We start from the raw sequence: 57,671 nt of genomic DNA, 5'->3' as shown, positions 1-57,671 counted from the left end.
CCTAGGTATGGTTATTTTGGAGTTTATCAGTTTAGCGTTGGTTATCGTTTTGATCGCCGTGCTGTTTCTTTTACGCACAAGATCCCAAGCATTGCGCCAACAGCAGCAATTCTTAGCACAGTTATGCCCTCAACTTGAAAAGCAAAAGACGGACCGAAGCCCACTTAACATTACAGACGTGCCGCAAGAGTATGCGTCCCTGTATCATTCCTTAAATGAGATGTTAGCCGCGTTACCCGCGGGGATGGGCAAAGATAAGCTGACAGGGTTAAATAATCGTGTTGGGCTTAAACGCGCACTGGCTTCGTTAGTGCCTATCACACAAGGTACTTTAGTCCTTATTGATATTTATCGTTTTCGCTATGTGAACGATCTTTTTGGGTTTGTGTTTGGCGATATTTTGCTAAAACAGTTTGCCGAGCGGTTAACTGGCTTAAGCCTAAAACCGAAACTGATTGCCCGCTTAAATGGTGATGAGTTTTTTCTCTATTACGAGCAGAGTTTGTCGCAGGAGTCGTTGCTGCATTTACGTGGGCGCTTGCAGGTACCCTTTAAAATTAAGGATACGCCAGTCAGTGTGCGCCTACAAATTGGCTGTTTGCAATTAGCGCAGCACCATGCAGACGTGAGTAATATGCTCAGAAGACTCGATTTGGCACTCAAAAAAGCCCGTTCAACTCGAATCGAAATTGCCTGTTACAGTGAGAATGATGATATTCGCCAGCTGCGAGAATTAAAGATTATTGATAGCTTGCCTAATGGTTTACAACGCAATCATTTATACATGGTTTACCAACCTAAGCAGGATGTTACCTCAGGGGGATGCACTCAGGTCGAGGCATTAATCCGCTGGGAACATGAAGAGCTAGGATTGGTTTCTCCTGGGGAATTTATCCCACTTGCCGAATGCGCGGGTATGATCGATCTCGTTAGCCATTGGGCCTTAGAACAAGTGCTCCAGCAGCAGGTAAAATGGCGATTAGCGGGGATTTCTGTTTGTGTTGCGTTGAATTTATCGACTCGCGATCTCGATAGTGAAACCTTACCCCATGAAATCGATGCGCGCCTAAAGCATTACCAGTTACCGCCAGAATGCTTAATGATTGAAATTACTGAGAGTACTTTGATGGCAGATTTAAATAAAGCCGTTGATACCTTAGCGCAAATCCGCAGCCTTGGGGTAAAACTCGCCATCGATGATTTTGGTACAGGTCATTCTTCCCTCGCTTATTTAAAACATTTACCTGCAAACGAAGTGAAGATTGATAAAGCATTTCTTGAGGATCTGAAACCGAACGAACCCTCTGAATATATCCTTGAGGCCAGCATTAATATTGCTAAAAAACTCGGTTATGAGGTAACGGTCGAAGGCGTCGAAACCCAAGAGGTGCTTAATTTCTTAGTCAAGATGGGCGTCGATCGGATTCAAGGCATATGCTACGCCAAGCCAATGCGGGCAGTAGAGCTTGAGATGCACTGGCATCGACTCCGTCCTGCACCCAAAATGCTTTGCGTCAATATGGGGTCACATTCCTAAGCTTAATTGAGTGATTAACTCTGCTGGCATCGGCGCGAGTTGTCGCGCTTGATTCATACAGACCATTTCAATGGTGGCCGTGACCGCAGGTTTTTTGCCGTTGGGTCGCCAAATTTCCTGCTGCCATACAGTGCGGTATTTACTCTCAAAGTAGAACTTAGTGCGGATATCGATGATGTCGGCAAATTCCACGCCTTCGTGGCACAACATATCACTGCGATACACGGCGAAACCTAATTGTTGCTGTTGCCAGAGCTCGCGTAAACGCTCGGCGCCAATCACATGCTCACGGGCACGCTCGAAGTATTTCAAAAAGTTCGGGTGATACACCACACCAGAAAAGTCGGTATCTTCGTAGTAAATTTGCACAGGAAAAGAATAAGTCGGGCTAAATTGCGGCATAAAATCATCGATATAGGATTATTCATTTGAGCGCAGTCTAGCGGTTTATTTTGTGAAACAAAACCCAAGAGAGTCGCTCAGTCCCATTGGAATGGGGGATGAGTATAAAAAGCAAAAGTAAAAAGCCATATTCGCCGAAACGAATATGGCTTTTTTGTAGGGTAATCGATGCGTTAGCGAATGATCATTTGATCGCGCTCAGGTCCAACTGACACCATGCTGACGCGCACGCCCATGAGGGCTTCGATGCGTTCAACATAATGTTGTGCAGCCTTTGGCAGACTTTCGAAGGTACGGCAAGTGGTGATGTCTTCACTCCAGCTTTCCATTTGCTCATACACTGGGCTTAATGCAGCCGTTTGTGGCCAAATTGGGTTCTCAGTGTGCTCACCATCGTAGGCAACACAAATCTTGAGATCTTTCATGCCTGTCAGGCAGTCAATCTTGGTCAGGGCGATTTCAGTTGCTGCTTGCAGCTCAACACCATTACGAGTAGCAACGGCATCGAAGTAACCCATATCACGTGGACGACCCGTAGTCGCACCAAACTCGTTGGCGTTTTTACGGAAGTCATCCTGCTCTTCCATCGCGGTAACTAAAGTACCCGTACCGACAGATGAGCTAAAGGCTTTGGCTACGGCAATGATGCGCTCTGGGCGCAGCGCGGGTAAGCCACTGCCTAGACCTGCGAAAGCCGCTGTTACGTTAGAAGAGGTTGTGTACGGATATTCACCGTAAATTAAGTCACGACCTGCGCCTAATTGCGCTTCAAACAGTAAGTTAGCATCTTGTTTTTGCAGCGCTTTTAATGGCTCTGTCACGTTACAGATAAAGGGACGCCATGGCGCGGTGACATCTAATAACCACTGAGTCATTTCGGCGGCAGTTTGGGAGAAGTCACAGCTTGGATAGAGCGCCTTTAATTGTGGTAGCTTCCAATCAAGCATAAATTGAATGCGCTCTTGCAGCACTTCGGGTTGCTTTAACCAACCAACCAGAATGCCTTTTTTCATCACGCGATCGCCATAGGCTGGAGCGATACCTTGACGGGTTGAACCGTAGGCCAGATCGCCTAATCGTTGTTCTTCTAAGGTATCTTCCAGTGCGTGGATCGGTAAGCAAAGGGTTGCACGGTCAGAAATGCATAATTTAACTTCAATGCCAGCCGCTTCGACTTCGGCGATCTCAACACTGAGTTTTTCAGGGCTGATCACCATGCCTGGGCCAAGTACTGCAACGCAGTTTGGATTGAAAATACCGCTAGGTAATTGGTGTAATTTAAAGGTGCCATAGTCGTTTACGACTGTATGGCCTGCGTTGTTACCGCCTTGAAAGCGAACACTCGCAGCAGCATCTGCGGCTAAATAATCTACGATGCGGCCTTTGCCTTCATCACCCCAATTTGCACCCACAACTACGATAGACGGCATAACATCATCTCCACAGGAATTAAGCGGTTATGCTAGACCCCGTTATCGAATAAGAGAAATTAATTATAGTTATCACATCGATAAGAAAGTCATATATCATGACGCAATTGGGAATGATGGATGGAGATAAAAGCAATGCTCGAACTTCATTGGCTAAAAACCTTTGTGACATTGGCTGAGTGTAAACACTTTGGTAAGGCAGCTGCGGCGCTGCATATGACACAGCCCAATGTCAGCCTGCATATCAAACAACTTGAGCAGAACACGCGGGTGAAGTTGATTGAACGTAATCCGTTTAGGTTAACTCAGGCGGGGTTCCGTTTGCTCGAGAGCAGTCAGAAGACCTTGATGGAGTTGCAAGTGTGTCAGGCGGATCTCAATGCCATCAACGATCTTAGCCAAGGTACCTTAACCATAGCGGCTAGCGACATCATTTCTCGCTTGTTGTTAATTCAGCCTTTTCAATTGTTTAAAGCGGAATTCCCCGGGATTGATTTTTCCCTGCTTAATACGACTTCGTTTCAAGCCTCTGAACTGGTCACCAATGCCGAGGCGGATTTAGGTTTTGTTATCGCTCAAAAGGAAAGTCAGCCGCTACATTTTACTGAGTTGCAGCAAATCAAATGGTGCGCACTTGGGAATAATTTAGCGCTATGGCAGCAGAGTCAAGGGCGTGATGATATGCCATTAGCGGAGCAACCAACCTTGATTTTACTTGGGCACGATACCCGTACCCGCGAGCTGCTTGATCCCGCCTTACCTAGCTTAAATTTGCCTCGCTATCGGATTATGGAAGTCGGCAGTGTTGATGCCCAAATCGATTGGGCGGAGGCTGGCTTTGGGGTGGCTATTGTGCCTGAGTTTTCCATTTACACTAAGACAAACTTAAAGAGTAAGGTGACACCACTGCCGGATTTTCCAAGTACAAGCCTAGGCTATATTGTGCGCCAAAATCAGATTTTATCTAAAGCCATTAAACAGTTATTGCAGTGGGTCAATCAAGAGATTATCCGCATTCAAGGGCAGAGTGTGGGGAGCTAACTTCAAGGCTGGATTAGGTGATTAGTTAGCACTCAACAATTGCAGATATTGGCCATTTTCTTTCAGCATGGATAAGCCTTGATCGAGGGCTTTAGCTAATAACGCAGCTTTAGGGTTTTCCTTCGAGAACGCTAAATAAATCTGACTGCTGTGGTTATTGAATGCGGCAATCACTTCATCGGTTACCCCCATGTTTTGCAGTTTTTCTTGTGCGACAAGATCAAACATAACAGCAGCATCGATTCGGCCAATCAGCAGTAAATTGATTAGTTGTTGTTGGGTGGCGACGGTGACGAGATTGAGTTGGCGTTGTTTGACTAATTCAGGAAATTCATCGCCATACTCATAGCTTTTTATCACCCCAATAATGCTACCTTTTGGGATTTTCCATTTATTTTCTGCAATTAACGGACGCTGTTTTCGTTGGTAAAAAGAGGCTTTGGCAATAAATAAAGGTGTATTACCAAACACAAATCGCTGCTCGGTACTGGCTTCTCTTGTGACATTAAATACTCCATCGACAGCCCCTTTTTCGGCCATCATCAAGGCTCGGCTGTAGGGCACAACAAGACTATTGACCTCAATGTGAGCTTGTTTAAATGCGGCTTCGATCAGTCGATGAGAAATGCCTTGGCCAAACTGGTTTGCAAATGGGGGCCAACTATCTTCGGCTGCTAAGGTAACAGTCTGAGATGAGGAGTTTTGTATAACATTTTGACTTTCTTGAGCTTTAGCTTGATGGCTGACTAAGAATAACAATAATAGTGAGGTACTCAGTAAAAAAAACAGTGTCGAAAAACGTCGCTGCTCAATTTTAGCCTTGGTCTCACCGCAAACACGCATTTTATGTCCATATTAGCCTATTCCTAATGGGGTAACTTATAGCATAAGTCTTTATTATGAGGCCAATTATTTTGAGCTGTGCATGGAGAATTGTGAGCCTCACTTTACCTACTGATAACGAGTAAATGGTACCTATTAGACTAGAAGTCGTGAAGGCGAAGATGGCTAGCTGGTGTGCTAGGGTTAAAGATATGATGATTTATCTGACGCTATCTCGGTTTAGCCTTTCAAAACCTCAAGTTGAGCGTGTTTTTTATATTGTTATTCAATGTATTGGCTTAGTTTTGATTCAGCGATTATAGGCCGTTAAGTATCAAGGTTATCGAAAAATGCTTGTTGCACCTGTAGAAAATAGCTGGTTTAGTGGAGGTGAATCACCACAAAGCCTAAATCATTTTGAAAGTATTTAGGGGGCGTTTTCAGGTTAAATTGCTGTCAAAATACCCCGAAACTTCAATACGCCATTAATGCAAGATAATCGCGATGGGGTGTTGAATTTGAATCAATAAAACAACAATAAGGACAACCAATGGAATATCCTCTCGTCAGTACTCAATGGCTCGAAGCGCATCTTACCTCGCCTGATTTAGTGTTACTCGACGCCAGTATGGCCGTGGTTTTGGGCAAAGAGCCGATTGTCTATTCAGAGCCTGTATGTATTCCTCGCTCGAGGCGCTTTGATGTGGAAGAGGATTTTTGCGATAAAACGTCTTCTCAAACCCATGCCTTACCCAAATTTGAACAGTTTGTAGAAGGAATTGCCAAGCTTGGTATTAGCCCGAACAGCGTGGTTGTTATCTATGATAATCAAGGTATTTATTCATCTCCGCGCGCTTGGTGGATTTTCAAAGTAATGGGATTTCACCGTGTGTATGTGCTCGATGGTGGCTTACCTCAATGGATGGCTGAAGACAGAGTCACCTCATCTCGCTACCAGGAAGAAGGGATAGATTGTGGCGCAAGCGATAGTGAGAAACTGACTGCTGTACTGGAATATCAGCCTGCGAAGGTGATGGATGCTGAGGCTGTGTTAGCCAAGCTTGATGATAGCGATAGTGCAATTATTGATGCACGGGGATCGGCGCGCTTTTTAGGCCAAGTGAGTGAGCCGCGACCCGGAGTGCGCAGCGGGCATATTCCCCATTCGGTCAATCTCCCCTTTGGTGACGTGCTCAATGGCTTCAAAATCAAAGATGTGGCCGAATTGGTTAAGCTGTTTCAAGGGCTTGTTAGCGATAAACCGTTAAGGATTTTTAGCTGTGGCTCGGGTATTACCGCCTGTATTTTAATCTTAGCCTCGGTCGCTTCGGGGCATACTGATGCTGTACTTTACGATGGTTCTTGGGCTGATTGGGGCAGTCGCAACGATTTACCCATCGAGCGTTAAACGATATTAGGTGGAGTGCTGTCCTTCGGAATGCTAACCTTGCCGCAATCAATTGACTGTGATATGTCCTTTGACTTATCAAGGAGTTTGTCATGATAACCAGATTGTTCGATAAATTGATCTTTGGCTTTATCTTAGTGATGGCGCTGCAACTCCCCCAATTAGCCGATCATTATCAGCAATTTTTGGCGGGGCTCTATACTTCGACTCAATGGCAAGTTGAGGGCTATAAGGCCACGGCTAAGGCGTATCACTTCAGCGATGTGGAAACCATGATCGCCCGCCATTTGCAAAATGAAGAGCCTAGCGTTAGGGCGGATGCCGAGCAAAAGCGCCAGACGTTGGCTCTGCTGCAAACACTTCAACAGGGAATGCAGACTTTTGAGCAGGGCAATCTCTTCGAGAAAACCGCCTATATGTTCAATCCCGCTCGTTTTGAATATTTAGAGCAGACTATTGTTAACTTTAAGCCTGGCATCCCGTTAACCGCCAGTGGTATCGGTTTTGGCGTGTTGGTGGCGTTAATCGTGCATTATCTTGGTTCACTGCCTTTTATTCTGTGGGCAAGGCGGCGTAGGCGGATTAAATTAACCCGCGCCCTATAGGTCGTTGGATACTTGCGCGTTTATCCAACGACAGAGCAAACCTTAGAATAAGTCCTTAAACCTGTGGTACAGCATACCTGCAGCCAGCATAGGCGAGCGGAATGTGGGGCCGCCAGGGAAGGTCATATGCTTAATCTTGGCGAATACATCAAAATATCCTGCTTGCTGACAAATGGCTTCGGCTAGGAGTTTTGCTGCCATGTGGGTGGCATTTACGCCATGACCTGCATAGGCTTGGGCGTAAAAAATATTACTCGCATCGGGTAGGCGACCAATTTGCGGCATACGGTTGGCGCCAATGCCTATCATGCCGCCCCATTCGTAATCGATGCGGATGCCTTTTAATTGTGGGAATACCTTTTCAAGATTGGGCCTAAGTGCTGCCTCTATATCCTTTGGATCTTTTCCTGAATAAGTACAAAGGCCACCAAACAGTAAGCGTCTATCCGCTGATAAGTGGAAGTAATCTAGGGCGATTCGCATATCTGCAAATGCCATGTTTTGCGGGATAAGGCTTTGGCATTGCGCTTCTGTGAGTGGTTCAGTTGCAAGTAGATAACTCCCCGCAGGAAGCACCTTACCGCCGATGTAGCTATTTAATTTATGGCCAATATAGGCGTTGCCTGCGAGTACGAGATATTGGCAAGTCACTTCGCCTTTTGCCGTTAATACTCGCGGTTTATTGCCTGAAATAATCTTTTCTACGGCGCTGTATTCAAATAATTGCGCACCTAATTCACGGGCAACACGAGCCTCACCCAAGGCCAAGTTAAGTGGATGTAAATGGCCACTTCCCATATCCACTAGGGCACCTTGGTAAAATTCTGAGCCGATAACTTCACTGAGTTGGGATTGGGTCAGCAGCTTTATTTCATGCTGATATCCTAGGCTTTTAAGACTGTCGAATTCGTCTTGAAGCTCAATCATATGTCGAGGCTTCACCGCAAGATCGCAATAGCCCATTTGTAAGTCACAATCGATATCATGGGTCTGTATCCGATTTCTAACGATCTCCACGGCTTCAAAGCCCATTTGCTGGATCGCACTGACACCTTCTTGTCCAATTTCGTTTATAAATTGCGCTGGGTCATGGCCAATACCGCGGATCAGCTCACCGCCATTGCGTCCTGAAGCGCCCCAGCCAATTCGTTTGGCCTCAAGCAACACCACACTTAAGCCTCGCTGTCTTAGCTCAATCGCTGTGTTAATGCCGCTAAAGCCGCCACCCACAATACAAACATCTGCCGTTATGCTGCCTTCAAGTTGAGGGTGATCGTAAATTTCTTTAGCAGTATCAAGATAATAAGAGTGAGGGTATTGTTCACTGTGCACTGGAGGTTTAGTGGCCATTAGGGCTCCAAAAAATTGTTTTTATTGTAAATTGGGCTTGTCTCAGTATACTCATCACACTTTTGTGATACTGCTTTAAAGTGTTCGTTTTATTTAACACACTTTTTAGCTAGAATACAACCGAAGCGATTAAACTCACGCTTTTAGGGCTAAAATGTGTTTGGGATGGTGTTTATCCTGAACAACCGTTCTTCATCTATCGGGGCGACCGATCCTTTGGGGAGATGTGAAATTTGGATATTGGAGCCAGTCTCAGAACTGTTCGAAAAATGAAAGGCTTATCCCAACGCGAGTTGGCTAAGCGTGCTGGTGTGACTAACAGTACGATTTCAATGATCGAAAAAAACAGTGTTAGCCCATCCGTCAGTTCTTTGAAAAAAGTATTGTCGGGTATCCCTATGTCTTTAGTCGATTTTTTCTCAATTGAAGCTTCAATTGAGTGTGAGCAAAAAGTGGTATATCGCTCCGATGAACTCCTCAACATAGGTACTGGGCCATTAGAATTCAAATTGATTGGTCGTGATTTTCCCAATCGTGCTATGTCGGTGATGAGTGAAACCTATCCACCGGGTTCGGATACGGGCGAGGAAATGCTGAAACACGAAGGTGAAGAAGCTGCCATGGTGATTGAAGGCAAGTTCGAGCTTACCGTTGGCGACGAGGTATATATCTTAGAAGCGGGTGATAGCTATTACTTTAATAGTGAGCTACCCCATCGATTTCGCAATCCCTTCGATGAGCCTTGTCGGCTGATCAGTGCTACAACCCCTGCTAATTTCTAATTGCGTAACGCTGTCCTAGATTGCCTAGGGTAGCGTTCTCTTTGAGAACCCACCAGTTACTCACCATATTAGTCCGGCTTTGGATTGTAATATATCATTCAAAGTGTAAATAATATTTTTCAAATGAACTTAGGTTTTCAGTCTTTATCTTTGGCTAATTTTCATCCTGACAATACTGCTGGTGGTTGTTTTATCATCAAAGAACAAAGATTGTTAGTTTAAGTTTCTGTATTAAAACTGAAAATTACGCATTTAAATCAAACTGTCATTAACAAGTGTTTAACCTCTTGCCTGAGGTTAAATTTCGGTGTACTGTGTGAAAAAATGAACATTAAAAATTAACTTGTTCATTGTACTCGTGAATAAATGCTTGGAAGGTGAGTTATGTCTACCCTGTTACCCCTTATTGGTGTTATTGCGTGTAACCAACGATTGGGTTCACACCCTTTTAATATTGTTGGCGAAAAATACCTATTAGGTGTGGTAAATGGTGCTAAGGGGTGGCCACTTGTGATCCCATCCTTAGGCGCGGACCAACCTATCGAAGCCATTCTGGCAAGACTTGACGGTATTCTGTTTACGGGTTCGCCCTCTAACGTTGAGCCACACCTTTATGCGGGGGTACCGAGTGAAGCGGGTACTCACCACGATCCTAAGCGTGACGCTACGACACTACCACTTATTCGAGCTGCCATTGCTGCGGGAGTCCCCGTGCTTGGGATTTGTCGCGGTTTTCAGGAAATGAACGTGGCTTTTGGTGGCAGTCTGCACCAGAAGTTACACGAAGTGGGCGGTTTTATTGAACATAGAGAAGATAAAGAGGCCTCGTTAGAGGTGCAATATGGGCCATCCCACAGTATTACTGTGGAGCCTGGGGGGGTCATTTACGAGGCTTGGGGCCGTAACTCTGCAGAGGTTAACTCTGTGCATACTCAAGGCGTGGAGCGCCTTGGGATGGGGTTGCGGCCAGAAGCTTGTGCTCCTGATGGTCTTGTGGAGGCTTTCTCCGTGATAGATGCCACTGAATTTGCCCTCGGTGTGCAATGGCATCCTGAATGGAAAGTAAGTGAAAACCCATTTTACCTCTCAATATTCAATGCCTTTGGCGATGCGTGTCGTCGTAGGGCTACAACTCGAGTGAAATAAAATGAATAAGCTAATCGCTTTTTTAAAAGAACGAAAAATCACAGAAGTCGAATGTGTTATCAGTGATATGACTGGTATCGCCCGTGGCAAAATTGCCCCAGTAGATAAATTTCTCGATGAAAAAGGTATGCGCTTACCCGAAAGCGTGTTGCTGCAAACCGTCACCGGTGACTTTGTCGACGATGATATCTATTACAGTTTGCTCGATGATGCCGATATCGATTTTGTCTGCGTTCCCGATGAAAATGCAGTATTTATGCTGCCTTGGACGATTGAAGCTACGGCACAGGTGATCCACGATTGTTACGACAGAATGGGCAATCCTATCGAATTATCACCTCGTAACGTCTTGAAAAAAGTGCTGTCTCTTTATGATGAAAAAGGCTGGGAGCCTGTTATTGCACCTGAGATGGAGTTTTACCTGACCAGCCGTAGCGATGATCACGATTTACCCCTCAAGCCGCCTATTGGCCGCTCAGGCAGACCGGAAGCGGGACGTCAGTCTTTTTCAATTGATGCCGCCAACGAATACGATCCTCTGTTTGAAGATATGTATGACTGGTGTGAAATTCAGGGTTTAGATATTGATACGCTTATCCATGAAGATGGCCCAGCACAGATGGAGATTAACTTCAGTCACGGTAACCCGTTATCATTGGCGGATCAGGTATTTGTGTTTAAGCGCACTCTACGTGAAGCGGCATTAAAGCATAATGTTTGCGCTACCTTTATGGCAAAACCCGTAACCGATGAGCCGGGTAGTGCTATGCATATTCATCAAAGCGTGATTAACAAAGAAACCGGTAAAAATATATTTACCAACGAAGATGGTACGCAAAGTGCGTTGTTTTTGAGCTATATCGCAGGGCTACAGAAATTTATCCCTGAACTCCTACCTTTGATGGCCCCAAATGCTAACTCGTTCCGTCGATTCTTACCGGGAACCTCTGCGCCCGTTAACTTGGAATGGGGTGTTGAAAATAGGACCTGTGGTTTACGTATTCCGGAATCTTCACCTCAAAATCGTCGTATTGAAAACCGCATTCCTGGTGCGGATGCTAACTGCTACTTAGCCATTGCTGCGAGTTTACTCTGTGGTTATATCGGTATGGTCGAGGGACTCAAACCCTCCACACCCGTTCAAGGTAAATCCAATGAAAGCCGGAGCAATAACCCACACTGCTTACCATTAACCTTGGAAGAGGCGTTAGCCGCGATGGAAGAAAGTGATGCCTGTAAGGAATATTTAGGTGAGTCCTTTACCACGGGCTTTGTGGCCGTCAAACAGGCCGAGCTTGAAAATTTCCGCAGAGTGGTGAGTTCGTGGGAGCGAGAATTTTTATTACTCAGTGTATAAAATGTTTTACATAGGTTGCACTGTTTTTGTTCAATGTTGTCATTTTGTTAACGGATTCTAACGCCTGACAATGAGAACATTCAAACAGTGATTAAAAACTCTCTGCACCATTTTGGGTTGCTTGCTTAACTTTGGTGCAGAGTGCTTTTAACCTTAAGTGCTTACTTTGGATAAAGGGAAGATTTATCTGCTCTTTTGAGTGCTCATTCATTTAGTGTCTCTGTGTGCGGTGCTTGGGTCCTAAGAGTAAATACATAAAGTTGAACCTGTAAGTTTGGTTTTAACTGGCTGTTAGTTAATAACTTTGTAAGATGGTTGCAGCGGTTTCCCTAGGGGCTTGAGGCATTTGCCTTAATATTGCAAGATGTATGGTGTTACGATAACTAGTCTATTTTTATGCTTGTTAATGCAAATATAGATATAGATAAATTTGGCATGAAATCTGATAATCCCATTCATTGCAGCGACCTAGAGATGAAGGCATTATGGTGCTGTAGAGACTGCCGATGCGGTTTTTAAGGTGTAGCATTGGTCGAGAATAACAACAATAACCGAGCAGATGGTCGGTGACACAATTTCAGAATTGTTAAAGGCAATTCTGCTACCCGAGAAAGGAGAAAGCATGAAGCTATTTAATAAGATGACGACTTTGGCGCTAGTAACCGCAGGATCACTTGCCAGCGTAGCTGCTCAAGCTGAAGAAGTTGTGCGTGTATATAATTGGTCTGATTATATTGCAGAAGACACCTTAGAAAACTTCAAAAAGGAAACTGGGATTCGGGTGATTTACGATGTGTTTGATAGCAACGAAGTCGTCGAAGCTAAGTTATTATCTGGTCGCAGCGGCTATGACATCGTTGTCCCATCTAACCATTTCCTCGCTAAACAGATTAAGGCCGGAGCATTCAAGCCACTAGACCGCTCTAAACTTACCAATTTTAAAAACCTCAATGCTGACCTGATGAAGCTGTTAGAGAAGGCCGATCCAGGTAATCAATATGCAGTCCCTTATCTGTGGGGAACGAATGGTATTGGTTACAACATCAATAAAGTGAAAGCGGCTGTGGGTGAAGATGCACCATTAAATTCTATGGAGCTGATCTTTAACCCAAAATATGCTGAAAAAATCTCTAAATGTGGCTTTGCCATGTTAGATTCGGCCGATGATATGGTGCCACAGGCGATGATTTATCTTGGGCTCGATCCTAACAGTACTAAGGCCGAAGATTACGAAAAAGCCGGTGAGTTACTCGAAAAGATTCGTCCCTATGTGACGTATTTCCATTCATCACGTTATATCTCTGATCTCGCCAATGGTGATATTTGCGTGGCTTATGGTTTCTCTGGTGATGTGTTCCAAGCTGCTGCCCGCGCCGATGAAGCGGGTAATGGCAATAAGATTGGTTACTCTATTCCTAAAGAAGGCGCCAACCTGTGGTTTGATATGTTAGCCATCCCAGCAGACGCCACTAACGTGGAAAATGCTCACAAGCTTATCAACTACTTACTTCGCCCTGAGGTGATTGCACCTATCTCTAACTATGTGGCTTACGCAAATCCTAACGATCCTGCGCAGCCCTTAGTCGATGAAGCGATTCGCAATGACCCAGCGATTTATCCACCAAAAGAAGTATTAGATAAATTGTATATTGGCGAAATTCGTCCATTGAAAATCCAACGTGTATTAACTCGCGTCTGGACCAAAGTGAAATCTGGCCAATAATCGACATGGGGCAAGCACAGCTTGCCCCTTTTGATAAACAAGACAATGGCAGCTCCTTTGGACATTAAGTCTGCAAGATTAAATCTCTATTCATTAATTCATTGTGTAAATCTCAAGTGTTGAATGTGTTATCACATCAATACTCGGGTGGAGAAGTACTATGGCAAGCACCTCGGGCGTCACCAATAAACCCACTACAAAGACGCAAGAAAAAGTCCTGCTTAAGATTGAGCGGGTCAGTAAGCTGTTTGATGATGTGCGTGCAGTTGACGACGTATCATTGACGATCAATAAAGGCGAAATTTTTGCCTTACTTGGAGGCTCAGGCTCGGGTAAGTCTACCTTGTTGCGTATGCTCGCGGGGTTCGAAAGACCGACTTCTGGGCGGATTTTTCTCGATGGTGAAGATATTACCGATCTACCGCCTTATGAACGTCCGATCAATATGATGTTTCAATCCTATGCGCTATTTCCCCATATGACTGTGGCACAAAATATCGCCTTTGGTTTGAAGCAAGACAAGTTACCGAAAGCTGAAATTGAGCAACGCGTTCAGGAAATGCTCAAGTTGGTACATATGGAGCAATACGGGAAACGTAAACCGCATCAGCTTTCTGGTGGTCAGCGCCAACGGGTCGCCCTTGCTCGATCTTTGGCAAAACGTCCGAAATTATTATTGCTTGACGAGCCAATGGGTGCACTAGATAAGAAACTGCGTACTCAGATGCAGTTAGAAGTGGTTGAAATCCTCGAACGTGTTGGTGTGACCTGTGTGATGGTGACCCATGATCAGGAAGAGGCCATGACCATGGCGGGCCGGATCTCGATTATGAGTGATGGTTGGATAGCTCAAACTGGCTCTCCTATGGATATCTACGAGAGTCCAAATAGTCGCATGATTGCCGAATTTATCGGTTCAGTGAACCTCTTTGGCGGCGAGATTGAAGTGGACGAAGTCGACCACCTCATCATTAAACCCAATGATTTAGTACAGCCTTTCTATGTGGGTTACGGGGTAACCACCAGTGTTGAAGAAAAACACGTATGGCTCGCTGTGCGCCCTGAGAAAACCATTATCAGCCGTGAACAACCTGAAGGTGAATACAACTGGGCTAAGGGCATAGTGCATGATATTGCCTATTTAGGTGGGATCTCGGTGTACTACATTCGCCTTGAAAATGGTCAGATTGTGCAATGCAGTATGACAAACCGTGAACGTCGCGCCGACCATGCAACCTGGGATGATGAAGTGTTTATCAGTTGGGAGGACACCAGTGGCGTGGTGTTAAGATCATGAAGATAAAGTCCAAACTTAAATGGCTTAAAGGACGCTTCTGGACGATAAGTCTACCTTATACTTGGCTATTGCTGTTCTTCGCCTTGCCCTTTGCCATTGTCCTTAAAATTAGTTTCTCTACGGCGGCGATTTCAATTCCGCCCTATGAGGCGACTTTTCAATATGCAGATGATGTACTAAATATCTTCCTGCATTTGGGTAACTATTTGATGTTGCTAGATGATTCGCTGTATTACACCGCGTATCTCAGCTCATTAAAAATGGCGCTCATTTCAACCATTGGTTGTTTGATCATTGGTTATCCTATGGCCTACGCCATTGCCCGTGCGCCAGCAAGGTTGCAAACCGTGCTGTTGTTATTGGTGATGCTACCTTCTTGGACCTCGTTCTTAATCCGCGTTTATGCCTGGATGGGGATCTTAAGTAACACGGGGATTATCAATAACACATTGATGTGGTTAGGAGTCATTTCTGAGCCATTGCAAATCTTGAACACCAATATCGCCGTCTATATCGGGATTATCTATGCCTATTTGCCCTTTATGATCTTGCCGCTGTATGCGACCTTAGTGAAGTTAGATATGAGCTTGATTGAGGCAGCTTCGGATTTAGGATCAAGTCGAATTAACACTTTCTGGAAAATTACTTTTCCTTTATCCAAAAGTGGGGTAATTGCTGGATCGATGTTGGTATTTATTCCGGCAGTCGGCGAGTTTGTGATCCCTGAACTGCTCGGCGGTCCAGATTCGTTAATGATAGGTAAAGTGTTGTGGCAGGAATTCTTCAATAACCGTGATTGGCCTATGGCCTCATCACTGGCGATTGTGATGCTGGCACTACTGATTATTCCTATTACCTTATTCCATCGCTATCAAGCACGTAGTTTGGAGAAAGACCTATGAAAAAGCTGAGTTTTTCTTCTGTAATGCTGTGGTTTGGGTTGTTCTTTTTATACGCGCCTATGCTGATTCTAGTGATCTATTCTTTTAACGAATCCAAGCTTGTGACAGTGTGGGGCGGTTTTTCACCTAAGTGGTACGGCGAGCTATTTGCCGATCAGCAGATCCTCGATGCCGTATGGACCAGCCTAAGAATTGCGTTTTACAGCTCCACTATGGCGGTGATTATCGGCACTATGGCTGCCTTTGTGATGACGCGGTTTAAGCGTTCATGGGCCAAGCTCACCTTGTCGAATATGATCACAGCGCCCTTGGTTATGCCCGAGGTCATCACGGGTTTGTCATTACTGCTGCTATTTGTGCATTTGGCAGATCTTTTAGGTTGGCCGAAAGAGCGCGGCATGGTGACAGTATGGATTGCCCATTCGACCTTCTGTGCGGCCTATGTGGCTGTGGTGGTGTCTTCAAGATTGCGTGAGTTAGATATGTCAATCGAAGAGGCGGCAATGGATCTTGGTGCAACACCGCTTAAGACCTTCTTCCTGATCACTGTGCCTATGATTTCGCCGGCATTAGTGGCGGGGTGGTTGTTATCCTTTAGTCTGTCACTCGATGACTTAGTGATTGCAAGCTTTGCCTCAGGCCCCGGTGCGACGACCTTACCTATGGTGGTGTTCTCCTCGGTGCGTTTGGGCGTATCGCCTAAGATCAACGCATTGGCAACACTTATCATTCTATGTGTGTCGTTAATTGCCTTCCTGTCGTGGTATATGGCAAGACGCGCCGAAAAACGTGAACGGATGCCGCTTAACTAATGTGTACTAACATGCACAAATGAGGATTCCAGTGCTGAGATTCAAGAGAGAGTGAGCAAGCACTGAGTCGAAATCTCGAGTGAAAAAGGATGGCCTTAATACCAAAGGCCATCCTTCTCTCTTCCCGCCAAGTCTTCTTATCTGTACCTCTACACTCAATTTTCAAATCTGTTTAAGACATAAAGGACACCTTGTTTGAAATATCAAACATTGTGTAAATTATTGTGCTTTTATGGCTAGTGTTTCCCGATTTGAAGGTGTAGGATGTGATAGTTGTTTAAAATAATGAACATAAAAATCAAGGGAACATCATGTCAGCCATACCTCACACTGGATCATATTATGCGGCATCGGCCAACGATAAGGTTGAGCGCGCGCGTTTACAGGAATCGATTGAAGCCGATGTTTGTGTGATTGGTGCGGGGTATACAGGCCTGTCTGCCGCACTGCATTTACTCGAATCGGGTTTTAGTGTGGTGGTGCTCGAAGCGGCGCGAATTGGTTGGGGAGCCTCGGGGCGTAATGGCGGACAAATCGTCAACAGCTATAGCCGTGACATTGATACCATTGAAAAAACCGTTGGCAAAGAACAAGCCAAGCTCTTTGGTCAAATGGCCTTCGAGGGCGGACGCATCATCCGTGAACGTATTGCTAAGTACAACATTGACTGCGATCTAAAAGATGGCGGCGTATTTGCGGCGATGAACGAAAAGCAGATGGGACATTTACGCCATCAAAAGCAGTTATGGGAAAGCCATGGTCATGTTGGCAAGCTTGAGATGCTCGATGCAAACGGCATTCGAACTGTGGTAAATACTGAGCGCTATGTCGGCGGTATGTTGGACAAGAGCGGCGGCCATATTCACCCGCTGAATTTAGCCTTGGGTGAAGCCCGTGCAGTAGAATCCCTCGGCGGCAAGATTTTTGAAGACTCAGCGGTGCTGCGGGTCGATGAAGGCGATAGTCCTGTCGTACACACCGCTAAGGGCAGTGTAAAAGCCAAGTTTGTGGTGGTGGCAGGTAACGCTTACCTCGGTAAACTTATGCCAGAATTACAAGCCAAGTCTATGCCTTGCGGTACCCAAGTGATCACCACAGAGCCTTTGGATGAAGAGCTGGCTGCAAGTCTGTTGCCCCAAGACTACTGCGTCGAAGATTGTAACTATCTGCTTGATTATTTTAGGCTGTCTGGTGACAAGCGCCTGATCTACGGCGGTGGTGTAGTGTATGGTGCCCGCGATCCTGCGGATATTGAATCCCTGATTATCCCGAATATGCTCAAAACCTTCCCACAGTTAAAAGGGGTTAAGGTTGATTATGCTTGGACGGGTAACTTTTTATTGACCTTATCGCGCCTACCACAGGTCGGCCGTATTGGTAAAAATATCTATTACTCACAGGGTTGTAGTGGCCATGGCGTCACTTATACCCACTTGGCAGGCAAGTTAATTGCCGAAATGCTCAATGGTCAAGCCACGCGTTTCGATGCTTTTGCGGCGCTGCCCCATTATCCCTTCCCCGGCGGACACGCCTTACGTGTGCCTTTTAGTGCGTTGGGAGCATGGTATTACAGTCTAAGAGACAAATTAGGTATTTAATTTATTTGAATTTTTTATACGAGGTAAGGTATTACCTCGCCGCGAGAGGAATTTCCTGTGTTGTTAAAAGACCCGAGTCTGCTGCGTCAGCAATGTTATATCAATGGTCAGTGGTGCGATGCGCAGTCAAAAGAAACTGTCGCTATCGCTAATCCCGCGACGGGCGCGGTGATCGCAAGCGTCCCTGTGATGGGGCAAGCCGAAACGCAAGCGGCGATTGCGGCAGCTGAAGCGGCATTGCCTGCATGGCGAGCACTTACTGCAAAAGAGCGTGGTGCCAAGCTGCGTCGCTGGTTTGAATTAATTAATGAAAACAGTGATGACTTAGCGCTAATGATGACCACTGAGCAGGGCAAACCCCTTGCCGAAGCGAAGGGTGAAGTCACCTACGCCGCCTCCTTTATCGAATGGTTCGCCGAAGAGGCGAAACGCGTCTATGGCGATACGATTCCAGGGCATCAGGGCGATAAACGCATCATGGTGATCAAACAGCCCGTGGGCGTGACCGCGGCTATTACTCCTTGGAACTTCCCAGCGGCGATGATCACCCGCAAAGCCGCACCAGCACTGGCTGCCGGTTGTACTATGGTGGTGAAACCTGCGCCGCAAACGCCTTTTACCGCATTAGCCTTGGCCGTGCTTGCCGAGCGCGCCGGGATCCCCGCTGGGGTATTCAGTGTGATCACCGGTGATGCTATCGGCATTGGTAATGAGATGTGCAGTAACCCAGTCGTGCGTAAGTTGTCTTTCACCGGCTCGACCCAAGTGGGCATTAAGTTGATGGAGCAATGCGCGCCGACGCTGAAGAAATTATCTTTAGAATTAGGCGGCAACGCGCCATTTATCGTATTCGATGATGCCAATATCGATGCGGCAGTCGAAGGTGCCATGATCGCTAAGTATCGCAATGCGGGGCAAACCTGTGTCTGCGCTAACCGCATTTATGTTCAGGAGGGCGTGTATGATGAATTTGCTCGCAAGCTCAGCATTGCCGTGGGCAAATTAAAGGTGGGCGAGGGGATTACTGAAGGCGTCACTACGGGACCGCTTATCAATCGCGCGGCGGTAGAAAAAGTCCAGAGCCACCTTGAGGATGCGCTCAGTAAAGGGGCGACAGTAGTCGCGGGCGGTAAGCCCCATAGCTTAGGCGGCAACTTCTTCGAGCCCACGGTACTGACGCATGTCGATAGCAGTATGCGCGTGGCCCGTGAAGAAACCTTTGGCCCACTGGCGCCGCTGTTTAAGTTTACCGATGTGGACGATGTGATTAAGCAAGCCAATGATACCGAGTTTGGGTTAGCGGCTTATTTTTATGGCCGTGATATCTCCTTAGTGTGGAAAGTGGCCGAGGCATTGGAATACGGCATGGTAGGTGTCAACACTGGGTTGATCTCCACCGAAGTCGCGCCGTTTGGCGGAATGAAATCCTCAGGGCTCGGCCGAGAAGGCTCTAAGTTCGGTATCGAAGAATATTTAGAAATCAAATATATCTGTATGTCTGTTTAAGTGACTGACGCTTGACAGGCAATGCGACTTCAGCAAGTTGGGAATGCAAGTAAGGAACACAAAATGAGCACAACTAATGATTCATTAATGGCACGTCGCCAAGCCGCTGTAGCTGGTGGAGTGGGTCAAATTCACCCAATTTTTACTGCCCGCGCTGAAAACGCGAGTGTGTGGGATGTTGAAGGTCGAGAGTTTATCGACTTTGCAGGTGGTATTGCTGTGCTCAACACTGGGCATTTACATCCTAAGGTTAAGGCGGCTGTTGCGGCGCAGCTTGAGGACTTCTCCCACACCTGTTTTATGGTGCTGGGTTATGAAAGCTATATTCAAGTCTGTGAAAAACTGAATCAGTTAGTGCCGGGGGATTTTGCCAAGAAGACGGCCTTATTCACCAGCGGCTCAGAAGCGGTTGAAAATGCAGTTAAAGTTGCTCGAGCATATACTAAGCGGGCGGGCGTGATTGCCTTTACCTCGGGTTATCATGGTCGCACTATGGCGGCACTGGCGTTAACGGGAAAGATCGCGCCTTACAGTAAAGGCATGGGGTTAATGTCGACGAATGTGTTCCGCGCTGAGTTTCCCTGTGCGCTACACGGCGTGTCCGATGATGATGCGATGGCCTCTATCGAACGTATCTTTAAAAATGATGCCGAGCCGAGCGATATTGCCGCAATTATTCTCGAACCTGTGCAGGGCGAAGGCGGGTTTTATGCCGCTTCGCCAGCCTTTATGCAACGTTTACGTGCACTTTGTGACCGCGAAGGCATTATGCTTATCGCCGATGAAGTGCAAACGGGGGCGGGTCGCACGGGGACCTTCTTTGCGATGGAGCAAATGGGCGTGAGCGCCGATATCACCACCTTTGCGAAATCCATTGCCGGCGGCTTCCCCCTCTCAGGTATTACGGGTAAAGCTGAAGTTATGGATGCCATTGGCCCTGGTGGCCTTGGCGGCACCTACGGCGGTAACCCACTGGCCTGTGCGGCGGCGCTCGCCGTACTTGAGGTGTTTGAAGAGGAAAAGCTGCTTGAGCGTGCCAATGCGATTGGCGAGCGGATTAAGTCGGCGTTAAATACCATGCAAGTCGAACATCCACAAATTGCCGATGTGCGCGGCTTAGGGGCGATGATCGCCATTGAATTGATGGAGGATGGTAAACCAGCACCTCAGTATTGCGCGCAAATCTTAGCAGAGGCTAGAAACCGAGGATTGATTCTCCTCTCCTGCGGCACCTACGGAAACGTGCTGCGTATTTTGGTGCCATTGACAGTGCCAGACGAGCAGCTCGGAGCGGGGCTGGGCATTCTTAAAGCCTGCTTCGATGCCGTGTTAAAAGGTTAATAGCCATAAAAAATCCCGCTTAGGCGTAATGCCGATCAGTTAAGACAGATCGCTTGACGATCTCGCTGAAAAGATCAAAATCCGATGACCTCATGTCATCGGATTTTTTATGCAACTCTCAGAAGCACTCGCCCGTACTCATATTACCCGCCTAACCGAATTCACCTGCTTAGCAGATGTGTTAGAACCTGAATTAATTCAATCTTGCCTAGACTCTCAGGGCGTTGCGACGTTAAGACGCCGTAAATTGCCGATGGACGCGATGATTTGGGCCGTTATCGGAATGGCTTTGTTCCGAGGGGAGTCTGTTCGGTCACTCATCAACAAACTCGACATTGTTTTGCCGCAAGAGATTGATTATGTTGCACGCAGCGCCGTGACTCAGGCGCGTAAACGATTGGGCAGTGAGGTTATTAGAGAAGTATTTAGCCGCAGCGCCAATACCTGGCACGCGAGAGCTGAACATCCTCATTGGTGCGGTCTTAACTTGTATGGTGTTGACGGTGTCGTGTGGCGGACACCCGATAGTGTTCAAAATCAAGCCGCCTTTGGACGAACCGCCAACGCTTTAGGCGAAGCGGCTTATCCGCAAATTCGCATGGTTTGCTTGATGGAGTTAAGCAGCCATTTATTGGTCAACAGCGCCTTTGATTCGGTTGCCGAAAATGAAATGAACTTAGCGTCCCAGCTCATTCCTAGCATTCCCAATCACAGCCTAACCCTATTTGACCGAGGATTTTACTCGCTCGGCCTGCTGCACGCTTGGCAGCAAGCGCAACCTGATAGCCACTGGTTGTTGCCATTGAAGAAAGGCACTCAATATGAAGTAGTGCGAACGCTGGGGAAACATGACCAGTGGGTGAAACTCACCACGACACCTCAAGCCAGAAAGAAATGGCCGCAGCTCCCAGATACCCTTGAAGCGCGTTTATTGACTAAGACAGTGAAAGGTAAGTCAGTCGCCATTTTGACCTCGTTGACAGACCCGATGCGTTACCCCAGCGAAGACATCGTCGACTTATATGCCCATCGATGGGAAATCGAACTGGGCTATAGAGAGATGAAACAACATCTACTGGAGAGCCGTTTTACGCTCCGCAGTCAACTACCGGAGCTGGTGACTCAAGAGTTATGGGGCGTGCTACTGGCCTACAATCTCATTAGATATAAGATGTTGCTGATGGCTAAAAGCTTGCCATCGGTCCATCCCAATCAACTGAGTTTTCGGGATGCGGCGAGTTATATCATCTTCAAGTTGACACAACTGTCATCACAAACACCGGGGAATGTCCCGAGAGACGTATTGGATATAGAACGAAATGCACGGCAATTTAAGCTGGATGGTAAACGGGAAAGGGCATATCCACGAGTCCTTAAAATGAGCAAAAACAAGTTTCCGGTTAGACCAAAGAAAAATGCCGTTCACTCTTAAGTGAACGGCATTACGCTTAGGCGGGATTTTTTATGGCGTGGTTTAACGCTTAAGTTCTTTTAATTTCCATCAGGATTTGTAGCGCGCGCTCACGTTTGTCCTGATCATACAAATCGTTAGTAAAGATAAACTCATCGACACCCAGCTCCCTCACTATCATCTCTAAGCGGTGCTTGATGGTGGTGGGGCCTCCGGTGACGGATAAGCCTAAGAAGTTATCGACATAGGTTTTTTCCTGCTCGCTCCACAGCCCGTCCATACTGTTCACGGGTGGTTTTAACCACAGCGCTTCGCCACGGATCAGCGCAAGTACCCGTTGCTTGGAGGTGGTACTCAAGTATTCGGCTTCGGCGTCCGTCTCGGCAGCGATTAGCGGCAGGCCAAGCATGACATAGGGCTTATCCAACACCTGAGATGGCTTAAAGTCGCGGCGGTAAATCTCAATCGCATCGTAGAGGAATTTTGGCGCAAAATGCCCTGCAAAGACATAGGGCAAGCCGCGCTGTGCCGCAAGCTGGGCGCTAAACAGGCTTGAGCCGAGTAGCCAAATCGGTACATGGGTGCCTTCGCCGGGAATCGCTCTGACGGGATGATGGCCATTGTAGTCGCCGAGTAAGGTTTGTAACTCGCTCACCTCGGCGGGAAATTGCTCCGCGCGGCTCATATCGCGGTTAAGGGCGCGGCTGGTGATTTGATCGCTCCCTGGCGCGCGGCCAAGCCCTAAATCGATACGTCCAGGATAAAGACTTTCGAGCGTACCAAACTGCTCGGCAACCACTAGGGGGGCATGGTTGGGCAGCATAATCCCGCCCGCGCCGACGCGAATGCGTTTAGTATTCTCGGCAATATAGCCAATTAATAACGATGTTGCGGCGCTGGCGATACCGGGCATATTGTGGTGCTCGGCAAACCAGAATCGATTAAAACCTAAGTCATCGGCAACCTTAGCGTATTGCAGGCTGGCGCGTAGCGTGTCTCCGATGCAGGCGCCATGGCGAACAGGTGCAAGCTCTAACAGTGAAAAGGGAATCTCCGCCAGAGGAGATTTAGCCGCGGGCACAGCCTGCGATGGGATGACAGATGATGTTGATGTGGATGATGTAGCCATAAATTAAGCGCCTCTTTGCGTGTGTCAGCTCTGTCGCAACGGCCTTATTTGGTGTCCCACGGATGAATGTGGTGGGCGCTAAAGCGATTGTTCTGTCAGTGCTGATTGAGTCTTACCCTAGGATATGGTGACGTATCAACGATAAACAAGCTCAAGGCTTTAGCTTAACACTGAGTTAAAATTGGAACCGAACATCTTAGTTTTGCAAACAGGGGTGAAAGCCTTATCCCAAGCCGATGCATGAAAAATCAGCACAGAAAGTTCAGATTGTTTGGTGATGAGCAGTAACCTAAAGGTATAAAAAAACTGCCGCAAGCGGGGCTTGTCGGCAGTTTTTATCGCTCACATATCACTTATGTGAATGAAGGATTATTGCTCGGCTTTCACATCACGTAGTGATGCCGCCGCGTTATCTTCAATGCTGTTATGGGCGTGATGACTTTCTGTCAAACGGCGCATTAGCGGTAATACGGCTAAGGCGATAAAAGTACAGACCACGGCCGCAATACCTAATTTATTGAATAGATTGGTATAGACGGGCAGAGTTTGCAGTGGATCGACTAAGTCCTGTGGCACGCTGGCAAAGTTAGCCACAACGCCGCCCAAGTACTGGGAAATCCCCGATGCCACGAAATACGCGCCCATCATAAAGCCGCCCATACGAGCCGGTACGTAGCGAGCGATCATGGCTAAACCAAGACCACTGACCAGTAATTCACCCAAAGAGTAAGAAGCGTAACCCCAAATCATTACCCAAGAAGAGGTTTTACCCTCAACGGCAAATTGACCTGCAAATCCGTAGATAAAGAAGCCAATCGCGACAACCGCAAAACCTAAGGCAAACTTAGCGGCAATCGAAAAGTCTTTATTATTGCGACCAGCCCAAGAATAACTCCAAGCCAGCACAGGGCTTAACACCATGATCCAGATTGGGTTAAGTGCTTGGAATTGTGCAGGAGACCAAGTCCATAAATGGGTACCAAAGACTTGGAAATCCCAATCGACGTTACGCAGCGCAAACAGGGCCAGCGAAGTCGACATTTGTTGATAGAAGATAAAGAAGAAGACGGTTTGCACTGTGAGGATAAGCGCTGCTATAAGGCCGGCACGCTCACTTGGCTCACTGGTACGAATTAAGTGGAAGAAAATCCCTAATACTGCCACACCCGCGGCATACACGAATACTCGGGCAACATCTTCATATTCAAGAATGATCGCCGAAGCAACAACGGAAAGTGCCGCTAATATCAATACGATCGCAAGATTCTTTTTGTTGACGGGGCGAGTATCAGGCTCTGAACCATAGTTGGCGAGGCTCTTATACATCAGGGCATAGTTACCTAAGCCGACGATTAGGCCCACACAGCACACGGCAAAAGCGGCATGCCAGCCAAATTCGTTACCATATTGCGCGTTAACATAGTCCTTAATCCAAGGCGTTAACAGCATAGAGAAAGTCGAACCTACGTTTACCGCCATGTAGTAGATGGTAAAGGCGCTGTCGATCTTAGAGTCATCACCTTCGTAAATCTTACGGACTAAGTTACCGGCATTGGGTTTAAATAGGCCGTTACCGACCACAATCACCCCAAGAGCGGAGAACATAAACCAAGTGTTTTCGGTCGGCACTGTCATCAGGGCATAGCCGACAGATAAAATCCCCGCACCGAGCAACATAGTGCGTTTGGTGCCGAGAATTTTATCCCCAACCCAACCACCTATGGCTGGCGACACGTAAATCAGCGCCGCACAGGCACTCCAAACTAAGTTTGCACGGGAGTCATCAAAGCCAAGACGCTGCACCATAAAGTACACGATCAGCGCTTGCATGCCGTAATAACCAAAACGTTCCCATAATTCGATAAGTGACACAGTCATAAACGAATGTGTCTTGCTTACCTGATTGGTACCAAGAGTCATAAAGCTTGCTTCCGTTATTGTTGTTTTGTGTTTAAGGCCAAGAGTATAAGGCGATAGCCTGCGCAAACCAATGCCACAACGCCAAAGAATAGACTTTGTTACAAATGAAATGGGTGTTTTTAATCTGGAATTAATTTTTGTAAAAAAGTGTGGCTCGCTAATCTTTGTGGTTTGTGAGTTTGGTCATATTTGCGTTCATCGATTTGGGATAAATATCAAATTGCCACCTATTGGGATAAAGGTCGCAATTGGCCCTAAATCTGTCGGTGAAAAGTTTTACTTATAGTTAACAATTCACTATCTTAAAGACTGGTAATCCCGACGCAGAGTGCTATTTTTTAAATTAGTCAGCAAAAATAAAAATGAACTAGATCAAAATAATTAGGCTCTTGACCTTATATTTGGAGTTTACTCGATGAAGCATTTGTCCATCAGTACTAAGTTGTTGTGGATCACTTCCGCCTTATTTCTCTCAATAGTGGCTATTCTCTCCATCAGTCTATGGTGGACCCTCTCGGATCAAAATGCTGAACTTTCCTACCAGGTTCAAGAAACATTGCAAAAGGAGACCCACGATAAGCTTGAAGCGCGAGCGGGCGAATATGGCGAAATGGTCGCAGGTTTTATCAACGAAGCTTACCGGATCCCTTATTCCTTTTCAGGCATACTTGAAAGCACGTCAGAAGAATTGCCACTCAAGCGTGATCGTTTAGAACTCGCTGTGGCTGCTGTGTTAAAGAAAAATACGCAAATCTCGTCAATGTATGCCCAGTTCGAAGCTAATGGGTATGATGGACTCGACAGTGAATTTTTAAATGTTAATGTCAGCCATAGTGTTGCTTCATCTGGAGCATTGGAGGTGTATTACACTCGCAATGATGATGGCACAGTTGAACATAACCAAGTTGATGATTCATCGGAAAAATATAAAACAACTCTCAACGAATTTGGTATACGAGATGCTGAATGGTTTTTATGTGCAAAGGAGACCTTAAAGCCTTGTTTAATGGAACCTTATCTCTACGAAATCACCCCTGGCAATACAGCGTTAATGACGTCGTTAACGGTTCCTGTACTTAAGCATAAACAATTTATTGGTGTGGTTGGGGTGGATCTCAACCTACCAGTATTCCAAGTGTTAATTGATAAACTGTCTAAAAGCCTTTATGACGGCCAAGCTAAAGTGACTTTGCTCAGTACCCGTGGTTTAGTGGTTGCCGCAAGCCACTACAGTAAAAAGGCGCGTCCATTAGCCGAGTCTATTGACCCCAAATTGGCAACACAAATTGTTGGATTGCATAAAAATGGCGGTTACATGGCAAATGACGATGAAATTATCGTTGCCTATCCGATTAATATTCCCCTTGCCAACGCAGAGTGGTCACTTGCGATTCAAGTCCCTAAATCAATGGCACTCAAGAGTTCGATTCAACTAAATGAAAAAATGGACGAAATGGCAACATCACTTGGCAGCATCTTATTGATTGTTGGCCTAGCGGTTTCCATTTTAGCGGTTGTTACCATCAGCATAGTGATCCGCAGCGTGATTGCACCGCTCAAAGTCATTCAGGGACGCGTTGAAAATTTAGCCAGTGCCGATGGCGATTTAACTCAATCGATTGAAGTCGATTCACACGCAGAACTTATCGCTCTGGGTAAAGGATTTAATTCCTTTATCAATAAACTTAAGGATTTAATCTCCGAGCTTAAAGCGTTGGCAGGGCGGACACAGGAGGAAAGTTTATCCTCTGCAAAAATTGCAGAATTAACCCGCGATAGCGTACATCGTCAATATGGTGAGATTGAGAGTGTTGTGACTGCGGTTAATGAAATGAGTGCTACAGCCCTTGAGGTTGCCAAAGCTTCTGAACAAACCGCTGCCGAAACGGAGGCTATGTCACGCAATGTGCGTCTCAGTGAAGAGAGTCTGACTAAAGCGATGGATTATGTGACTACTATGTCGCAAGAGTCTATGCAGGCTAAAGTCGCCGTCAGTAAAGTGGCTGAAAGTAGCACTAATATTAGCCGTATCCTCGAAGTGATTAGCTCCATTGCCGCGCAAACAAACTTACTCGCCTTAAATGCGGCTATTGAGGCTGCTCGCGCAGGTGAGCAAGGACGGGGTTTTGCGGTGGTGGCCGATGAAGTAAGGGCACTTGCCTCCAAAACCCAAAGCTCCACCGACGATATTAGCGTGCTGATTGATGCGCTCCAAAAAGAGGTTCTTAGTGCATCGGGGATTATTGATAAAGGTGCTGAGCGTGCACAAATGGCCGTTTCGCAAACGGAGCAAGCGCTTACCTCCCTTAATTCTATGGTTAGCCAGATTGAGGAGATTTCAGCGCAAGTGACCCATATTGCTGCGGCGGCAGAGGAGCAAAGTGCCGTTACTGAAGAGGTTAATCGAAATATTACTGGCATATCCGACTCAGCCTCTGAACTCGCTCGTCTTGCAGGCGAAGCACAGCAAAGCAGCGTCGTTCTCGCCGAGCTGGTGAAACAACAACATCAGCAATTAGGTAAGTTAAAAACCTAACCAGATGGTCAGCCTCCTGCTATTTAAGGTCTGACAGGCTTTCTAACCTTATCAAGGCGCTAACGTGGTTATCAGTTAGCGCCTTTGTTTTTGCTTTAATTGGGCCATTACCTAAAGGGACAAATCGAAATCGCGTTTGAGTTAGTTATCGGGAATGAGTCGCGTTGGTATGAGTGAGTGTCGACAGATTGCAGAAACAAAAAAGCCCATTATTAAATGGGCTTTTTTGTTGAATTTGGTGGTGGCCCCTCACGGACTTGAACCGTGGACCTAACGATTATGAGTCGTGTGCTCTAACCAACTGAGCTAAGGGGCCTACTAAAGGCAATCGTCATCACCTAAAGCGAGTGGCAGTATACTAAGCTTGTTTGCGCTTGTCACCCGTGTTTTTCGATGAAATTCACCGAATTGATTCAATTGGTTATCTGTTAATCAACAGTTGTTTCTGCAAAGTTTTTTTGCCGTGCGATTCATGGTCAAGGTAATTTAACTCTCTGATTTTGAAAGAGGGTTGAGCTGTATATTGTGCTGGTTTGTTACTCGTTAACTGAATGATGGCGAAAAAAAGCCCCGCAGTGCGGGGCTTAGGCTTAATATTTGACACTTATCTATTCGTCTATCTATTCGTCTAAGAAGGACTTTAAGATTTCTGAGCGTGAAGGGTGACGCAGTTTACGCAGCGCTTTTGCTTCAATTTGACGGATACGTTCACGGGTTACGTCAAATTGTTTGCCCACTTCTTCTAGCGTGTGGTCGGTGTTCATGTCGATACCAAAACGCATGCGCAGTACTTTGGCTTCACGGGCTGTTAGGCCTGCTAATACCTCATGGGTAGCGCTCTTCAAGCTTTCGCTGGTGGCGCTGTCCAGAGGTAATTCGAGGGTGGTATCCTCGATAAAATCGCCTAAATGCGAATCTTCATCGTCACCGATTGGGGTTTCCATGGAGATCGGTTCTTTAGCGATTTTCAGTACCTTACGGATTTTGTCTTCCGGCATCATCATTCGCTCTGCCAATTCTTCAGGTGAGGGTTCGCGGCCCATTTCCTGTAGCATTTGGCGAGAGATACGGTTCAGCTTGTTGATGGTTTCGATCATGTGTACTGGAATACGGATCGTACGGGCTTGGTCCGCGATTGAGCGGGTGATTGCCTGACGGATCCACCAAGTCGCATAGGTCGAGAATTTGTAACCACGGCGATATTCAAATTTATCAACAGCCTTCATCAGACCGATGTTACCTTCTTGGATTAAGTCCAAGAATTGCAGACCGCGGTTGGTGTATTTCTTAGCGATAGAAATTACTAGACGTAAGTTTGCCTCAACCATTTCTTTCTTCGCACGGCGAGCTTTAGCCTCACCGATTGACATGCGGCGGTTAATATCTTTAATCGCGGCAATAACTAAGCCTGTTTCTTCTTCGATGGCGGCCAGTTTGCTACGGCAGCGCTGCACGTCATCCTCAACCATTCTTAAGCCTTCGGCATAAGGTTTGTTTGAGGTTTTTTCTGCATTAAACCAATCGAGATTGGTTTCGTTACCAGTGAAGAACTTAACAAAGTTTTTCTTTGGCATTTTAGCTTGTTCGACGCAAAGCTTCATCAGGAGACGCTCTTGCACGCGAACACGGTCCATCATCGAACGCATACTTTTCACTAAGCGGTCAAATTGCTTAGGTACTAGACGGAACTCTTTAAAAATCTCACCGATCTCAAACAGTGCTTTGATCGATTCTGGATGTTCACGGCCTTTGGCTTCGATGATTTTGAGCGCGTTTTCGTAGGCGGTTCTTAACTGGCTAAAGCGTTCACGAGCCTCTTCAGGATCGGGACCTTTATTACCATCATCATCGCCGTCGGCATCACCGTCTTCGTCTTCCTCGTCTTCCTCATCATCTTCATCTTCAAGATCTTCTTCTGATAATTCAGAACCGATGTGAGTAGCGGTTGGGCCTAAGTCTTCTTCGTCAGGGTTAACAAATCCAGAGATAATATCAGACAGGCGCAGTTCATCGGCTTCATACTGGTCGTATTGCTCAAGGATCATGGCGATCGCTTGTGGGTATTCGGCTACTGAGCTTTGAACTGTGTTAATGCCTTCTTCGATGCGTTTGGCGATAACGATTTCGCCTTCACGGGTCAGCAGTTCAACGGTACCCATTTCGCGCATGTACATACGCACAGGATCCGTGGTGCGGCCAAGCTCACTTTCTACCGTGGCAAGGGCGGCGGCTGCTTCTTCTGCTGCATCTTCGTCTGTGTTGTCTTCCGACATCATCATGTCATCGGCATCGGGAGCCTCTTCGAATACCCGAATGCCCATGTCATTTATCATCTGGATAATATCTTCGATCTGGTCAGAATCGACCATGTCTGCAGGTAAGTGATCGTTCACTTCTGCATAGGTTAAGTAACCTTGCTCTTTACCTTTGGCAAGCAACAGCTTGAGTTGCGACTGCGGAGTATGATCCATAGATATCATCCAAGTTGGGAAACTGTTACAACGACGGACAGTTAGCTCGTGCTAAGTGCCGCGCAAATCGTCAATTATAGCCATGTGCACTTACCTGTGCTAGTCACTGGGATACTGAATGAGGACATTTTTGCCTCAGTTTAGTCCTTTCATGACTGAGATCAGCTTCTGCAGCTGGATCTTTTCTTCCTTAGTATGGGTCTGTTTTAGACTCAATTCCTGATATCGTTGTTCAATATATTGATTGTTCAACCAAACCAGGGTCTGTTTAAACTTTTCGAGCAAGTTTTCTTCCGCCACTTGATGGTCCCATTGGGCTAATTTATGCAGCGTCCCGCTGTGGGGGCTGTCTCTGAATTGCTCAAGTAGTTGTGCGCTGTTTAACTTATGCTCTCGAGTTAACGCCAACAGCAATGGCAGCAAGTCGATGCCTGGCATTTGCAGATGGTTTAATGCTGGTTGCGGAGATAACCCCAGTCCCAGCTCGGGATGCTGTACTAACAAGGCGATGGCAAGTCGCAATGGTGTACCGCGTCCTTTGAGTCCCGTTGATGCTGTGGGCTTAGTTTGTTTGACACTAAAACCCAGTTTTTTCTTCATATCGTCTGAGCTGTTCATTCCTAACTTATGAGCTAAGCTCTCAAGTAGGAGGTTTTGCAGCACAGTGTCTTGAATTTTTTCAATTAGGCCAAAGGCTTGTTTGGCTAAATTACCTTTATCGGTACCGTATTTCGTCGTTAATGTATCAAACAAAAATTCGGGCAGGCTGATAGCACTGTCCATCAGTTGCTCGAATGCGTCTTTACCAATCTTGCGAACCATTGAATCTGGATCTTCAGATTGCGATAAAAACATAAAACGTACTTTATCCCCGGGTTTTAACAGGGGCAAGGCAGTTTCTAAGGCGCGCCAGGCGGCCTCATTACCGGCTCTATCGCCGTCGTAGCAGCAAATGACTTCTTTAGCACTACGCAGCAACAATTGAAATTGTTCAGCTGTCGTCGAGGTGCCAAGCGATGCAACCGCATAATCGACACCATATTGGGCTAGGGCAACGACGTCCATATAGCCTTCGACAATCAGTATTTTGTCTGGATCACGATGACGTTGCTTTAGCTCGTATAGGCCGTAGAGTTCATTGCCCTTATGAAATATGGGCGTTTCTGGAGAATTCAAGTACTTGGGTGTGCCATCTCCCAATACTCTGCCACCAAATCCAATCACACGACCACGGCGGTCGCGAATGGGAAACATCAGGCGGTCACGGAATCTATCGTATCTTTTACCGCTGTCATTGCTGATCAGCATGCCTGCGGTCAGGAGTTTATCCTGTGCATCTTGACTGTGTCGGTAGCGGCTTAATAACCCATCCCAACCGTCGGGTGCAAAACCAATCCCAAAATGCTCAACAATATCATCGGATAATCCGCGATAAGCGAGGTAGTCGATGACTTTTTGCTTGTCTTGGTGTTGTCTTAACTGGGTTTGAAAAAAGCGACTCGCTTCTTCCATTAATTGGTAGAGATCACGGCTTAGGCCATCGTCTTGGCGTTTACCCGTGCCTTGTTCTCTGGGCACTTCTAAGCCCAGTTGTCCGGCAAGATCTTCAATAGCATCGATAAAATCGAGTCTGTCGTACTCCATCACAAAATCGATGGCATTGCCGTGGGCGCCGCAGCCAAAACAATGATAAAACTGTTTATCGCGGCTAACGGTAAACGAAGGTGATTTTTCACTATGAAAAGGACAACAGGCCGAGTAGTTTTTACCCGCCTTTTTCAAGGGCACCTTGCGGTCGATAAGTTCGACGATGTCGGTGCGAGCGATTAGCTCATTGATAAAATCACGAGGTATTGCCATTGAGTGCTTAAAATCTCGCCTTGCGCGAATTTAAACAAACAAGCCGCGCATAGGCACGGCTTGTTCATACATTGAAACGCTAATTATTGCAATTTTGCACGGATCATAGCGCCGATAGCGCCCATGTCTGCACGTCCTTGAACTTTAGGTTTTAATGCTCCCATTACTTTGCCCATATCCGCCATGGAGGATGCGCCTATTTCAGCAATAGCAGCATCGATGAACGCGGCAATTTCCGCCTCAGAGAGGGGAGTAGGCAGGAAAGCTTCAATAACTTGAATCTCTTCTGCTTCTGCTGCGGCCAACTCGCTACGACCCGCTGCTTCATATTGAGCAATCGAATCGCGACGTTGTTTCACCATTTTGGTTAAGACAGCTATAACCTGCTCATCATTCAGAGTTTCGCGGGTATCCACTTCAATCTGTTTGATGGCTGCAAGTGCCATACGAATAGTGCTCAATCTCGCCTTCTCTTTGGCGATCATGGCCTGTTTCATATGGTCTTTTAGCTGATCAATTAGGCTCATAAGAGATTAGTATAAACGTACGCGACGTGCGTTTTCGCGAGAAAGCTTTTTAGCTAAACGTTTAACTGCAGCTGCTTTTGCGCGCTTACGAGCAGTAGTTGGCTTCTCGTAGAATTCACGAGCACGCACGTCGGCTAAAATACCAGCTTTTTCACAAGAGCGCTTGAAACGACGCAGAGCTACGTCGAATGGTTCGTTTTCACGTACTTTAATAATTGGCATACGCCATCACCCCTTAGGTGTAGGTTGTCTGGTTCAATGACTTGAACCAAGTGTATTTAAAATGGTGCGGAATTTTATACCGAGACCACTAGGCTTGTAAAGCCCTAATCATTTCAGCTTGGTTTGGGGGGCTGAATAACGTGATTGTCGGCTGGAGTAATTGTCATCATGCAGGTAGAATTAGCGCCCTTTAAACGTTTTGATTTGAGGCACCATGCGGGTTCTAGGTATTGAGACATCCTGTGACGAGACAGGTATTGCCGTTTATGACGATAAGCTGGGGTTACTTTCCCATGCGTTATATAGTCAGGTTAAGTTGCATGCGGATTATGGTGGCGTGGTGCCTGAACTGGCCTCCCGCGACCATGTGCGCAAAATTGTCCCGCTGATCCGCCAAGCGTTGAAAAACGCCAATACCGACATTGCCGACATCGACGGTATCGCTTATACCAAAGGCCCTGGATTAATTGGGGCTTTATTAGTGGGCGCCTGTGTTGGTCGCTCGCTAGCCTTTGCATGGAACAAGCCCGCCATCGGTGTACATCATATGGAAGGGCATTTACTGGCACCTATGCTTGAGGAAGATGCTCCGGAGTTTCCTTTTGTTGCACTGTTGGTGTCAGGCGGTCATTCCATGTTGGTCAAAGTCGATGGTATCGGCCTTTATGAAGTCTTAGGAGAGTCGGTGGATGACGCCGCCGGTGAAGCCTTCGATAAAACGGCCAAGTTGATGGGGCTGGATTATCCTGGGGGGCCACGGCTTGCCAAACTTGCCGCCAAAGGCGAGCCTGCTGGTTATCAGTTCCCGCGTCCAATGACAGATAGGCCTGGGCTTGATTTTAGTTTCTCCGGCCTTAAAACCTTTACCGCCAATACCATTGCCGCTGAACCTGATGATGAGCAAACCCGCGCCAACATCGCCCGAGCTTTTGAAGAAGCGGTTGTAGATACCTTAGCGATTAAATGTCGCCGCGCCTTAAAACAGACGGGTTATAACCGTTTAGTGATTGCCGGTGGCGTGAGTGCCAACACCCGCTTACGCGAAACCTTGGCTGAGATGATGACCTCTATTGGTGGTCGCGTTTATTATCCTCGTGGTGAATTTTGTACTGATAATGGCGCCATGATTGCCTTTGCTGGATTACAGCGTTTGAAGGCAGGGCAGCAGGAAGACTTAGCAGTAAAAGGTCAACCGCGATGGCCGCTCGATACCTTGCCGCCTGTTGCTTGATATTCTGCGAGTTAATCTAAATAAAAACAGTGCATTAAGCACTGTTTTTATTTATGTATGATAATGCTCAAATGGCTTAGGGCGGAGGAGGACGCTTTTTACGTGATACCTTAGATTCTTCCCCTTTGAGAAGTCGCTGAATATTTTCTTTATGGCGAATGATTATCAGGGTCGAGAGCATCGCAACTGGAATGGTAAACCTATCGTCAAGCCACCAAGTATAAAGTGGTGCAAGCAATGCGGTAATAATGGCAGCAAGGGAAGAGTAGCGGCTAATCAAGACTAAGGCGACCCAAGATGCCATCAAACAGATGGCCAAGTCATCACCAATTGGTGCCATGGCTCCAAACGCTGTTGCAACGCCTTTGCCACCTTTAAAACCAAAAAAGATCGGATAGATATGGCCAAGACAGGCGGCGATTGCGATAAGGCCGAGGGAAATGGCGTCAATTCCCATTAAATAGGCAAGATACGTTGGTAGAGCACCCTTCAGCATGTCGAAAAATAACACCATGGCAGCCGAACTTGCGCCGCCAATGCGCAGCACATTGGTTGCTCCGGGGTTGCCCGAACCCTGCGTTCTTGGGTCGGGAAGGCCTCTTATCCTACACACTAGCACAGCACTTGAGACAGAACCGGCTAAATAGGCGGCCACAATCATCAAAAGTGTCAGTGTTAATTGACTCACATTGGTTTCCTTACACGTCTTAAGGTATTATCGCGCCACAATTTAACGGCCACTTGGCAAGCATTCAGTCATAAGCGATGGCGATTACGCAACTTATCAGGTTGCGATAGTTTCTGAACGAACAAATCCTTTTGGGCGTTATCCTACTTCGGATTGGCCCGAGTAGAAAGTAAATTAGTCGTTCAATTGAACGGTGGATTATACAGACTCTATGGCGTTTAGCTTATCAGACCTCATTGGTATGAGTGAGTAGGAATTAATATGGATAAAGTGCTTATTCGACAATTACGTATTGATACTGTGATTGGCGTCTATGAATGGGAAAAGAAAATTCACCAAAGCTTGTTTTTAGATCTGGATATGGCTTGGGATAATAAGGCCGCAGCGGTAACAGACGATTATCAATACGCGCTCTGCTATGAGACGGTATCGAATCGCCTGACTCAGCTCATTACCGAAAAGCCCATTGAGTTGATTGAGACGGTTGCCGAGCGGATTGCCCAGTGTTTGCTGACCGAGTTTAAGGTGAGTTGGGTAAAAGTGGTGGTGATGAAGCCAGGTGCTGTCCCTTCAGCCGCTTCTGTTGGGGTTGAGATTGAGCGCTCACGTTAATTGAATCTTTAGATTCGGGTTTTCGGTTTGGACGGTTCGGACATTCGTATGGCACGTATATACATTAGTTTAGGTAGTAATATAGAACCCACTCGCTACCTTAAGGCGGGCTTGCTGTCCTTACGGGAATACTTTGGCCCGCTGCAACTCTCCTCAATGTACGAGAGTGAAGCGGTTGGATTTAATGGTACCAACTTTTTAAACATGGTGGTCTGTGCACAAACGAGTCTGAATATTGCTGAGGTAGTTGCGCAGTTTAAGCAAATCGAGCAAAATCACGGCCGGTTGGTGGGGGCCAAAAAGTTTAGTCCAAGAACCTTAGATATTGACCTATTGCTCTACGATGATGTCGTTTGTCAGACCCCTGTGGTACTGCCCCGCGCCGAAATTGTCAGTAATGCTTTTGTGCTTTGGCCTTTAGCGGAAATCGCCCCCAATTTGATTCACCCATTGCAGCTAAAAACCTATGCTGCAATGTGGGATGAATATGATAAAACGTCACAAAAGCTGTGGCCGGTGGCCTTTGAATGGCCTTTTGGACTGACTTTTTAATTGATTGATAGGATTGTCATGGATACGTTTCAGGTAATTATTTTAGCGTTAATTCAAGGATTAACAGAGTTCCTCCCCATTTCAAGTTCGGCGCACCTTATCCTACCTGCACAGCTTTTAGGCTGGGAAGATCAAGGGTTATCCTTCGATGTTGCCGTTAATACAGGTTCATTGTTTGCCGTAGTGATTTATTTTAGGCATGAACTTTGGGCTATGTTTAAGGCGTGGATTGCCAGCATGGTTAAAGGTCAGCATTCTGACGATAGCAAACTGGCATGGTGGATTATTCTTGCTACTTTACCTGCGGTATTTTTTGGTTTTATGGCCAAAGACTTTATCGAAACCCATTTACGCAATGCCGGCGTTATTGCTGTGACAACAGTGGTCTTTGGTTTGCTGCTTTGGTGGGCGGATAAGATGTCACGCCGTGATTTGACGGTTTATCAAACGGGGTGGCGCAAGGCATTATTAATTGGTTTTGCTCAGGCGCTGGCGTTAATCCCGGGGACATCTCGCTCAGGTGCGACGATGACCGCGGCGCTGATGTTAGGTCTTAGCCGCGATGCTGCTGCGCGTTTCTCGTTCTTGATGTCTGTACCTGTCAGCTTAGGCGCGGCTATTTTAGTGGGTAAAGATTTGGCTGAAAGCCCGCTTCCCATTGACTATCAAGCGCTTACACTAGGCACTGTGATTTCTTTCGCTGCGGCTTATCTGTGTATACATTATTTCTTGAAAATCATTAGCCGCATGGGTATGACGCCTTTCGTTATTTATCGTCTTGCCCTTGGTGCTGTGTTGTGTGGATTTATCTTCTTATAATGCACTCGCTCTTTTGCCAAAAAATCGGGTCAAGTACCCGATTTTTGTGTTTTTAGGCATGAATTTTCGTATTTGGAGTTGTTTATGAGCCTTCAATATCAATGTCCTACCTGTAGTTTGCCACTGATGCAACATCAGGCGTCCCAAGGTTTTTATTGTGCGAATAAGCACCATTTTGATAAGAATGAAGCTGGATATTGGGTGTTCACTAAGCCTGCTCGTCAAAAGCCGACGGGGGATAGTCGTCAACAGGTCAGAGCTAAACGGTTCTTACTCGAGTCAGGGATTTTTACGCCTTTAATCGACAAAATGGGTGAGATGATTGCTGCGCATTTACAGGCTGATGATTGTTTGTTGGACTACGAGTGTGCTGAGGGCTTTTATTTACGTGCGTTATCTTCGTTGCTGTCAAGGCTGACAAATGGGATGAACGTCCACTACAGTGGCGTTTCGGATGCAGAAAATACTATTTTTGCTGCAGCTAAAGCGCAAACGCCAGCATCGCTCTATCTCAGTACATCCAAAGCGTTACCCTTTGCAGATAATTGCTTCGATTTTATTACTGTTGTCGATAAGCCGTTGAAGGGAAAAGAATGCGTCCGCGTGCTTAAAGAGCAAGGGCTTATGTTGCAGGTGATCCCAGGTGCTCGGCATTTATGGCAACTCAAGACGCTCATTTATCCAGAACTCATTGAAAAATCAGTCCAAATAAATTTACCTACTGGGTTAATCGTAAAAGAGCAGCAGCGAGTGCAATTTAGTTTATCGATAACAGGTGAACAAGTTTTGGTATTGCTTGATATGACACCTTATGCGTGGCGTGCATCGGATAAAGTCAAACACCTTATTCGGACTCAAGTATTCAATAATCTAGAAATTGACTTTATTTTAGTCTTAGCGCAAAAGTCTTTAATCAGAGCTTAACTCGCTAAAATAAATAATCCTATTGGATGTTTTTTAACCTATTCATAAGCTTAGGTATTCTATTTCTTGATGCTTCTGTAGAGTGAATAATGCAAGTGCATGATAATAATCGAGCTTTTATGTTGCTTTTATGTTAATCCAAGACTGCATGCCTTGGAGTTTGTATTTATTCAGCCGTCGTTCATTACAGATATAACCTCTTAACTGCTTTTGTCTCGCAAATTGCTTGAGTTTGCGCTGTTGTACTTTCATTAAAATACCCGTTAAGAGATTTAATAAAAATAACGTTTTTAGTGAGAACAGGGGAGAGGATTATGAAAAGTGAAAAATCGATTTTACGATGGATATACCAGTTTAAGAATGATTAATACTGGAAAGTCGTTTTCTTTCGATAAGAGTTTATCTTGATGTCAAGCTGAGAGTTTGGTTTGTGAAGCTAATAAGCATTAGCTAAATTTCAGTTATTCAACACAGCTTGGCTTATTACGGAATTAGCTTGTGAAAGCTGACAATCAACCATAAAAAAAGGCTTGGATCGATGTGCTATTCGCTTTCATCTCTCTCAAGCCTTTGATCTTAACCTGATGAATTACAGGTTAATTACCTATCATTACTTCTTGTAACGAGAAGCAACGTTGTCTAGACGGTCGTTAGCGCGTTTAGCTTCTGCTTGTGCGTCCATAGCTGCTGCTTTAGCATCTTTAACGTCTGCAGACAGTTTGCTTTGCTCTGATTTCAGAGAGCCAACATCAGCTGACAATTGATCAACTTTGTTGCCCAGAGTTGCAACGCTTTCTTCCAGAGCAGTAGTGTTTGCACAACCACCTAGTAGGGCAGTCATTGCTAAACCAGCAATCATCAGTACTTTTTTGTTCATTGTAAAAAATCCCTTAAAATAGGTTGGATTTGAATGTTTCGTCACTTGGTAATCGAAACTGCCTAATTATGACATAGCTATTTTAATTTGCTACGAATATTAATGCGTTTAACCACTATAGACATATAAATTTTTTTTTAAAAGCGTTTTTTCCCGGTTATATCGTCATTTCTCATCGAAAAATGGTGTCCCATTTACTAGAAAGTGTTTATGTGTTTACAAAAAAATTACAATTTTATGGCGTCAGTTTGGCTTGTTGGTGTGGCCAGTTGAGTTTCACTTGCTCGACGTTATCAATCCGCCTCAAATTGAGCGCTTGTTTTATCTGTCCTCCCTGAAATCCTGCTGCGATGATGGCTTTTATATCCACATTATTAGCGGCTAAAAAACACGCATTAAGGTAGTCACTTTGCGGGTAGGCTTGATGCTCGAAGCCTGTGCGTCCTCGCATATCGGCGATACAAGCCAATAAGAGTTGATTTAGTCGTTCTGGTTTACGCCAAAAATCGGCTTTATCGAAGACTTTAACAATTGTCTCGGCTCTTAATTCAAATGCTTGGTGTACGTTTTGGTGCAGATCACTAACCAATAGAGCGAGGTCGCGATACTCGTTAGGGACTCGTAACCGTTCACACAGTTTTTTAATGACGGGTAATCCTTTTTGTCCATGGCCATGGTGTTTAGGCCAGTGTTCTTTGGGGCTTAATGCCTTACCCAGATCGTGCACTAAAGCTGCAAAGCGTACCGCTTTGTCTTGAGTCAGTAATGTTGCCTGTGTTAACACCATCAGAGTATGCAGACCTGTATCTATCTCAGGGTGCCACTTTTCCGGTTGTGGGATACCAAAAAGTGCATCAATTTCGGGGAATAGGATTTTCAATGCACCGCATTGCCGCAGCACTTGGAAAAAAATCTCTGGATTGGGGCCGCCGAGACTTTTATCGACTTCTTGCCAAACGCGCTCAGGCGTAAGCGCCGTTAATTCCTCGGTTTGGCTCATATGCTGCATCAAGGACATGGTTTCTGTAGCAATCTTGAAACCTAAACTATGAAAACGTGCGGCAAAGCGTGCCACTCGTAACACCCTTAAAGGATCTTCTGCAAAGGCTGTTGACACATGCCGCAGTTGCCGTGCCTGTATGTCCGCGACACCATTATAGGGATCATACAAATTGCCTTCTTCATCTTGGGCAATCGCGTTAATGGTGAGATCGCGTCTTAGCAAATCTTGCTCTAGGGTAACATCGGGACTGGCATAACAGCTAAAACCACCATAACCCAAACCCACTTTACGCTCCGTACGCGCTAACGCATATTCTTGCTGGGTTTTAGGGTGTAAAAAGACCGGGAAGTCTTTACCTACTTGGCGATAGCCCAATTGCTGCATTTGCTCAGGAGTAGCGCCGACAACCATATAATCTTTATCTTTTATTGGAAGGTTTAGCAGGCTGTCTCGTACAGCGCCGCCAACTAAGTAAATTTTCACAGGATTATTTTAGCGAGTGTGCCATAGGCATAGCTTATCATGATGATGCCATTGCAAGGCGAACTAGAGTGTAGATATTTATTAGAATGTCACATCCATGTTGCTGATGCTTTGACAATATCCTTTGGACGTTTTAACGTGGGGCGTTATTTTTAGCTTAGGATGATTGGTGGTATGTACAAGGCCTTTTATGGACTCAGTGATAACCCTTTTTCGATTGCACCCAATCCACATTATTTATTCTTGAGTGACAGACACAGAGAAGCCTTAGCCCATTTAACCTACGGGTTGGGTGAGACGGGTGGCTTTGTGTTACTAACGGGAGAGGTCGGCACAGGGAAGACAACAGTATCTCGTTGTTTACTAGGACAATTACCTGACAATACTGATACAGCATTTATTTTAAATCCTTCGCTGACTGAGTTGGAGTTACTCGCCACCCTATGCGATGAGTTGAAGATTAGTTATGGTGAAAATCCAACGCTCAAGCAACTGACTGACCATCTGAGCCGTTTTTTACTCGCCAATCATGAGAAGGGCCGCAATACCGTTCTCATCATCGATGAGGCGCAGCATCTGCGTGCCGAAGTATTAGAGCAATTAAGGTTGCTCACCAATCTCGAGACCGATACGAAAAAACTGCTGCAAGTCATTTTGATTGGCCAACCTGAACTCCAACTGCTACTCAAACGACAAGAACTGCGGCAATTAGCCCAGCGGATCACTGCTCGTTATCATTTATTGCCGCTAAATGAAGATGAAATTGCCCTTTACGTATTGCATCGTTTGCAGGTTGCTGGTCGTTTTGAACCTTTATTTACGCGAAAAGCCATTAAGGTACTGCATAAATACAGTGGTGGTATTCCTCGTCTCATCAACTTATTGTGCGAGCGAGCCCTTATGGCTGGGTATGCTCAATCTAAGGTGCCCATTGATCACCATATGGTGAGACAAGCGGCTGCTGAAGTATTAGGGGAGGAAGAACCGCAGCAGCATAAGTATCTGTGGCCAAGTGCTATCGCCGCCGCATTGGTACTAGCTTTTGGAGTATCCTATTGGTTGTTTACGGATAAACTCGCGGTTGCCAATGTGACGACTGAGCCTGTTATCCACGCCAAACAAACAGTTGTAACTGACAGTTCTGTTCAGCAAAGCCAAACGCCAGTAAATAATACTGAACCAGCACTCACTCAAGTGCAAAATACTGTTGTGGCGGCTGACCCAAGTCTGCGGGTATTACAGGAGGCTATCAAACAAAGTCGAAGTATTGATACCGCCTTTGCAGGTCTTTTTAATGTGTGGGGCAAAGTCCCATTTAAAGGCCTCACTGCCTGTCAGTCTGCACGGGAACAGGGGCTGTCATGTTATCAACAGCAGGGAAATTGGATGTCGATTACGCGGCTAAATTATCCTGCCGTTGTATATTTAGTTGATGATAATCAACAAGATTTTTATGGTGCTGTCATTGCAGTTGATAGTGATCAGCTATTGATGCAATTGGGCGAGCAGCAGCTTTGGGTTGATAGAGCTTGGTTCAATCAACACTTTAGCGGCACCTTTGAAATTCTCTGGCAGGCCCCCAATTTACCTATGCTGGAAATTAGCCAAAAATCGAGCCCTGGGCAATTACAGTGGCTGGAGAATGCGCTTGCCCATGTGGCTAAACGACCTTCACGCCGAGTCAGCCAATTTGATCTTAAGTTGGAGAATGATCTTAAAGCCTTTCAAAGCCAACATGGATTGAAGGCTGACGGTATTGCAGGCAATCAAACGTTAGTGAGACTGAATTTGTACTTAAGTGATCAAGGGCCGCGCCTAACCGATAATGGAGCCCAGAGTTAATGTCCATTTTACTCGACGCGGTAACCCGTAATAAACAACAGCAAGCTTCACCTTTACCCGATGCGGTACTAACGCCGAGGGCAAGTTATCCTGCGCCACGCAAGGCTTCTTTCCCTGCTGCAAAATTGTCGCTGCTTGCCGTTGCGATTACTCTTGGTATCGGTGTGGCATGGGGCGTTGCGCATTGGCAACAGGTCAATTCAATGATGCCCTTGAAGGCTAATGATGATAGTAGAAGTGATCTTCAAACGGGCACAGTGATAACTCAGCATGCTTCAAATACAGGTTCTGATAGCTCTGTCTCAACGAGTCAGGCTAACCGGACCGCATCCTTAAATGACCCAGTAAGTGCAGCCACTACGGTTGCCACACAGGAAGATACTGTTACTCAGGGGAACGCCGCAGGATTTCGATTAGCTGGGAAAGTCGCTTTGCCCAGGGAGCAGGTATTAAATGATGTGCCTTTAAGCGCCCAAGCTTATCCGAGCGTAGATTCGTCACAGGTTGTCGCTACAAATACCTCCTCAAATGCTGATCCTAGTTATGATGACTATCTTGCGACGTCAGCGGCCTTAGATGAAACAACTCGCGCCCAGCCATCATCTGCCGAAAATGGGGAGCTGGCGCAAGAGTTTGCCGATCCTGAACCAATAATGTTGGGGGCGAATGCTAATCGTCAAGGGTTAGCAACACTTGAGGCGCTGCGTCAACAAGTTAATGCTGCGGCGACGGATGTTGGCTTGGATACGGCGCAGAGTCGTCAAGATGATGAATTGGTCGCGACCTTCCAAGATGCACTGAAAGAGGTGGAATATGTCAAAGCGGCTAAAACGCCTGTGACAGAGCCTAAGCTTGATCCTATCCCTAAAACGGAAAATGGCGATATTCCTAAATACGGGCAACTGCCAGCGGGATTACAACTACAAGTACCGGAATTTAATATTGTTGCCCATGTTTATTCGACGGATGCGAGTCAGCGTTGGTTAAACGTTGACGGTGCCGAGTTACAGGAAGGCGATATGATTGGTGGTAAGTTGAAGATTATTGCCATTCGTCCGCGGGATGTCGTTTTAGACATTCAAGGAACACAGTTTAGGGTTCCGGCGATGTAAGGCATTCTCTTACGACAAAAGGCGCCTGTTGGCGCCTTTTGTTTATCGTTTTAAATTAAGCAAAGAAGTTATATGCGAGGAATAAAGTTAAGCCATAGCCAACACAGTAGCATAGGAATAGTGCAGGTACATATTTCAAGTAGCTTACAAAAGTGAGCTCTTTTACTTTGCTCATGGCGACGATACCCGCAGCCGAACCAATCACTAACAATGAACCACCTACGCCCACACTGTAGGTTAAGCCTAACCATTCTGGAGTGTTGAGTACAGGTTCTGCTTTTAATAGGGCAGCAGTGAGTGGCACGTTATCGATAAGAGCTGAACCCATGCCTGTGACAAAGTTTGAGATATTTGGATTAAATAGGGCATAGGCCTCGGTCAGCATATCTAAGGTGCCGATTTCTTTAAGCATGCCAACTAGCAATAAAATCCCTAAGAAGAATAACAAAGTGTCATATTCAACTTGGCGGATATATTCAAGGATCTTGATTTCTTCTTTATCGCTGCGCGTTGTATGACCAATCAGGAACATGATGGACAGACCGGTTAAGAAGGTCAGTACTGGAGGGATGCCAAACAAAATGTTGAGTAACATGGTCATTAAAATCGTGCAGAAGAACACGAGGGCAATCAGTAGATCAACCGTTTGATAACTATGTTTAATTGGGGTTGTTGAGACGATACCTTCAGCTTTTAGCGAAAAGAGCGTTGCCAGTAAAACGACACTCACGGCTGATGGGATGAACAGCATTAACAGTTCGGAGATATGCACGTGACCCGCGAGGAAGATCATCAGCGTGGTGACGTCACCAGTGATCAATGCTACACCACCTGAGTTCACTGCGAAAATAATCAACACCGCCATTCTGCGACGCATCTGTTTATCGAGTTTGAAGGTGGTTAATAAGCCCAAAGAAACCAATGTAGCGGTGACGTTATCACAAAAGGCGGACAGAATTAGCGAGAATAATGCGACTTGTATCATCAATAACCGAACAGAAACCTTTTGTGGAAAGAGCTTCTGCACCATGATTTGAATCATACCTTTGGCGTTAAGATAGGCCACAAAGGTCATTGTCGACATTAAAAATAGCCACAAGGTGGCAATTTCAAGCAAGTTTTCATTGAGTTGATGAGCAACTAACTTCTCATGGCTAGGATCTCCAGCAGCCATGAATAGTGCTACCCATGAAATACAGCCAAAGAATAAGGTGGTTTTTGCTTTATTAAGGTGGGTTACTTCTTCAAAAATAATACTGAGCAATGCAAGCAGTGCCAGTATGATCAGAAAGGTATATAGCATAACTGCAATTCCAACTGCTGTTTTAATGTCGTGGCAGGCCAAAGGCGAGCTATTGAGTGGCATTATCAAGGCTTAATTAAGTTTGCCGTGTTAACGCGTGCGGATCAGAACATAATGGCGCGAATAACGCAACTGTTAGCTGTAACTCAGTTTTGCGTTGCTTTGTGATGTGTATCTCAGTTGTTTTGGTGTGTTTTTAGTTTTAAATACTGTCTTGTGGTTTTTTGTTGGTTTTTTATGTTGTTTATTTTGGGTTGGTTATTGAGTGTAAAGTAAGATCTACGATTAAAGTCTAAGCCGTTATTTTATCGATCCTGCAATTAATTTTTCTTTAGAGAGAAAATTCTGATTGAAAATTCAATGGTTCAAATTAGATGCTGGATTTGAGTTTATTACCGACAATTGTACGGAATGTGCTGAGTGAGTCACAGATATGGCCACGTCGAAATATTGACCGAACAGAAAGTGAGCGGTATCTTGTGCCTCTTTTATCGTTAGGACACTGGATGTTGTATTTTGAGGATGATGCAAAATGAACTTTGTACTCCGGAGTCTCTTACTCTTAGGCTCTTTGGTTTGGCTGATCTACAGTGGTAAACAATTACTTGCTTTGGGTATATTCCACAATCCTAGCTTAGTGATTGATCACATCACGTTAACTCTACAAGCCTTAGTCGCAGCGATTATCTTTAAGTCGGCCTTAGGTTCAAAAAAGTCCGATAGCTATTGATTGGGCTAAGATTTGCACAATATTACTTTCAAAAGCTAAGTAAGAAAAAGGGACGCTAATGCGTCCCTTGATATTTTAAGCGCTCGCTTACATTGCCGCTCTCATGCGAGCTAATACGCGATCAGCCGCTTCAAGCGTGAGGCGCAATTCTTCTTCGCCATGGGCCATCGATAGGAAGCCAGCTTCATAAGCACTCGGTGCTAAGTAAACGCCTTCATCTAACATGCCATGGTAGAAAGTGCGGAAGTGCTCAATATTGCACTTAGTCACTTGGTCGAAGCGAGTGATCTGCTCTTGCTCAGTAAAGAAGAAGCCGAACATGCCGCCAACATAGTTGATCGCCATTGGGATGCCGTGCTTATCCGCCGCCGCTTTAAAGCCTTCGGCGATGCGCTTGGTTTTAGCGCTCAGCGCTTCGTACAGACCTTCTTCACACAGAGCTTCCATTTGTGCTAGACCCGCTGACATCGCAATAGGGTTACCTGAAAGCGTGCCTGCTTGGTATACAGGGCCAGTTGGTGCGATAAACTGCATCACATCTTTACGGCCACCAAATGCACCTACAGGCATACCGCCACCGATGACTTTACCGAGTGTGGTTAAGTCTGGTGTAACGCCATAGTGACCTTGAGCGCCACTTCTTGATACACGGAAACCTGTCATCACTTCGTCGATAATCAGCAGCGCACCAAACTCATCACACAGGCTACGCAGACCTTCGAGGAAGCCTGGGATAGGTGGAATGCAGTTCATGTTGCCAGCAACGGGCTCGATGATGATGCAAGAAATCTCAGTTGGATATTGCTCGAACAGCGAACGAACAGAATCCAGATCGTTATACACAGCAGTTAAGGTGTGCTTTGCGAAATCTTCAGGAATACCAGGAGAGCTGGGTTGGCCTAAGGTTAATGCACCGGAACCTGCTTTCACTAATAGGCAATCGGCGTGGCCGTGGTAACAGCCTTCAAATTTTAAGATCTTGTCACGATTAGTAAAACCGCGCGCTAAGCGAATTGCACTCATGGTCGCTTCAGTACCTGAGCTCACCATACGGACTTGCTCGATAGAAGGTACCATGGCGATCACTTTCTCAGCCATTTGCACTTCAAGCTCAGTTGGCGCGCCAAAAGACAGACCATTATGTACCGCAGCCAATACGGCTTCACGGATCTTCGGATGGTTGTGGCCGAGGATCATCGGGCCCCAAGAGCCTACATAGTCGATATAAGCTTTACCATCGGCATCGTAAATATAAGCGCCATCAGCTTTTTCAATAAACAGGGGTGAGCCACCTACACCGTTAAATGCACGAACCGGAGAGTTAACACCGCCGGGGATGGTTTTTTTAGCCTGTTCAAATAGCGCTTCGGAACGGGTCATGTTAAGTCCTTAAAGTATGTAGCCGATTAGCGATCGGCTTTACGTGAATACCAATTAACGGGACACTCATATTTTTCGAGTTGTGTGTCAACCCCGAGTGTCAATGCAAACAGTGCCATACGAATTAACAGTCCATTGTCCGCCTGTCTGAAGATAGCGAGATTAGGATGGCTGTTTAAATCATTATCTAACTCATTAGCTTGCGCACGCGAATCCCGTGGCAGCGGGTGCATGATCACTGTGTTAGATTTGCAATGTTGGGTGTAAATACTGCGATTCAAACGGAATTTACCGCGGTATTTGTTTGCTTCTTCCTGGGATGGGAAGCGCTCTTCTTGAATGCGGGTCAGATAAAGAATATCTGCTTTATCTAAATGGCCTTCAAGCTGGTCTGTTATTTTGATGCTATGGCCAGCATTTTCAATGTCTGAGATCACATAATCAGGCATAGCTAATTCAGCTGGTGAAATCAGTGTGAAGCTGATGTTCTTATACATGCACAGCAAGCGCGACAATGAATGCACGGTGCGGCCAAACTTTAAATCACCGACCATAGCGATATGCATGCCATCGATACCTCGGCCAGCATGACCTAACTCTTTTTGAATGGTAAACAAATCGAGCAATGCTTGGGTTGGGTGCTCGTTCGAACCATCACCGCCATTGATTACGGGGACGCGGCTACCTTCGGCAAACTCTTTGACAGAGTATGAGTCAGGGTGGCGCATCGCAATCACATCGGAATAGGTTGAGAGTACGCGGGCGGTATCGTACAGGGATTCACCCTTAGATAAGGACGAAGAGGCCATACCAGTGGTTTCACGCACATGGCCGCCGAGTAAGTTAAAGGCACAGCCAAAACTGACGCGGGTACGGGTACTTGGCTCGAAAAACAGGTTACCTAAAATGGCGCCTTCGAGCACTTTTGTGCGCTTCTCACGAAGTGCATAGGGCATCATGCGGTGGGCGACATTAAAAATAGTTTGGATTGAATCAAGATCTAACTGGTTTACGGAGAGGATGTGGGATCCTTCGAACTGGTTCATCAGCCTGTTTTCCAATTGCTAGGGGGCGTTCAAGTGCAGATATTGCGCTCGTAGCCCTAATGTTATGTAGGGTGGCTGAGGCGCGATTGTAACAGATGCACCAAGGCAGCGAAATAGCACCCTTGCCTCTGTAATGTATTTTTACCGTGAAACAACAGGATTTTGTGAATCCAATCCACTCTTGGTTGACTGTTTAGTCTGTGATTTGGCTTAGACTTGGCCTGAGCGAATTTCTTGCTGTAGGTTCGACCAACTAATCACCCCTACCACGTTATCTGGCGTGTCTTGATAGATAAAGACTTCACCGCTGCGCTTGGGTGACAGTATTGAATAGACCTCATCTAAGGTTTTGGTATCACTTAGTCCCTGCATGGGATGACGTGAGAGGGTGATGTTGTCATCAAAGGATTGCATCTCAAGGCTGAGCATTTCTATTAGCCCATCGGCATTACGTACTAACACAGGGCGACCTTCGGCGCGTTTTAACACCTCGAGCAGCAGCTCGTCGTTGTTATTGACGATAACGAAGCGTTTATCCATCAAGGCTCGTACGCCTTTTTTCTGTAGCGCCAGATTCACGGGGGCCACTTTATAGCCTAAGCCCATAATTTCTAACTGTTTGAAGAAGATCGAGTTAGTTTTAAAACCTTGATAGGCAATCAAAAATGCGGGAGCTGTGACAAACATCGCGGGCAGAATAATACTGGCATCGTTGGTCATTTCGAGCAGCGCGACTAATGCAGCGAGCGGCGCACTTAGGCAAACGCCCATCATGGCAGTCATGCCTATCACTGTATAGAGGCCAACGTAAGGCGCAATCGAAGGGAATAACATCGCACTGACTAAGGCTAAGATGGCACCGATTAAGGCGCCGATGCCGTAGAGCGGGCCAATCAATCCGCCCGGGATCCCAAGCCCTATTGCCGCAATGGTGGCGATAATCTTTGCGGCAAGCAGGGCGATTAACAGCAATAAACTGGGATGCTCGCTAATGGCTTCACTGATCGCTAAATCTCCAGTGCCCAGCGCCTGCGGCAAGATTAAGCCAATCAGGGTGGTGATACCTCCCGCCAGCAAGAGCCGATAAATCAGTGGCCAGTTTTGCCCGGTGGCAGTGACTTTAAGGAGCGTGTAATTGAAGAAGGCGGCGGCGCAGCCTAGTGCAATACCGCCAAGGGCTAAAATCGGATAGTGATCCAATGGAATATGGATCACCTGAATACGATCAAACTCGTGCACATTACCAAACACCAGTTGGCTGGAAACCGCGCCGCAAATGGCGGATAGCATAATCGGGAAGAAGTAATGCACTTTGTACTCGCGCACGATCACTTCGAGTACAAAAATCACTGCTGCTAGCGGCGCGTTAAAGGTGGCGGCAATCCCTGCTGCAATGCCGCTGGCGCACATAATTCGCACACTATTGTCGGGAAGATTAAATTTTTCGGCTAGAACACTGGCACTTACGGCGCCAAGGTGAATGGCGGGGCCTTCACGGCCCACCGAAAAATTAGTCCCTAAGGCAAACAAGGCCTGAAAAAATTGCCCTGCGGCAGATTGCAGCGGAATTTTGCCATAGTGCAATTTAACCCTATGTAATACATAGGCAATCCCCATGCGCTTGTAACGTTTGGAGCCGAGTTTGGCGACAATCCAGATCAACAAGGCGCCAAAAAGTGGCAACAATGCTCGCCAGTCGGTGATGTTACCCGTAAAATCCTGCGTCTCGATTTGGGTGTAATGGTTTGCCCACAGGAGCAAGAGTCGAAACAACAGGATCACGCAGGAGGCGAAGATGGCGAATAACAAGGCCAGTAAGCACAGCTGCGCACTGATCTTGGCTTGAGATAAATGATCACGTAGCTCGTTAGTTAAGTACTTTTTAGCTGTGCTGATAGCGTCTTGAATCGCGGCTTTATTTATCGTTAATTGCACTGCATTGGCCTGAGTTGTATTGTATCGAACTCGTTCTTGAGTTGATTGTATTTTATATAAGGGGCTGTTACCTAATGCCAAATTATCATCGTTGGCTAGACCGGCTGCAAGTCATGGATTTAAAGTATCGTCCATCGACCAAGTATTTATTGCTATTAGTTTTTGTAGCATTTTTATTGGGCGCTTGGGTGAGCTTTATTGTATTAAACAGTGATGAAGCTGTCGTGAAGCACATTGGTGGGGGTAAATTACAACGTGTTACCGCTGAACTTGAGTTGCAAACCCAGGAACTCGCTACCCGCAATTTAGAGCTATCTGTCGAACGCGAAGCCAATGCGCAAATGCAAGATATGTTTGCACAGCAGATGAAAAAACAAAAAGAGCTAGAGCACGAATTAGCCTTTTATCGCAGTATTATGTCACCAGATGACAACGCTGAAGGTGTGGCTATCCATGGCCTAGAAATGACGCCTGGGGCCTTGGTTGATGAATATAATTTCAAACTGATTTTGACTCAGCTGCAAAAACGTAAGCAGGCGATTCAAGGCCGCACCGAAATCACGCTTATTGGTGTGCAAGATGGTAAATCTGTTGAGTTAAGTGTGAACAAACTCACGGGTTCTAAGCTTGAATTTGATTTTCGCTATTTTCAGGTCATAGATACCAAAGTTACTGTGCCAGCTGGCTTTAATGTGGTGCAAGTCAAAGTGAAAGTGGTGGTGCCTTCGAGCCGCTGGACTAAAAATTCGCAGACAGAACATGTCTATAGTGTCCCTGAATTATTACAGGGTGAAAAAGAACCGCGGGTAATACTTGAACAAAATAGTCAGGTAACGGATAATTTGCCCCAGAAAACTGATGTAAGAGGTAGTAATGACTGATCAAGCTGACGCAACAATGCCAATTAAATTTACCGATGCGGCAGCCGCTAAGGTAAAAGGCTTGTTGGAAGAAGAGCAAAATCCTGCACTTAAGCTACGCGTGTATGTTACTGGCGGTGGTTGTTCTGGATTTCAGTACGGCTTTACCTTTGATGAAAAGGTCAATGAAGGCGACTTCACTGTTGAGAAACAAGGCGTCCAATTGGTCGTCGATCCCATGAGCTTACAATACCTCGTTGGCGGTGAAGTGGATTACACTTCAGGTCTCGAAGGTTCGCGTTTCTTTGTGAAGAACCCTAATGCCACAACCACCTGTGGCTGTGGTGCAAGTTTCTCTGTATAAGCTTGTGTTACAAATGTAGTTAGCTGATATAGAAAATAAAAAAGCCGTCGACAAGACGGCTTTTTTATTGGTAATGATCTACTGAGCTGCGTTGGTATAGGCCGTTAGTTCATAATATTGAGGTTTAACTTGGGCTTAAACCAAGCTTTAACGTCCTTATCGAATGCGATCCAAACCTGCAATAAAGATAAGACAATCAACACAGTAAAAATCACATAGTCAGGTAGTTTCCCCTGCCACTGGCCAAGGTGCACTGTGGTTGGTCCTGCGACGAGGTTGTCAGGATCGTATAACAGTACTGGCAGCATACTTACTAATGCTAACTGCACTAAGGTATAACCTCTTAGCATAATTAGCCCAGCCTTTTGGCGACCTATAATCCCAAGCACCATCAATAGGGTTAACAGGCAGAAAAGTACCCCTTGTTTGGCGATTAAACCGCTTACCGATGCTGCGACATAAAGTAGCAGCAAAGCAATTAAGCGTTTAGGTAAACGGGCTTTTGCCAAGGGTGGCGTAGCCTGCGTTGCCAAAGAGGATTCTTGCTCGCTCAGCGACATTGTGGTTTGCCCTTGTGGATTAGTGGCTTTGTTTAGTGACTAAACGTTGATCTAATTCATAGGGTGGGATCACCACACCTAAGTCGTCCTGTACAGGGAATACGGCAACGAACAGATCGTCATCTTCCATGCCTGGTACCCATCGTTCATGCCATTCATCATAGGGAATCGCTAAGGTTTGGCAGTCGCTCCAATCATCGACTGCCCAAGATTCAGCCGCTTCTTCGGTTGGCCACATTGGGATACAGTCTTCATCTTCAGTGGTTAGCATTACGCAACCATCTTGATCTTGAAGCGTCCATAACACTTTATGTTGCTTGATTTGTTCAACAAGGTAGTCGTAACGCGCTTCTGGAGTCATGCCAGCGGCTTCTGCAAAGGTTTTAACAGTCTTGCTCATGAAAATATCTCTTATGCGTGAATAGGGCGAAGCCTGTCGTGCCACAAAAGTAAAAACGTGGGCACAGCAAAACTCACCAGTTGCCAAGATGGTAACATTAGAGCGGGGTTTGAAAAAGCACAACAGCGCAGCCAAAGCGCTGTTGGCATAGAGGGATTACTTGGCAGCGTTGAAATAACGGTAGATAACGCCCGCTAAAATGGCACCAATGATCGGAGCTGCCCAAAATAGCCATAATTGTGATGCGGCCCAATCACCAACAAATAGCGCTGGGCCAGTGCTGCGGGCAGGGTTTACTGAGGTGTTAGATACAGGAATACTGATGAGGTGGATTAGGGTTAAGCATAAACCAATAGCGATCGGGGCAAAGCCTTTAGGCGCTCGTTCATCGGTTGAGCCTAAAATGACGAGTAGAAAAAATAAGGTCATTACAATTTCGCAGATCATTACCGATATCATGCTATAGCCGCCTGGAGAATGTTCACCAAAGCCATTAGAAGCAAAACCTGCCGCGAGACTAAAACCTTCTTGCCCAGAGGCGATTGCGTACAACACGCCAGCACCGACAATACCGCCCGCAACTTGGGCAATGATATAAGGCAACAGTTCTGATGCAGGAAAACGTCCGCCAGCCCAGAGTCCAAATGATACCGCCGGGTTGAGGTGGCAACCTGAGATATGACCAATCGCGAAGGCCATAGTGAGAACGGTTAAGCCAAAGGCGAGTGACACTCCGAGTAAGCCTATCCCCACCTCAGGAAAAGCTGCGGCCAGTACTGCGCTGCCACAGCCGCCGAGCACCAGCCACAAAGTGCCCAAAAATTCTGCCGCCATTTTTTGTGACATATTCATTGATTGATTTCCTATTCAGTCGATTTATGTCGGTATGGCTTTTTGACGCCATTGCATAAACCATTGTTTATCTTGCTGGTTAAGTGTAGCTAGATAAATAACCATTCCCTTAATTGAAGTGTTATGTCTGCAGATTGTTCGGATCTCTATAGACCATCACAACCTGAGCTTTGCGTATTTACGGCTTAGTTAACAACCACTTTAGCAAGTTTGTATGACACAACTGTGATCAAGCATAGATGGGTTTTAAGTATTTAGATTAATATCAAAGACAAAGATAACTTTAATGTGAGGGGATATTGGTTGTTGGCAGTGTTTTTGAATTGGCTTTATTAAAAGTGATTTAGTCGATAGAAGAAGAGAATCATCAGGACACAAATACTCGAGAGCATTTGTGTCCATTAATGTTACTTAGCGCTAAAACGTCCACCCAAAACGGCTTCGCGGGAGGCGCCAGTGACGGCGGGCAGGTTGGCGGGCAAACCTAAATGGTGACGCATAGCAAGCCACGCAAAGGCGATGCCTTCGGCCCATTTAGGATCGACTCCGAGTGCTGAGGTGGTATCGATATGATAATTCGGCAGTAACTCTGCTAAACGCTGCATTAGCTCGCCATTGAAAGCGCCACCACCACAGACAAATAATTCCCCTGTTTGGGCGAGTTTAAGGATGTCGCGGGCAATACTGTGACAGGTTAAATCGAGCAGTGTCGATTGAATATCTTCTTCATCTAATTGATTAAACGCCGATAATTGCTGCTCTAACCAGGCCTGATTAAATAGTTCTCGCCCAGTACTCTTTGGATAAGCAAGGGAGAAATAAGGGTGCGACAACAATTGCGCGAGTAGCTGTTGATCGGTTTTACCCGATGCTGCCCAAGTACCATTTTTGTCATAGGGTTCATTCTTTACTTGCTGAATCCAGGCATCAATTAAGGTGTTGCCCGGCCCAGTATCAAAGCCTAAGACTTCATCGCTATTACCCGGCAGATAGGTGATATTGGCAATACCACCAATATTGAGGATGATGCGTTTTTTTCCGACTTGGGCAAAGGTTTGCTGGTGAAATGCGGGCACTAATGGCGCGCCTTGGCCGCCTAAGGCGATGTCTTTGCGGCGAAAATCGGCAATCACATCTATGCCCGTTTCGGTTGCTATGGTGTTGGGATCGCCAATCTGCAGGGTAAAGCCTACCTCAAGGTTTGGCATATGGCGCACAGTTTGGCCATGGCTACCAATGGCTATGATGTCTTCTTTTGCTATCAGGGCTTTGGCGAGCAAGTTATTGACTGCAAGAGCAAATAATTTGCCAACACTGCGGTCTAGGCGGCCAAGGCGGTTAATTTCATCATTGCCTGGCAGACACAGGCGTTGTAATCCTTTGAGCAAATGGCTCGGGATCGCCTCGGTATGCGTTGCAATCAGCTGCGGCTGTTCGCCCGCAAAGTCGACTAGCACAGCATCGACACCATCCATACTGGTGCCTGACATCAGTCCAATATAATAAGCCTTGTTCATTTGATGGAATCCATCCGTCGTTATTGCATCGCCAATTGGGTTTGCTTGTTCTGTGAAATGCTTGCCATCAACTGTTTGCTGATAGTATCGAATTGAGATTTTTCTTTACGGGCGATTGATTCGGCTTTGGGCAAATCCACTGTTCTTGGATTGCGGTGCACCCCATTGACGATAAATTCATAGTGTAGGTGAGCACCCGTGACGCGTCCTGTTTTGCCTAATGTGCCAATAATTTGCCCCTGCTTAACGCTAGCCCCTTTGCTGACATTACGCTTGGTCAAATGTAAATACTTGGTCGTGTAGGTATCGTTGTGCTTAATGAACACATAGTTACCATTAAATTGATTGTAGCCGGATTCGATAACTCGTCCATTGCCTGCCGCTTTAATGGGGGTGCCAATTGCGGCAACATAGTCAACACCACGATGAGCTTTAACTTGTCCTGTCACTGGATGCAGGCGTTTAGGATTAAAGTTTGAACTGACATATTTAAAGTCAACCGGTGAGCGTAAGAATGCCTTACGCATACTTGTGCCATTTTCGGAATAGTAGTTACCGTCGGTGTAGCGCACTGCAGTGTAGCGCTCATCTTGGTTAATAAACTCCGCAGCTAAGATATTGCCATTACGTAAAAACTCGCCTTCGGCATACTCTTGCTCATAGATAATGGCGAAGCTATCGCCCTCGCGTAAATCTAAGGCAAAGTCGATATCCCAACCAAATACGGTTGAGAGTTGCATAATTTGGTTAGCATTTAAGCCCGCATCTACGGCAGCGTTCCAGAAGTTACTCTTAATTTTCGCGCTGGTGAATTGAGTGCGAATTTCAATGTCTTTTTCGGTGATTTTTTCAAAATACCTGTCGTGATCTTTAGTGATCACTAAGGTTGATATCGCATCAACACGGTAGCGCACTTCGGTTAAATCACCATTGACGTCCTTAGAGATCACAATTTCTTCGCCGGGAATGATTTTTAATAGATTCTGCTTGGCGAGCGGTAACTGAGTGATTTCATATACATCTTTGCTGGTGAGTCCTGCTCGCTCAAAAACGGCGGCTAAAGTATCGCCATTCTTAACATTAAAATGCTCAACATCCCTATGGTGGGCGCTCTCTAGGGTTTCGGGGGCTGAATGATTACCCGCAGCTAACGCGTCTACTGAAGACAAGGCTGTGGCTTGATTTGCCTCATCCTGTGTTTGTCCTTCAATGCCTTCTGGACGCTCTGGTGAGCGAAAGGCTAAGGGCACATCGTAACGGGTGTTGACTTGATGATCTGCAATACCTTGAGTTTGTCTTGAAGCTTGGGCTTCTTCAGATGGAAAGAGCAAGGTTATCATTGTGATAACAGAAAGAATGCTGAGGAGAATTTGATGCTTTTTAGGCAACAATTTAAATAACGTTATAACCTTTCCCATTGACGCCGATACCGATAACCTAAGGCTTGAATAATCCCGTTAGTGTACACACTTTCAATTGTGGTGGCTAACAAGTAACATAAGTCTCCTCATTTTATGACTATGGCCTTAGGAGTCCCCGCCGAGATGGCTGATTTAGACCAAGTATTAGCAGAAATTAGACGTGGTACCGACGAGATCCTACTCGAATCGGATCTGCTGGAAAAACTCAAAGAAGGACGTCCACTTCGTATCAAGTTAGGCGCAGATCCTACCGCACCGGACATCCATCTTGGACACACAGTAATTTTAAATAAGTTAAGATTATTCCAAGAGTTAGGTCATGAGGTCATTTTCTTAATTGGTGACTTTACCGGTATGGTGGGTGATCCAAGTGGTAAAAACAGCACTCGTCCACCACTGACTCGTGAGCAAGTGTTAGCCAATGCCGAGACCTATAAAGAGCAGGTCTATAAAATCCTTGATCCTGCAAAAACGCGTATCGAGTTCAACTCGAGCTGGTTAGAGCCATTAGGCGCGGCTGGGATGATTCGTTTAGCCTCGCAGCAAACTGTTGCTCGTATGATGGAACGTGATGACTTTAAGAAGCGTTATGCATCGGGTCAATCAATCGCTATCCACGAATTTATGTATCCGCTACTGCAAGGATATGACTCTGTAGCGCTCAAGGCCGACGTTGAATTAGGGGGGACTGACCAGAAGTTCAACCTATTAATGGGTCGTGAGTTACAGAAAGCCGAAGGCCAAAAACCACAAGCTGTGATTATGATGCCACTGCTTGAAGGTTTAGATGGCGTGAAGAAAATGTCTAAATCGGCGCACAACTACATTGGTGTGAGTGAGCCCGCCAATGAAATGTTCGGCAAGATCATGTCGATTTCTGACGAATTAATGTGGCGTTACTTTGAGCTGCTGTCATTCCGTCCTTTGACCGAGATTGAACAGTTCAAACAAGATATCGCCAACGGTGCTAACCCTCGTGATACCAAGATTGCACTCGCGAAGGAAATCATTGCGCGCTTCCACGACGAAGCCGCCGCTGAAAGTGCCCATCAAGCCTTTATCGACCGTTTTCAAAAGGGTGCTATCCCTGATGATATCCCAGAGGTTGAATTAGCGGCGGGTGAAGGCTTAGCGATTGCTAACTTACTTAAAGATGCCGACTTAGTGGGTTCGACTTCCGATGCGATGCGTATGATCAAGCAAGGCGCGGTGAAGATGGATGGTGAGAAGGTTGACGATAGCCGTATGACCTTAAGCGCTGGCACGGTTGCCGTATTCCAAGTCGGTAAGCGTAAGTTTGCTAAAGTGACTTTGGTTTAACCAATCTGAGTTTAGCTTGAATCGAATATCACGACTCGAGTACAGTGAATAAGTGCTTATTACGGTTAATAAGTACTTACCAAGTAAGAAGAAAGAGCGCCTAACTAAGGGCGCTCTTTTTATATCTGCATTTTATCTGGTGCTGGCTACATGTGAGATGCAGGCTTAAGGTGCCGTACTGGCCTCATGTTCACCAATATTACATCTGTCGGTGCCAAAATGCTGGCCATCACGACACTTCCAAGCTAGTTGAGCTGAATCGACCTGCCAGCGTTGGGCATCTTTTTTGAGTGATAAAATCAACAGCATTTGTGGATGTTGTTTAGATATTTCACTCACTTGATAGGTCAATATTCCATACTTTGTCGGCTGGGTCCGAACTAGGGTGAACTTTTGCCCCGCGTATTGGTTACTTATGGTTTTGGGATCTTCACTCCAAGCTTGATGTTGTGCTTGGGCAACACGCAGTTGTTGATTGAAATGGCTTACAGGTTGCACCGCATAGGAAACAATAATCGGCTGCTGCGCTTGTGCGTTGGGCACGAGTATCAAAGCATTTAGGGCGAGCAGGGCAATCAGTCCAAAAAACTTCATACAAACCTCATTGAAACTAAACGAACGAATTAGGCATTCAGCGCCATGGTTCGGTCGCATGACTCATTGTAGATTTCGACTCATTTTTAGGGCTCAAGTTTCAATCAAAGC

At 46.1% G+C, this 57,671-nt stretch carries 50 protein-coding genes and 1 tRNA gene; 27 read left to right on the top strand and 24 right to left on the bottom strand.

What is annotated here, in order from left to right; genetic code table 11:
- Positions 1-7: 7 nt before the first annotated feature.
- A complete protein-coding gene (locus FJD32_RS16620) occupies positions 8-1,537 on the top strand; it encodes a bifunctional diguanylate cyclase/phosphodiesterase (protein WP_140906907.1) in 1,530 nt (509 codons plus the stop codon).
- On the opposite strand, the gene FJD32_RS16615 is transcribed toward FJD32_RS16620, so the two are convergent.
- Positions 1,526-1,939: a thioesterase family protein gene (locus FJD32_RS16615; RefSeq protein ID WP_037415381.1), complete on the bottom strand. Its 414-nt coding sequence runs from the start codon at positions 1,937-1,939 to the stop codon at positions 1,526-1,528. The two genes, FJD32_RS16620 and FJD32_RS16615, sit on opposite strands and share 12 nt — an antisense overlap.
- Positions 1,940-2,112: 173 nt before the next feature.
- Positions 2,113-3,369 carry an adenylosuccinate synthase gene (locus FJD32_RS16610; RefSeq protein WP_037415384.1) on the bottom strand — a complete coding sequence of 419 codons (1,257 nt, stop codon included), beginning with the start codon at positions 3,367-3,369 and terminating at the stop codon, positions 2,113-2,115.
- Positions 3,370-3,504: 135 nt separating this feature from the next.
- On the opposite strand from FJD32_RS16610, the gene FJD32_RS16605 reads away from it, so the two are divergent.
- Positions 3,505-4,410, top strand: coding sequence for a LysR family transcriptional regulator (locus FJD32_RS16605; protein ID WP_037415386.1), 906 nt, complete (start codon positions 3,505-3,507; stop codon positions 4,408-4,410).
- A 21-nt stretch (positions 4,411-4,431) separates the two neighbouring features.
- Here FJD32_RS16605 and FJD32_RS16600 read toward each other — a convergent pair whose 3' ends face one another.
- A complete protein-coding gene (locus tag FJD32_RS16600; RefSeq protein WP_055647296.1) occupies positions 4,432-5,253 on the bottom strand; it encodes a transporter substrate-binding domain-containing protein in 822 nt (273 codons plus the stop codon).
- A gap of 529 nt (positions 5,254-5,782) precedes the next feature.
- Between FJD32_RS16600 and FJD32_RS16595 the strand changes: the two genes are divergently transcribed.
- Together FJD32_RS16595 and FJD32_RS16590 are read left to right on the top strand one after the other, a co-directional pair.
- Positions 5,783-6,640: a sulfurtransferase gene (locus FJD32_RS16595; RefSeq protein WP_140906906.1), complete on the top strand. Its 858-nt coding sequence runs from the start codon at positions 5,783-5,785 to the stop codon at positions 6,638-6,640.
- A gap of 92 nt (positions 6,641-6,732) precedes the next feature.
- Positions 6,733-7,245, top strand: a complete 513-nt coding sequence (locus tag FJD32_RS16590) for a DUF2937 family protein (RefSeq protein WP_069454462.1) — start codon at positions 6,733-6,735, stop codon at positions 7,243-7,245.
- 42 nt (positions 7,246-7,287) lie between these two features.
- Here the strand turns inward: FJD32_RS16590 and FJD32_RS16585 are convergent, their stop codons facing one another.
- The gene (locus tag FJD32_RS16585) at positions 7,288-8,595 is read right to left on the bottom strand and encodes an FAD-binding oxidoreductase (protein WP_069454463.1); all 1,308 of its coding nucleotides are present in this window, start codon (positions 8,593-8,595) and stop codon (positions 7,288-7,290) included.
- A gap of 233 nt (positions 8,596-8,828) precedes the next feature.
- On the opposite strand from FJD32_RS16585, the gene FJD32_RS16580 reads away from it, so the two are divergent.
- From FJD32_RS16580 to FJD32_RS16530, 11 genes are all read left to right on the top strand, one after another.
- A complete protein-coding gene (locus tag FJD32_RS16580) occupies positions 8,829-9,377 on the top strand; it encodes a cupin domain-containing protein (protein WP_037415400.1) in 549 nt (182 codons plus the stop codon).
- Positions 9,378-9,761: 384 nt separating this feature from the next.
- Positions 9,762-10,523: a gamma-glutamyl-gamma-aminobutyrate hydrolase family protein gene (locus tag FJD32_RS16575; RefSeq protein WP_037415404.1), complete on the top strand. Its 762-nt coding sequence runs from the start codon at positions 9,762-9,764 to the stop codon at positions 10,521-10,523.
- A 1-nt stretch (position 10,524) separates the two neighbouring features.
- Positions 10,525-11,880, top strand: a complete 1,356-nt coding sequence (locus FJD32_RS16570; protein ID WP_037415407.1) for a glutamine synthetase family protein — start codon at positions 10,525-10,527, stop codon at positions 11,878-11,880.
- A gap of 622 nt (positions 11,881-12,502) precedes the next feature.
- Entirely contained in the window at positions 12,503-13,603 is a 1,101-nt protein-coding gene (locus tag FJD32_RS16565) for a polyamine ABC transporter substrate-binding protein (protein ID WP_037415411.1), read from the top strand.
- Positions 13,604-13,763: 160 nt separating this feature from the next.
- Entirely contained in the window at positions 13,764-14,900 is a 1,137-nt protein-coding gene (gene potA / locus FJD32_RS16560; protein WP_037428537.1) for a polyamine ABC transporter ATP-binding protein, read from the top strand.
- Positions 14,897-15,802 carry an ABC transporter permease subunit gene (locus tag FJD32_RS16555; protein ID WP_037415417.1) on the top strand — a complete coding sequence of 302 codons (906 nt, stop codon included), beginning with the start codon at positions 14,897-14,899 and terminating at the stop codon, positions 15,800-15,802. Before potA ends, FJD32_RS16555 begins: the two co-directional genes overlap by 4 nt.
- Positions 15,799-16,614, top strand: coding sequence for an ABC transporter permease subunit (locus FJD32_RS16550; RefSeq protein WP_037415420.1), 816 nt, complete (start codon positions 15,799-15,801; stop codon positions 16,612-16,614). The genes FJD32_RS16555 and FJD32_RS16550 overlap by 4 nt, the downstream gene beginning before the upstream one ends.
- Before the next feature lie 311 nt (positions 16,615-16,925).
- On the top strand, positions 16,926-18,212 hold the full coding sequence (locus FJD32_RS16545) for an FAD-binding oxidoreductase (protein ID WP_037415423.1): 1,287 nt from the start codon (positions 16,926-16,928) through the stop codon (positions 18,210-18,212).
- Positions 18,213-18,269: 57 nt separating this feature from the next.
- Positions 18,270-19,718 (top strand): NADP-dependent succinate-semialdehyde dehydrogenase, encoded by a 1,449-nt coding sequence (gabD, locus tag FJD32_RS16540; protein ID WP_140906905.1) that lies wholly within the window; start codon positions 18,270-18,272, stop codon positions 19,716-19,718.
- Between the two features lie 63 nt (positions 19,719-19,781).
- Positions 19,782-21,059 carry a 4-aminobutyrate--2-oxoglutarate transaminase gene (gene gabT, locus FJD32_RS16535; protein ID WP_140906904.1) on the top strand — a complete coding sequence of 426 codons (1,278 nt, stop codon included), beginning with the start codon at positions 19,782-19,784 and terminating at the stop codon, positions 21,057-21,059.
- Between the two features lie 109 nt (positions 21,060-21,168).
- Complete coding sequence (locus FJD32_RS16530; RefSeq protein ID WP_088585763.1) at positions 21,169-22,491, top strand: IS4-like element ISSba6 family transposase; 1,323 nt, start codon at positions 21,169-21,171, stop codon at positions 22,489-22,491.
- Between the two features lie 49 nt (positions 22,492-22,540).
- Here the strand turns inward: FJD32_RS16530 and FJD32_RS16525 are convergent, their stop codons facing one another.
- Entirely contained in the window at positions 22,541-23,599 is a 1,059-nt protein-coding gene (locus tag FJD32_RS16525; RefSeq protein WP_231640337.1) for an LLM class flavin-dependent oxidoreductase, read from the bottom strand.
- Positions 23,600-23,968: 369 nt separating this feature from the next.
- Positions 23,969-25,519 (bottom strand): peptide MFS transporter, encoded by a 1,551-nt coding sequence (locus tag FJD32_RS16520; protein WP_037415432.1) that lies wholly within the window; start codon positions 25,517-25,519, stop codon positions 23,969-23,971.
- Between the two features lie 415 nt (positions 25,520-25,934).
- On the opposite strand from FJD32_RS16520, the gene FJD32_RS16515 reads away from it, so the two are divergent.
- Positions 25,935-28,055 carry a methyl-accepting chemotaxis protein gene (locus FJD32_RS16515; RefSeq protein WP_037415438.1) on the top strand — a complete coding sequence of 707 codons (2,121 nt, stop codon included), beginning with the start codon at positions 25,935-25,937 and terminating at the stop codon, positions 28,053-28,055.
- 239 nt (positions 28,056-28,294) lie between these two features.
- On the opposite strand, the gene FJD32_RS16510 is transcribed toward FJD32_RS16515, so the two are convergent.
- The 5 genes from FJD32_RS16510 to rpsU all read right to left on the bottom strand — a co-directional run bounded on the left by FJD32_RS16510 (position 28,295) and on the right by rpsU (position 33,135).
- Positions 28,295-28,371: transfer RNA gene (locus tag FJD32_RS16510), tRNA-Ile, on the bottom strand.
- 304 nt (positions 28,372-28,675) lie between these two features.
- Positions 28,676-30,526: an RNA polymerase sigma factor RpoD gene (gene rpoD / locus FJD32_RS16505; protein WP_086024099.1), complete on the bottom strand. Its 1,851-nt coding sequence runs from the start codon at positions 30,524-30,526 to the stop codon at positions 28,676-28,678.
- A 135-nt stretch (positions 30,527-30,661) separates the two neighbouring features.
- Positions 30,662-32,386, bottom strand: a complete 1,725-nt coding sequence (gene dnaG / locus FJD32_RS16500; RefSeq protein WP_037431044.1) for a DNA primase — start codon at positions 32,384-32,386, stop codon at positions 30,662-30,664.
- An 83-nt stretch (positions 32,387-32,469) separates the two neighbouring features.
- Positions 32,470-32,913: a GatB/YqeY domain-containing protein gene (locus FJD32_RS16495; RefSeq protein WP_037415447.1), complete on the bottom strand. Its 444-nt coding sequence runs from the start codon at positions 32,911-32,913 to the stop codon at positions 32,470-32,472.
- Between the two features lie 6 nt (positions 32,914-32,919).
- Positions 32,920-33,135, bottom strand: a complete 216-nt coding sequence (gene rpsU / locus FJD32_RS16490; RefSeq protein ID WP_006080725.1) for a 30S ribosomal protein S21 — start codon at positions 33,133-33,135, stop codon at positions 32,920-32,922.
- Positions 33,136-33,349: 214 nt separating this feature from the next.
- Between rpsU and tsaD the strand changes: the two genes are divergently transcribed.
- On the top strand, positions 33,350-34,366 hold the full coding sequence (tsaD, locus tag FJD32_RS16485) for a tRNA (adenosine(37)-N6)-threonylcarbamoyltransferase complex transferase subunit TsaD (protein WP_037431043.1): 1,017 nt from the start codon (positions 33,350-33,352) through the stop codon (positions 34,364-34,366).
- Positions 34,367-34,442: 76 nt separating this feature from the next.
- Here the strand turns inward: tsaD and plsY are convergent, their stop codons facing one another.
- Positions 34,443-35,054 carry a glycerol-3-phosphate 1-O-acyltransferase PlsY gene (gene plsY, locus FJD32_RS16480; RefSeq protein ID WP_055646713.1) on the bottom strand — a complete coding sequence of 204 codons (612 nt, stop codon included), beginning with the start codon at positions 35,052-35,054 and terminating at the stop codon, positions 34,443-34,445.
- 261 nt (positions 35,055-35,315) lie between these two features.
- Here plsY and folB point away from each other — a divergent pair, with 261 nt between their 5' ends.
- The 4 genes from folB (at position 35,316) to FJD32_RS16460 (ending at position 37,961) form a co-directional block, all read left to right on the top strand.
- A complete protein-coding gene (gene folB, locus FJD32_RS16475; protein ID WP_055646712.1) occupies positions 35,316-35,666 on the top strand; it encodes a dihydroneopterin aldolase in 351 nt (116 codons plus the stop codon).
- Between the two features lie 48 nt (positions 35,667-35,714).
- Complete coding sequence (gene folK / locus FJD32_RS16470; protein WP_037415460.1) at positions 35,715-36,218, top strand: 2-amino-4-hydroxy-6-hydroxymethyldihydropteridine diphosphokinase; 504 nt, start codon at positions 35,715-35,717, stop codon at positions 36,216-36,218.
- Positions 36,219-36,236: 18 nt separating this feature from the next.
- Positions 36,237-37,037: an undecaprenyl-diphosphate phosphatase gene (locus FJD32_RS16465; protein ID WP_037415463.1), complete on the top strand. Its 801-nt coding sequence runs from the start codon at positions 36,237-36,239 to the stop codon at positions 37,035-37,037.
- A gap of 84 nt (positions 37,038-37,121) precedes the next feature.
- Entirely contained in the window at positions 37,122-37,961 is an 840-nt protein-coding gene (locus FJD32_RS16460) for a putative RNA methyltransferase (RefSeq protein WP_037427620.1), read from the top strand.
- Positions 37,962-38,571: 610 nt separating this feature from the next.
- On the opposite strand, the gene FJD32_RS16455 is transcribed toward FJD32_RS16460, so the two are convergent.
- Entirely contained in the window at positions 38,572-38,838 is a 267-nt protein-coding gene (locus tag FJD32_RS16455; protein ID WP_007650000.1) for an Lpp/OprI family alanine-zipper lipoprotein, read from the bottom strand.
- A gap of 235 nt (positions 38,839-39,073) precedes the next feature.
- Entirely contained in the window at positions 39,074-40,324 is a 1,251-nt protein-coding gene (locus FJD32_RS16450; RefSeq protein WP_088585913.1) for a multifunctional CCA addition/repair protein, read from the bottom strand.
- Between the two features lie 174 nt (positions 40,325-40,498).
- Between FJD32_RS16450 and FJD32_RS16445 the strand changes: the two genes are divergently transcribed.
- Together FJD32_RS16445 and FJD32_RS16440 are read left to right on the top strand one after the other, a co-directional pair.
- Positions 40,499-42,166: an ExeA family protein gene (locus FJD32_RS16445; RefSeq protein WP_088586972.1), complete on the top strand. Its 1,668-nt coding sequence runs from the start codon at positions 40,499-40,501 to the stop codon at positions 42,164-42,166.
- A complete protein-coding gene (locus FJD32_RS16440) occupies positions 42,166-43,278 on the top strand; it encodes a general secretion pathway protein GspB (protein ID WP_069454475.1) in 1,113 nt (370 codons plus the stop codon). The genes FJD32_RS16445 and FJD32_RS16440 overlap by 1 nt, the downstream gene beginning before the upstream one ends.
- Before the next feature lie 55 nt (positions 43,279-43,333).
- On the opposite strand, the gene nhaD is transcribed toward FJD32_RS16440, so the two are convergent.
- Positions 43,334-44,581, bottom strand: a complete 1,248-nt coding sequence (gene nhaD, locus FJD32_RS16435) for a sodium:proton antiporter NhaD (RefSeq protein ID WP_037427613.1) — start codon at positions 44,579-44,581, stop codon at positions 43,334-43,336.
- A 532-nt stretch (positions 44,582-45,113) separates the two neighbouring features.
- On the opposite strand from nhaD, the gene FJD32_RS16430 reads away from it, so the two are divergent.
- Entirely contained in the window at positions 45,114-45,311 is a 198-nt protein-coding gene (locus tag FJD32_RS16430; RefSeq protein ID WP_037415478.1) for a hypothetical protein, read from the top strand.
- Between the two features lie 87 nt (positions 45,312-45,398).
- Here FJD32_RS16430 and hemL read toward each other — a convergent pair whose 3' ends face one another.
- From hemL to FJD32_RS16415, 3 genes are all read right to left on the bottom strand, one after another.
- Positions 45,399-46,691: a glutamate-1-semialdehyde 2,1-aminomutase gene (gene hemL, locus FJD32_RS16425; RefSeq protein WP_055646711.1), complete on the bottom strand. Its 1,293-nt coding sequence runs from the start codon at positions 46,689-46,691 to the stop codon at positions 45,399-45,401.
- A gap of 26 nt (positions 46,692-46,717) precedes the next feature.
- Positions 46,718-47,737 (bottom strand): aspartate carbamoyltransferase, encoded by a 1,020-nt coding sequence (locus FJD32_RS16420; protein ID WP_037415482.1) that lies wholly within the window; start codon positions 47,735-47,737, stop codon positions 46,718-46,720.
- A 210-nt stretch (positions 47,738-47,947) separates the two neighbouring features.
- Positions 47,948-49,672 (bottom strand): chloride channel protein, encoded by a 1,725-nt coding sequence (locus FJD32_RS16415; protein ID WP_055646726.1) that lies wholly within the window; start codon positions 49,670-49,672, stop codon positions 47,948-47,950.
- A gap of 74 nt (positions 49,673-49,746) precedes the next feature.
- Here FJD32_RS16415 and FJD32_RS16410 point away from each other — a divergent pair, with 74 nt between their 5' ends.
- Both FJD32_RS16410 and erpA read left to right on the top strand, forming a co-directional pair.
- Entirely contained in the window at positions 49,747-50,553 is an 807-nt protein-coding gene (locus tag FJD32_RS16410; RefSeq protein ID WP_047537771.1) for a DUF6776 family protein, read from the top strand.
- Positions 50,546-50,896, top strand: coding sequence for an iron-sulfur cluster insertion protein ErpA (gene erpA / locus FJD32_RS16405; RefSeq protein WP_011071517.1), 351 nt, complete (start codon positions 50,546-50,548; stop codon positions 50,894-50,896). The genes FJD32_RS16410 and erpA overlap by 8 nt, the downstream gene beginning before the upstream one ends.
- A 104-nt stretch (positions 50,897-51,000) precedes the next feature.
- Here the strand turns inward: erpA and FJD32_RS16400 are convergent, their stop codons facing one another.
- The 5 genes from FJD32_RS16400 to FJD32_RS16380 form a co-directional block, all read right to left on the bottom strand.
- Positions 51,001-51,456, bottom strand: a complete 456-nt coding sequence (locus FJD32_RS16400; protein ID WP_037415501.1) for a hypothetical protein — start codon at positions 51,454-51,456, stop codon at positions 51,001-51,003.
- Positions 51,457-51,475: 19 nt separating this feature from the next.
- On the bottom strand, positions 51,476-51,856 hold the full coding sequence (locus tag FJD32_RS16395; protein WP_037415505.1) for a DUF2750 domain-containing protein: 381 nt from the start codon (positions 51,854-51,856) through the stop codon (positions 51,476-51,478).
- A 156-nt stretch (positions 51,857-52,012) separates the two neighbouring features.
- The gene (gene aqpZ, locus FJD32_RS16390; protein ID WP_055646710.1) at positions 52,013-52,708 is read right to left on the bottom strand and encodes an aquaporin Z; all 696 of its coding nucleotides are present in this window, start codon (positions 52,706-52,708) and stop codon (positions 52,013-52,015) included.
- Between the two features lie 407 nt (positions 52,709-53,115).
- On the bottom strand, positions 53,116-54,225 hold the full coding sequence (locus tag FJD32_RS16385; protein WP_055646709.1) for an anhydro-N-acetylmuramic acid kinase: 1,110 nt from the start codon (positions 54,223-54,225) through the stop codon (positions 53,116-53,118).
- 20 nt (positions 54,226-54,245) lie between these two features.
- Positions 54,246-55,643, bottom strand: coding sequence for a peptidoglycan DD-metalloendopeptidase family protein (locus FJD32_RS16380; RefSeq protein ID WP_055646708.1), 1,398 nt, complete (start codon positions 55,641-55,643; stop codon positions 54,246-54,248).
- A gap of 126 nt (positions 55,644-55,769) precedes the next feature.
- Between FJD32_RS16380 and tyrS the strand changes: the two genes are divergently transcribed.
- Complete coding sequence (tyrS, locus tag FJD32_RS16375) at positions 55,770-56,966, top strand: tyrosine--tRNA ligase (protein ID WP_088585912.1); 1,197 nt, start codon at positions 55,770-55,772, stop codon at positions 56,964-56,966.
- 165 nt (positions 56,967-57,131) lie between these two features.
- Here the strand turns inward: tyrS and FJD32_RS16370 are convergent, their stop codons facing one another.
- Positions 57,132-57,560: a hypothetical protein gene (locus tag FJD32_RS16370; protein WP_037427601.1), complete on the bottom strand. Its 429-nt coding sequence runs from the start codon at positions 57,558-57,560 to the stop codon at positions 57,132-57,134.
- Between the last annotated feature and the right edge of the window lie 111 nt (positions 57,561-57,671).

The organism is Shewanella sp. LC6 (assembly GCF_006385735.2).
Lineage (GTDB): Bacteria > Pseudomonadota > Gammaproteobacteria > Enterobacterales > Shewanellaceae > Shewanella > Shewanella xiamenensis.
Note: the sequence above shows the minus strand (reverse complement) of the source record. Positions and strands in the feature narration are given on the sequence as shown.

Bases quoted from the DNA above. Each gene is read 5' to 3' on its own strand.
- FJD32_RS16400 (WP_037415501.1), bottom strand. From the start codon at position 51,456: ATGTCGCTGAGCGAGCAAGAATCCTCTTTGGCAACGCAGGCTACGCCA.
- FJD32_RS16370 (WP_037427601.1), bottom strand. From the start codon at position 57,560: ATGAAGTTTTTTGGACTGATTGCCCTGCTCGCCCTAAATGCTTTGATA.
- FJD32_RS16515 (WP_037415438.1), top strand. From the start codon at position 25,935: ATGAAGCATTTGTCCATCAGTACTAAGTTGTTGTGGATCACTTCCGCC.
- FJD32_RS16615 (WP_037415381.1), bottom strand. From the start codon at position 1,939: ATGCCGCAATTTAGCCCGACTTATTCTTTTCCTGTGCAAATTTACTAC.
- FJD32_RS16550 (WP_037415420.1), top strand. From the start codon at position 15,799: ATGAAAAAGCTGAGTTTTTCTTCTGTAATGCTGTGGTTTGGGTTGTTC.
- FJD32_RS16575 (WP_037415404.1), top strand. From the start codon at position 9,762: ATGTCTACCCTGTTACCCCTTATTGGTGTTATTGCGTGTAACCAACGA.
- FJD32_RS16585 (WP_069454463.1), bottom strand. From the start codon at position 8,595: ATGGCCACTAAACCTCCAGTGCACAGTGAACAATACCCTCACTCTTAT.
- FJD32_RS16610 (WP_037415384.1), bottom strand. From the start codon at position 3,369: ATGCCGTCTATCGTAGTTGTGGGTGCAAATTGGGGTGATGAAGGCAAA.
- FJD32_RS16600 (WP_055647296.1), bottom strand. From the start codon at position 5,253: ATGCGTGTTTGCGGTGAGACCAAGGCTAAAATTGAGCAGCGACGTTTT.
- FJD32_RS16395 (WP_037415505.1), bottom strand. From the start codon at position 51,856: ATGAGCAAGACTGTTAAAACCTTTGCAGAAGCCGCTGGCATGACTCCA.
- nhaD (WP_037427613.1), bottom strand. From the start codon at position 44,581: ATGCTATATACCTTTCTGATCATACTGGCACTGCTTGCATTGCTCAGT.
- FJD32_RS16565 (WP_037415411.1), top strand. From the start codon at position 12,503: ATGAAGCTATTTAATAAGATGACGACTTTGGCGCTAGTAACCGCAGGA.
- potA (WP_037428537.1), top strand. From the start codon at position 13,764: ATGGCAAGCACCTCGGGCGTCACCAATAAACCCACTACAAAGACGCAA.
- tyrS (WP_088585912.1), top strand. From the start codon at position 55,770: ATGGCTGATTTAGACCAAGTATTAGCAGAAATTAGACGTGGTACCGAC.
- FJD32_RS16545 (WP_037415423.1), top strand. From the start codon at position 16,926: ATGTCAGCCATACCTCACACTGGATCATATTATGCGGCATCGGCCAAC.
- FJD32_RS16440 (WP_069454475.1), top strand. From the start codon at position 42,166: ATGTCCATTTTACTCGACGCGGTAACCCGTAATAAACAACAGCAAGCT.
- FJD32_RS16605 (WP_037415386.1), top strand. From the start codon at position 3,505: ATGCTCGAACTTCATTGGCTAAAAACCTTTGTGACATTGGCTGAGTGT.
- FJD32_RS16445 (WP_088586972.1), top strand. From the start codon at position 40,499: ATGTACAAGGCCTTTTATGGACTCAGTGATAACCCTTTTTCGATTGCA.
- FJD32_RS16590 (WP_069454462.1), top strand. From the start codon at position 6,733: ATGATAACCAGATTGTTCGATAAATTGATCTTTGGCTTTATCTTAGTG.
- erpA (WP_011071517.1), top strand. From the start codon at position 50,546: ATGACTGATCAAGCTGACGCAACAATGCCAATTAAATTTACCGATGCG.
- hemL (WP_055646711.1), bottom strand. From the start codon at position 46,691: ATGACCCGTTCCGAAGCGCTATTTGAACAGGCTAAAAAAACCATCCCC.
- FJD32_RS16385 (WP_055646709.1), bottom strand. From the start codon at position 54,225: ATGAACAAGGCTTATTATATTGGACTGATGTCAGGCACCAGTATGGAT.
- gabT (WP_140906904.1), top strand. From the start codon at position 19,782: ATGAGCACAACTAATGATTCATTAATGGCACGTCGCCAAGCCGCTGTA.
- folK (WP_037415460.1), top strand. From the start codon at position 35,715: ATGGCACGTATATACATTAGTTTAGGTAGTAATATAGAACCCACTCGC.
- FJD32_RS16410 (WP_047537771.1), top strand. From the start codon at position 49,747: ATGCCAAATTATCATCGTTGGCTAGACCGGCTGCAAGTCATGGATTTA.
- FJD32_RS16525 (WP_231640337.1), bottom strand. From the start codon at position 23,599: ATGGCTACATCATCCACATCAACATCATCTGTCATCCCATCGCAGGCT.
- dnaG (WP_037431044.1), bottom strand. From the start codon at position 32,386: ATGGCAATACCTCGTGATTTTATCAATGAGCTAATCGCTCGCACCGAC.
- folB (WP_055646712.1), top strand. From the start codon at position 35,316: ATGGATAAAGTGCTTATTCGACAATTACGTATTGATACTGTGATTGGC.
- FJD32_RS16555 (WP_037415417.1), top strand. From the start codon at position 14,897: ATGAAGATAAAGTCCAAACTTAAATGGCTTAAAGGACGCTTCTGGACG.
- FJD32_RS16595 (WP_140906906.1), top strand. From the start codon at position 5,783: ATGGAATATCCTCTCGTCAGTACTCAATGGCTCGAAGCGCATCTTACC.
- FJD32_RS16620 (WP_140906907.1), top strand. From the start codon at position 8: ATGGTTATTTTGGAGTTTATCAGTTTAGCGTTGGTTATCGTTTTGATC.
- FJD32_RS16520 (WP_037415432.1), bottom strand. From the start codon at position 25,519: ATGACTCTTGGTACCAATCAGGTAAGCAAGACACATTCGTTTATGACT.
- rpoD (WP_086024099.1), bottom strand. From the start codon at position 30,526: ATGGATCATACTCCGCAGTCGCAACTCAAGCTGTTGCTTGCCAAAGGT.
- FJD32_RS16495 (WP_037415447.1), bottom strand. From the start codon at position 32,913: ATGAGCCTAATTGATCAGCTAAAAGACCATATGAAACAGGCCATGATC.
- FJD32_RS16420 (WP_037415482.1), bottom strand. From the start codon at position 47,737: ATGAACCAGTTCGAAGGATCCCACATCCTCTCCGTAAACCAGTTAGAT.
- FJD32_RS16380 (WP_055646708.1), bottom strand. From the start codon at position 55,643: ATGGGAAAGGTTATAACGTTATTTAAATTGTTGCCTAAAAAGCATCAA.
- FJD32_RS16460 (WP_037427620.1), top strand. From the start codon at position 37,122: ATGAGCCTTCAATATCAATGTCCTACCTGTAGTTTGCCACTGATGCAA.
- FJD32_RS16530 (WP_088585763.1), top strand. From the start codon at position 21,169: ATGCAACTCTCAGAAGCACTCGCCCGTACTCATATTACCCGCCTAACC.
- FJD32_RS16570 (WP_037415407.1), top strand. From the start codon at position 10,525: ATGAATAAGCTAATCGCTTTTTTAAAAGAACGAAAAATCACAGAAGTC.
- FJD32_RS16455 (WP_007650000.1), bottom strand. From the start codon at position 38,838: ATGAACAAAAAAGTACTGATGATTGCTGGTTTAGCAATGACTGCCCTA.
- rpsU (WP_006080725.1), bottom strand. From the start codon at position 33,135: ATGCCAATTATTAAAGTACGTGAAAACGAACCATTCGACGTAGCTCTG.
- FJD32_RS16465 (WP_037415463.1), top strand. From the start codon at position 36,237: ATGGATACGTTTCAGGTAATTATTTTAGCGTTAATTCAAGGATTAACA.
- tsaD (WP_037431043.1), top strand. From the start codon at position 33,350: ATGCGGGTTCTAGGTATTGAGACATCCTGTGACGAGACAGGTATTGCC.
- aqpZ (WP_055646710.1), bottom strand. From the start codon at position 52,708: ATGAATATGTCACAAAAAATGGCGGCAGAATTTTTGGGCACTTTGTGG.
- FJD32_RS16430 (WP_037415478.1), top strand. From the start codon at position 45,114: ATGAACTTTGTACTCCGGAGTCTCTTACTCTTAGGCTCTTTGGTTTGG.